General features: G+C 60.7%; 48 protein-coding genes, 1 pseudogene and 1 riboswitch (2 of these 50 only partly in view). Of the genes and pseudogenes, 24 read left to right on the top strand and 25 right to left on the bottom strand.

What is annotated here, in order from left to right; all coding sequences use genetic code 11:
- Together ACQKRQ_RS33960 and ACQKRQ_RS33955 are read right to left on the bottom strand one after the other, a co-directional pair.
- Positions 1-183, bottom strand: the 5' portion of a protein-coding gene (locus tag ACQKRQ_RS33960) for an SAM-dependent methyltransferase (RefSeq protein WP_408178557.1). It extends 570 nt beyond the left edge of the window; only the first 183 of its 753 coding nucleotides appear in the window; its start codon is at positions 181-183; its stop codon lies off the left edge, out of view.
- The gene (locus ACQKRQ_RS33955) at positions 180-1,301 is read right to left on the bottom strand and encodes a DegT/DnrJ/EryC1/StrS family aminotransferase (protein ID WP_427481807.1); all 1,122 of its coding nucleotides are present in this window, start codon (positions 1,299-1,301) and stop codon (positions 180-182) included. Before ACQKRQ_RS33955 ends, ACQKRQ_RS33960 begins: the two co-directional genes overlap by 4 nt.
- 148 nt (positions 1,302-1,449) lie before the next feature.
- On the opposite strand from ACQKRQ_RS33955, the gene ACQKRQ_RS33950 reads away from it, so the two are divergent.
- A complete protein-coding gene (locus tag ACQKRQ_RS33950) occupies positions 1,450-2,001 on the top strand; it encodes a hypothetical protein (protein ID WP_427481805.1) in 552 nt (183 codons plus the stop codon).
- A gap of 40 nt (positions 2,002-2,041) precedes the next feature.
- On the opposite strand, the gene ACQKRQ_RS33945 is transcribed toward ACQKRQ_RS33950, so the two are convergent.
- Positions 2,042-3,502, bottom strand: coding sequence for an amino acid permease (locus tag ACQKRQ_RS33945; protein ID WP_132383851.1), 1,461 nt, complete (start codon positions 3,500-3,502; stop codon positions 2,042-2,044).
- Between the two features lie 211 nt (positions 3,503-3,713).
- On the bottom strand, positions 3,714-5,639 hold the full coding sequence (locus ACQKRQ_RS33940; RefSeq protein WP_427481803.1) for a potassium transporter Kup: 1,926 nt from the start codon (positions 5,637-5,639) through the stop codon (positions 3,714-3,716).
- Between the two features lie 395 nt (positions 5,640-6,034).
- A riboswitch (yybP-ykoY riboswitch) is annotated at positions 6,035-6,201 on the top strand.
- 9 nt (positions 6,202-6,210) lie between these two features.
- Here ACQKRQ_RS33940 and mntP point away from each other — a divergent pair.
- Both mntP and ACQKRQ_RS33930 read left to right on the top strand, forming a co-directional pair.
- Positions 6,211-6,780: a manganese efflux pump MntP gene (gene mntP, locus ACQKRQ_RS33935; RefSeq protein WP_408178552.1), complete on the top strand. Its 570-nt coding sequence runs from the start codon at positions 6,211-6,213 to the stop codon at positions 6,778-6,780.
- Positions 6,781-6,925: 145 nt separating this feature from the next.
- The gene (locus ACQKRQ_RS33930) at positions 6,926-7,246 is read left to right on the top strand and encodes a pyrimidine/purine nucleoside phosphorylase (protein WP_116122394.1); all 321 of its coding nucleotides are present in this window, start codon (positions 6,926-6,928) and stop codon (positions 7,244-7,246) included.
- A gap of 127 nt (positions 7,247-7,373) precedes the next feature.
- On the opposite strand, the gene ACQKRQ_RS33925 is transcribed toward ACQKRQ_RS33930, so the two are convergent.
- The 3 genes from ACQKRQ_RS33925 to ACQKRQ_RS33915 all read right to left on the bottom strand — a co-directional run bounded on the left by ACQKRQ_RS33925 (position 7,374) and on the right by ACQKRQ_RS33915 (position 12,036).
- Entirely contained in the window at positions 7,374-7,745 is a 372-nt protein-coding gene (locus ACQKRQ_RS33925) for a hypothetical protein (protein ID WP_132383843.1), read from the bottom strand.
- A gap of 437 nt (positions 7,746-8,182) precedes the next feature.
- A complete protein-coding gene (locus ACQKRQ_RS33920; protein ID WP_132383841.1) occupies positions 8,183-11,290 on the bottom strand; it encodes a bifunctional diguanylate cyclase/phosphodiesterase in 3,108 nt (1,035 codons plus the stop codon).
- Positions 11,287-12,036, bottom strand: a complete 750-nt coding sequence (locus tag ACQKRQ_RS33915) for a substrate-binding periplasmic protein (protein WP_408178549.1) — start codon at positions 12,034-12,036, stop codon at positions 11,287-11,289. The genes ACQKRQ_RS33920 and ACQKRQ_RS33915 overlap by 4 nt, the downstream gene beginning before the upstream one ends.
- Before the next feature lie 320 nt (positions 12,037-12,356).
- On the opposite strand from ACQKRQ_RS33915, the gene ACQKRQ_RS33910 reads away from it, so the two are divergent.
- From ACQKRQ_RS33910 to ACQKRQ_RS33900, 3 genes are all read left to right on the top strand, one after another.
- A complete protein-coding gene (locus tag ACQKRQ_RS33910) occupies positions 12,357-12,833 on the top strand; it encodes a YybH family protein (RefSeq protein WP_408287092.1) in 477 nt (158 codons plus the stop codon).
- Positions 12,834-12,974: 141 nt separating this feature from the next.
- Complete coding sequence (locus ACQKRQ_RS33905) at positions 12,975-14,033, top strand: catalase family peroxidase (protein WP_427481799.1); 1,059 nt, start codon at positions 12,975-12,977, stop codon at positions 14,031-14,033.
- Positions 14,030-14,569, top strand: a complete 540-nt coding sequence (locus ACQKRQ_RS33900) for a cytochrome b (RefSeq protein ID WP_408178546.1) — start codon at positions 14,030-14,032, stop codon at positions 14,567-14,569. The genes ACQKRQ_RS33905 and ACQKRQ_RS33900 overlap by 4 nt, the downstream gene beginning before the upstream one ends.
- 87 nt (positions 14,570-14,656) lie before the next feature.
- Here ACQKRQ_RS33900 and ACQKRQ_RS33895 read toward each other — a convergent pair whose 3' ends face one another.
- The 6 genes from ACQKRQ_RS33895 to ACQKRQ_RS33870 form a co-directional block, all read right to left on the bottom strand.
- Entirely contained in the window at positions 14,657-16,399 is a 1,743-nt protein-coding gene (locus ACQKRQ_RS33895; protein WP_132383831.1) for an ABC transporter substrate-binding protein, read from the bottom strand.
- Between the two features lie 108 nt (positions 16,400-16,507).
- Positions 16,508-16,789, bottom strand: coding sequence for a DUF2160 domain-containing protein (locus tag ACQKRQ_RS33890; RefSeq protein WP_132383829.1), 282 nt, complete (start codon positions 16,787-16,789; stop codon positions 16,508-16,510).
- Positions 16,789-17,598, bottom strand: coding sequence for a carbohydrate ABC transporter permease (locus ACQKRQ_RS33885; RefSeq protein WP_132383827.1), 810 nt, complete (start codon positions 17,596-17,598; stop codon positions 16,789-16,791). Before ACQKRQ_RS33885 ends, ACQKRQ_RS33890 begins: the two co-directional genes overlap by 1 nt.
- A complete protein-coding gene (locus tag ACQKRQ_RS33880) occupies positions 17,588-18,484 on the bottom strand; it encodes a carbohydrate ABC transporter permease (RefSeq protein ID WP_132383825.1) in 897 nt (298 codons plus the stop codon). Before ACQKRQ_RS33880 ends, ACQKRQ_RS33885 begins: the two co-directional genes overlap by 11 nt.
- A complete protein-coding gene (locus tag ACQKRQ_RS33875) occupies positions 18,481-19,569 on the bottom strand; it encodes an ABC transporter ATP-binding protein (protein ID WP_427481795.1) in 1,089 nt (362 codons plus the stop codon). Before ACQKRQ_RS33875 ends, ACQKRQ_RS33880 begins: the two co-directional genes overlap by 4 nt.
- Positions 19,556-20,662 (bottom strand): ABC transporter ATP-binding protein, encoded by a 1,107-nt coding sequence (locus tag ACQKRQ_RS33870; RefSeq protein ID WP_408287088.1) that lies wholly within the window; start codon positions 20,660-20,662, stop codon positions 19,556-19,558. Before ACQKRQ_RS33870 ends, ACQKRQ_RS33875 begins: the two co-directional genes overlap by 14 nt.
- Before the next feature lie 360 nt (positions 20,663-21,022).
- Between ACQKRQ_RS33870 and ACQKRQ_RS33865 the strand changes: the two genes are divergently transcribed.
- Positions 21,023-22,921, top strand: a complete 1,899-nt coding sequence (locus ACQKRQ_RS33865) for a S9 family peptidase (RefSeq protein WP_427481793.1) — start codon at positions 21,023-21,025, stop codon at positions 22,919-22,921.
- Between the two features lie 45 nt (positions 22,922-22,966).
- Here ACQKRQ_RS33865 and ACQKRQ_RS33860 read toward each other — a convergent pair whose 3' ends face one another.
- On the bottom strand, positions 22,967-23,497 hold the full coding sequence (locus ACQKRQ_RS33860) for a MarR family winged helix-turn-helix transcriptional regulator (protein ID WP_132383817.1): 531 nt from the start codon (positions 23,495-23,497) through the stop codon (positions 22,967-22,969).
- Between the two features lie 106 nt (positions 23,498-23,603).
- Between ACQKRQ_RS33860 and ACQKRQ_RS33855 the strand changes: the two genes are divergently transcribed.
- Positions 23,604-24,398: an SDR family NAD(P)-dependent oxidoreductase gene (locus tag ACQKRQ_RS33855; protein WP_427481790.1), complete on the top strand. Its 795-nt coding sequence runs from the start codon at positions 23,604-23,606 to the stop codon at positions 24,396-24,398.
- Positions 24,399-24,496: 98 nt separating this feature from the next.
- On the opposite strand, the gene ACQKRQ_RS33850 is transcribed toward ACQKRQ_RS33855, so the two are convergent.
- From ACQKRQ_RS33850 to ACQKRQ_RS33835, 4 genes are all read right to left on the bottom strand, one after another.
- On the bottom strand, positions 24,497-25,411 hold the full coding sequence (locus ACQKRQ_RS33850) for an alpha/beta fold hydrolase (protein WP_427481973.1): 915 nt from the start codon (positions 25,409-25,411) through the stop codon (positions 24,497-24,499).
- A 61-nt stretch (positions 25,412-25,472) separates the two neighbouring features.
- Positions 25,473-26,885 (bottom strand): NAD(P)-binding protein, encoded by a 1,413-nt coding sequence (locus ACQKRQ_RS33845; RefSeq protein ID WP_427481788.1) that lies wholly within the window; start codon positions 26,883-26,885, stop codon positions 25,473-25,475.
- 131 nt (positions 26,886-27,016) lie between these two features.
- Positions 27,017-27,733: a glutathione S-transferase C-terminal domain-containing protein gene (locus tag ACQKRQ_RS33840; protein ID WP_427481786.1), complete on the bottom strand. Its 717-nt coding sequence runs from the start codon at positions 27,731-27,733 to the stop codon at positions 27,017-27,019.
- 199 nt (positions 27,734-27,932) lie between these two features.
- Positions 27,933-28,955, bottom strand: a complete 1,023-nt coding sequence (locus ACQKRQ_RS33835; protein ID WP_427481784.1) for an SGNH/GDSL hydrolase family protein — start codon at positions 28,953-28,955, stop codon at positions 27,933-27,935.
- 324 nt (positions 28,956-29,279) lie between these two features.
- Between ACQKRQ_RS33835 and ACQKRQ_RS33830 the strand changes: the two genes are divergently transcribed.
- The 4 genes and pseudogenes from ACQKRQ_RS33830 to ansB all read left to right on the top strand — a co-directional run.
- Positions 29,280-30,194 carry a LysR substrate-binding domain-containing protein gene (locus tag ACQKRQ_RS33830; protein WP_427481782.1) on the top strand — a complete coding sequence of 305 codons (915 nt, stop codon included), beginning with the start codon at positions 29,280-29,282 and terminating at the stop codon, positions 30,192-30,194.
- A 181-nt stretch (positions 30,195-30,375) separates the two neighbouring features.
- Positions 30,376-31,665, top strand: coding sequence for a dicarboxylate/amino acid:cation symporter (locus ACQKRQ_RS33825; RefSeq protein WP_427481780.1), 1,290 nt, complete (start codon positions 30,376-30,378; stop codon positions 31,663-31,665).
- Positions 31,662-33,161, top strand: a complete 1,500-nt coding sequence (locus tag ACQKRQ_RS33820) for an aspartate/glutamate racemase family protein (protein ID WP_427481778.1) — start codon at positions 31,662-31,664, stop codon at positions 33,159-33,161. Before ACQKRQ_RS33825 ends, ACQKRQ_RS33820 begins: the two co-directional genes overlap by 4 nt.
- Positions 33,162-33,391: 230 nt before the next feature.
- Positions 33,392-33,889: pseudogene (ansB, locus tag ACQKRQ_RS33815) on the top strand (L-asparaginase 2); the annotation flags it as partial.
- A 79-nt stretch (positions 33,890-33,968) separates the two neighbouring features.
- Here the strand turns inward: ansB and ACQKRQ_RS33810 are convergent.
- Entirely contained in the window at positions 33,969-34,556 is a 588-nt protein-coding gene (locus ACQKRQ_RS33810) for a hypothetical protein (protein ID WP_408178533.1), read from the bottom strand.
- Between the two features lie 568 nt (positions 34,557-35,124).
- Positions 35,125-35,514, bottom strand: coding sequence for a hypothetical protein (locus ACQKRQ_RS33805; protein WP_132383808.1), 390 nt, complete (start codon positions 35,512-35,514; stop codon positions 35,125-35,127).
- Positions 35,515-35,979: 465 nt separating this feature from the next.
- Between ACQKRQ_RS33805 and oxlT the strand changes: the two genes are divergently transcribed.
- The 8 genes from oxlT (at position 35,980) to ACQKRQ_RS33765 (ending at position 45,953) form a co-directional block, all read left to right on the top strand.
- Positions 35,980-37,311 carry an oxalate/formate MFS antiporter gene (gene oxlT / locus ACQKRQ_RS33800; RefSeq protein ID WP_408431357.1) on the top strand — a complete coding sequence of 444 codons (1,332 nt, stop codon included), beginning with the start codon at positions 35,980-35,982 and terminating at the stop codon, positions 37,309-37,311.
- 64 nt (positions 37,312-37,375) lie between these two features.
- Positions 37,376-39,118 (top strand): oxalyl-CoA decarboxylase, encoded by a 1,743-nt coding sequence (oxc, locus tag ACQKRQ_RS33795; protein ID WP_427481776.1) that lies wholly within the window; start codon positions 37,376-37,378, stop codon positions 39,116-39,118.
- 25 nt (positions 39,119-39,143) lie between these two features.
- Complete coding sequence (gene frc / locus ACQKRQ_RS33790; protein ID WP_132383802.1) at positions 39,144-40,394, top strand: formyl-CoA transferase; 1,251 nt, start codon at positions 39,144-39,146, stop codon at positions 40,392-40,394.
- 104 nt (positions 40,395-40,498) lie between these two features.
- Entirely contained in the window at positions 40,499-40,930 is a 432-nt protein-coding gene (locus ACQKRQ_RS33785; RefSeq protein ID WP_132383800.1) for a PAS domain-containing protein, read from the top strand.
- Positions 40,931-41,032: 102 nt separating this feature from the next.
- Positions 41,033-41,959, top strand: a complete 927-nt coding sequence (locus tag ACQKRQ_RS33780) for a LysR family transcriptional regulator (protein ID WP_132383799.1) — start codon at positions 41,033-41,035, stop codon at positions 41,957-41,959.
- 355 nt (positions 41,960-42,314) lie between these two features.
- Entirely contained in the window at positions 42,315-43,532 is a 1,218-nt protein-coding gene (locus ACQKRQ_RS33775; protein ID WP_427481773.1) for a YbfB/YjiJ family MFS transporter, read from the top strand.
- A 49-nt stretch (positions 43,533-43,581) separates the two neighbouring features.
- A complete protein-coding gene (locus tag ACQKRQ_RS33770) occupies positions 43,582-44,685 on the top strand; it encodes an NAD(P)H-dependent flavin oxidoreductase (protein ID WP_427481771.1) in 1,104 nt (367 codons plus the stop codon).
- Positions 44,682-45,953, top strand: coding sequence for an MFS transporter (locus ACQKRQ_RS33765; protein ID WP_427481769.1), 1,272 nt, complete (start codon positions 44,682-44,684; stop codon positions 45,951-45,953). The genes ACQKRQ_RS33770 and ACQKRQ_RS33765 overlap by 4 nt, the downstream gene beginning before the upstream one ends.
- An 18-nt stretch (positions 45,954-45,971) precedes the next feature.
- On the opposite strand, the gene pstS (ACQKRQ_RS33760) is transcribed toward ACQKRQ_RS33765, so the two are convergent.
- Positions 45,972-46,976, bottom strand: coding sequence for a phosphate ABC transporter substrate-binding protein PstS (pstS, locus tag ACQKRQ_RS33760; protein ID WP_427481971.1), 1,005 nt, complete (start codon positions 46,974-46,976; stop codon positions 45,972-45,974).
- Between the two features lie 599 nt (positions 46,977-47,575).
- On the opposite strand from pstS (ACQKRQ_RS33760), the gene ACQKRQ_RS33755 reads away from it, so the two are divergent.
- A complete protein-coding gene (locus tag ACQKRQ_RS33755) occupies positions 47,576-48,433 on the top strand; it encodes a CHAD domain-containing protein (RefSeq protein ID WP_427481767.1) in 858 nt (285 codons plus the stop codon).
- Between the two features lie 52 nt (positions 48,434-48,485).
- Here ACQKRQ_RS33755 and ACQKRQ_RS33750 read toward each other — a convergent pair whose 3' ends face one another.
- Positions 48,486-49,523: a transporter gene (locus tag ACQKRQ_RS33750; RefSeq protein WP_132383787.1), complete on the bottom strand. Its 1,038-nt coding sequence runs from the start codon at positions 49,521-49,523 to the stop codon at positions 48,486-48,488.
- A 298-nt stretch (positions 49,524-49,821) separates the two neighbouring features.
- Between ACQKRQ_RS33750 and pstS (ACQKRQ_RS33745) the strand changes: the two genes are divergently transcribed.
- Positions 49,822-50,862, top strand: coding sequence for a phosphate ABC transporter substrate-binding protein PstS (gene pstS / locus ACQKRQ_RS33745; RefSeq protein WP_279388652.1), 1,041 nt, complete (start codon positions 49,822-49,824; stop codon positions 50,860-50,862).
- A gap of 73 nt (positions 50,863-50,935) precedes the next feature.
- Here the strand turns inward: pstS (ACQKRQ_RS33745) and ACQKRQ_RS33740 are convergent, their stop codons facing one another.
- Positions 50,936-53,785 carry a DNA-binding protein gene (locus ACQKRQ_RS33740; RefSeq protein ID WP_427481764.1) on the bottom strand — a complete coding sequence of 950 codons (2,850 nt, stop codon included), beginning with the start codon at positions 53,783-53,785 and terminating at the stop codon, positions 50,936-50,938.
- Between the two features lie 111 nt (positions 53,786-53,896).
- Here ACQKRQ_RS33740 and ACQKRQ_RS33735 point away from each other — a divergent pair, with 111 nt between their 5' ends.
- Positions 53,897-54,796, top strand: a complete 900-nt coding sequence (locus ACQKRQ_RS33735) for an arylsulfatase (RefSeq protein ID WP_427481762.1) — start codon at positions 53,897-53,899, stop codon at positions 54,794-54,796.
- A 38-nt stretch (positions 54,797-54,834) separates the two neighbouring features.
- On the opposite strand, the gene ACQKRQ_RS33730 is transcribed toward ACQKRQ_RS33735, so the two are convergent.
- Positions 54,835-55,284, bottom strand: a complete 450-nt coding sequence (locus tag ACQKRQ_RS33730; RefSeq protein ID WP_427481760.1) for a hypothetical protein — start codon at positions 55,282-55,284, stop codon at positions 54,835-54,837.
- Positions 55,285-55,902: 618 nt separating this feature from the next.
- Between ACQKRQ_RS33730 and ACQKRQ_RS33725 the strand changes: the two genes are divergently transcribed.
- Positions 55,903-56,535 carry a helix-turn-helix domain-containing protein gene (locus ACQKRQ_RS33725; protein ID WP_427481758.1) on the top strand — a complete coding sequence of 211 codons (633 nt, stop codon included), beginning with the start codon at positions 55,903-55,905 and terminating at the stop codon, positions 56,533-56,535.
- Between the two features lie 30 nt (positions 56,536-56,565).
- On the opposite strand, the gene ACQKRQ_RS33720 is transcribed toward ACQKRQ_RS33725, so the two are convergent.
- Positions 56,566-56,631 carry the 3' portion of an FAD-binding and (Fe-S)-binding domain-containing protein gene (locus ACQKRQ_RS33720; RefSeq protein ID WP_427481756.1) on the bottom strand. 2,934 nt of this gene lie beyond the right edge of the window, so the window shows 66 of its 3,000 coding nt (coding positions 2,935-3,000); its start codon lies beyond the right edge, outside the window; the stop codon is at positions 56,566-56,568.

Below are 56,631 nucleotides of genomic sequence, written 5' to 3'. Positions count from 1 at the left end.
CTGTTTCGGAAGTTGCAGGTTGTCCAGTTTGCCGACGATGTCCGCGAAAATGTGACTCTCGAAACCTTGACGATAGTCGTCCGGAAATCCGATCCGCTCGTATTTCGACAACGAGTCGTCGCTCGCGAGCCGCCGGAAATCGTCGAAGCCGATCTGCGATGTGCGGTTCTTTGGTTGATTCATTGCGCGGACTCACGTGCGAAATAAGCACAAACGGATTCGATGACACGATCCACCTGCGCCTCGGTCATTCCCGGGAAGCACGGCAACGTGACGATCTCGGCCGCGCTCTGTTCCGTCACCGGCAAATGTTGACGGGGTGAAGCGGACCGGCTTGTGTAAGCGGTCTGCCAATGATCGGGAATCGGATAATGCACTTCCGTTGCGATCTGCTGTTCGCCAAGATACGCGCGAAACGAATCACGGTCGCGCACGCGAATGACGTAGAGATGGGCAACGTAATCCGCATCCACGGATGAAGCGATCCTGGCCGGTAGATCTTTGAAGGCGGCGTTGTATCGCCGCGCCACGGCTTTACGTTGCGAATTCCAGTCGTTCAGGTGCGGCAACTTCTCGCGCAGGATCGCCGCCTGCACTTCGTCCATACGGCTATTTCGGCCGCCCGCCAGCTCTACACTGTATTTGGCGTTCCAGCCGTACTGACGCAGCATCTTCAGCTTCTGTGCGATCACCGGGTCCGAACATACGGCTGCACCGCCGTCACCTAGTGCGCCCAGGTTCTTGGTCGGATAAAAACTGAAACAGCCAACGGCGCCAAAGCTTCCCGCAATACGCCCCGCGCGCATTGCGCCATGAGCTTGCGCACAATCTTCGATGACAGGAACGCCGGCTTGTGCGGCAATCGCTACGAGTTCTTCGATAGCTGCGAGTTGTCCGTACAGATGCGTAACGAGAATCGCCTTGGGCTTCTCGCGCGAAAGCAGGTCACGAAGGGCGGCCGGCGACATGTTCAGCGACGAAGCATCGACGTCGACGTAAAGGGCGCGCGCTCCAATCGCATTGACCGCCGTGCTGCCGTAATAGCCCGCGTTTGCCACGAGCGCCACGGAATCGTTGGACGTTACATCTAGAGCCCGCAACGCGAGTTCCAGCGAGTCGGTTCCATTAGCAAGTGCAACGCAGGTATCGACGCCGATATACGCGGCGAACTCCCGCTCGAAGTTGGTCACTTCATTGCCGAGGATGAACCAGTGACTGTTCGCCACGCGGTTGAACGCACCAGCCAGGTCGATGCCGCGATTCGAGGCTTCAATGGAAAACAGAGGGACCTTGCCGGCCATAGCGCGCCTACCTCCGCAATGTGATTTACGCCATCACACGCGAGCGGTGCGATGACTTCGATTAAGTTGTTACCGTGTGAAGTGTGCCCGAATCAGATTCGAGAAGGTGACGACGGCAAACGCCTATCATAACTCATGGCGAATGTCGATGTCACGTTTGAAAGGTATTGGGCAGACGCTGGGGAGACGGGTCGTGAGCTTAGATTTCGATGTCACGCGACAGCGAGATAAGATGCGCCGCGCGATCAGACGATCCAACCCCGAGTCGGACGGCGGATGGGAATTGCTGCGCGGCACTCAGCGCGACGGCAAGCGAGGCCGCAGCATATCAGATACTGACAGGGGGACGATCGCCCGAATCAACCGCGAGCAACTTTTATCAAGTGCCGGCAGAACGCGGCATGCTTTGATGCGGAAAAAACTCCTTCTAATTCCCCTCCCGCTCATCGGGCATATGCCGCCGCATAAAAACGTCGATGCCATCCACGCGCGACGAGGCAAACGCCCTAACCACCACGACACCAACGATACCCAAAACAACCACCACGGCCGGAATCTCGAACAAGGTCATATCCACGACAAACCTCCTCATAAACCAGGAGTAGCCACGTCGTACTGCATCGTCGCGGCTACCACTCACACTCCCAGTCTACGAAGGCAGACCTCAGCCACCAAACGAGCATTTTTCATCGATATGTGAGAAATATTTGCAGTAGCGCCGCCCCGGCGCCACCGCCCTCTCAGTGCCGCTCAGGAAAGCGCAACTTCGAATGATTGCGACCATAAGAAATATAAATGGTCATCCCGATCACAAGCCACACGACAAGCCGCACCCACGTGACGAGCGGCAGCCCGGCCATCAGCAACAGGCAAAACAGGATCCCCAGAACCGGCACGATCGGTACACCAGGAACCCGGAACGGGCGTGTGGCATCAGAGTCACTGCGCCGCAAATAGATCACGGCGCCGCACACAAGAATGAACGCGAACAAAGTGCCGATGCTAACCATCTCCCCCAACACGCTGATCGGAGTGAGCGCCGCCACGATTGCGACGACCGTGCCAATCAGAATCTGACTCAAATGAGGCGTCTGAAGACGCGGATGAACTCGTGCAAAAAGAGGCGGTAGCAAGCCGTCCGTCGACATCGTGAAGAAGATGCGGCTCTGCCCGTACAGCAGCACGAGGATCACGGTGGTCAGTCCTGTCAGCGCACCGATCTTGATCAGAATCGAGAACCAGTTCAGGCCAATCGCATCCACGCCCTTCGCGATCGGATCAGGAACATTCAGTTCAGCGTACGGTACGAGTCCAGTGAGAACACCCGCGACGAGGATGTACAAAATGGTGCAGATGATCAGCGACCCCAGAATGCCGATCGGCATGTCCCGTTGCGGTTTTTTCGCTTCCTGTGCGGCAGTGGAGACCGCATCGAATCCGATGAACGCGAAGAACACCACGGCCGAGCCACGCAGAATCCCGCTCATGCCGAAGTTGCCGAACTCGCCAGTATTCGCGGGAATAAACGGATGCCAGTTCGCCGGCTTGATGAAAAACATGCCGAGCGCGATAAAGGCCACCACCACGGTCAGCTTGACCGCCACCATGACGTTGTTGAGCCGTGCTGATTCCTTCGTACCGAGCACGAGCATGGTGGTGAGAATGGCGATGATCACGATCGCGGGCAAATTGATGATGCCTGTCGCGGTGGTGCCATCGGGTAGCTTGATGATGGTGCCGGGTGCGGTGGCTAGATCGGGCGGGATATTGATCCCCACGTTATGCAGCAAGCTCACGATATAACCGGACCACCCGACCGCGACAGTGGCGGCGCCCATCGCATATTCGAGGATCAAGTCCCAGCCGATGATCCACGCGAAAATTTCACCCAGCGTGGCATACGTGTAGGTGTAACTGCTGCCGCATACGGGCAACATCGCTGCCAGCTCCGAATAGCAGAGGCCGACGAACGCGCACGCAATGCCACCGAGTACGAATGACAGGATGATGCTCGGGCCGGCGAATTGCGCCGCGGCGGTGCCGGTCAGAACGAAGATGCCGGCGCCGATGATCGCGCCAATGCCCATCGCCGTGATGCTGGTTGCGCCGAGTGTTTTCGATAGTGCGTGGCCTTCTTCCGCGTCGGCGCTTCCTACAATATCGGCGACGGATTTTCGTGCCATGTAGCTCGTATCAGCCATGATGAGTCGTCCCGTTCAAATGGTGTTTGGGAACGAGCCGACTCGGTTTGCTTCGGCTCGCGGAGCACGACAAAAACATCTGTTACTGAAGACTAGCGGGTAAAGAAAAGAGGAATAGCAAATTCAGTGTATTCCGAATTAAAAGCAAAGTGAATGTTTGATTCTCTCGTGCCTGCGGACGATGCCTTTTGCTCGCGTTCTTATGCAATCTTCAAATCTCCACGCGTGCCCCCAACTCAATCACTCGATTTGCCGGCAGCTTCAGATAAGCCGCAACGTTACCCACGTTATGCAACATGACTGAGAACAAACGCTCCCGCCACATCGCCATGCCGCTATCACGAGTGGGCACCAAGGTCGCACGGCTAAGGAAGTAGGAAGTCTCCGCCGGCTCGAATGTCAAACCTTGCGACTTACAAATTTCAAGCGCGCGCGGCAAGTCGACCTCGTCCATGAAACCATACGTGATCGTGACCTGGTAGCAGTCCGAATCTAGCGGGTGCACACTCACGCGCTCACTCGTAGGCACCCACGGTATCTCCTCATTGTTCACGGTCACGAAAACGACACGTTTGTGCAGCACGCGGTTATGCATCAAATTGTTGATCAACGAATGCGGCACGCCATCAGGATCGGGCGATAGAAAGATTGCCGTGCCGCCGCATCGCATCGGCGAGTCCTTCAACAACGTGGCCAGATAGGGCTTGAGCGGCATCGTCCCGGCCCTCACGCGCGCTTCGGCACGCATCATCTCCCAGCCTCGTCCCCAGGTCGCCATGATCGTGTAGATGATCAGCCCGACGAGGAGCGGGAACCAGCCGCCCTGCATGAGCTTCAGCAGATTCGCGGAGAAGAACGCCGCGTCGATCACGAAGAAGAAACCGGTCGCAAACACGCATAGCAGCCAGTTGTAATGCCACGCGTAGCGAATGACGAAGAACGTCAGGATCGTCGTAATCAGCATCGTGCCGGTGACAGCGATACCGTACGCGGAGCCGAGCGCCGTGGATGAACCGAAGCCGAGCACAGCCGCCACGACGGCGGCCAATAACGTCCAGTTGATGCCTGGCACGTAGATTTGCCCCATTTCTCTTTCCGACGTGTAGACGACATTCATGCGCGGCAAAAAGCCGAGTTGCATCGCCTGCTTCGTCATCGAATACGTGCCGGAGATAACGGCTTGCGACGCGATCACGGTCGCGACCGTCGACAGCACGATCATCGGATACAGCGCCCATTGCGGAAACAGTTTGTAGAACGGATTTTGCAGCGCGCCCGGATCGGCAAGCAGCAACGCGCCCTGCCCCAGATAGTTCAACGCAAGCGCGGGAAACACGAGGCCGAACCACGTCAGCCGGATCGGCCTCGCGCCGAAATGTCCCATGTCCGCATAGAGCGCTTCCGCGCCGGTCAAGGACAGAACGACCGCACCCAAAGCAACGAACGCCAGCCACCGATGATGCAGGCAAAACGCCAGCCCCGTGAGCGGATTGAGCGCGACGAGAATTGCGGGCGCGCGCATCAAGTTGATGACGCCCACCACGGCAAGCACGATGAACCAGAGCACCATTACCGGTCCGAACACGATGCCGATACCGGCTGTGCCGCGCTTCTGCATCAGGAACAATGTGACCAGCGCAACCAGCGTCACGGGAATCACACAGGTCTTGAGAAACGGCGCGGCGACCTGAAGACCCTCGACCGCGCTCAACACCGAGATCGCCGGCGTGATCACACTGTCGCCGTAAAAGAGTGCTGCACCCATGATGCCGACACCCAGCAACATATGGCGCAAGCGCGGCCGCGTGGCAACCGACGACGCGGCCAGCGCCAGCAGCGCCATGATCCCACCTTCGCCGTGATTGTTCGCGCGCAGAATTAACGTGACGTATTTGAGCGAGACGACGACGATCAGCGACCAGACGATCAGCGAGACAATGCCGACCACGTTTAGCGCGTTGAGCGACAGTCCGTTGACTGGATCGAACACCGTCTGCAGCGTATAGAGTGGACTGGTGCCGATATCGCCATACACCACACCCAATGCTGCAAGCGCGAGTGCGGGCATCGCCGGCCGCTGATGCCCGCGCCCGCCGGAATGGCCCGCATCGGGCGCGGCGGATACTGACTGGCTCATGTCTCGCTCCAGTTTCGCGTTCTCGCGGTGCAACAATTGGCATTGGCCGATGCACGTGCGGAACCGATTCATGCTCTTGTCAGGCCTCGTTTTTTTCGAGGAGTCGCCTGCGTCCCCACGCAACAGTCAGCGCCGCCGAAGCAACTTCCGTACGAGGAACGGGCGTCCCGTTGCCCTGTCGCCGGACGCGCATTCGTATTGTTCTGATGTTTTGCGTACCTGCCTTCCGCGAACGTGACCTGTCTCTTTTCCTGAAGGACGGTGTGCCACTAATTCAACATATACCATCGGCCGATTGCCACGCTACTGATACATGAAGTGGCGACAGATTTATTTCGTCTCCACATACGCGAGGCGCGATCCGTATTACATAAGGCTTTCGGTGTGATATGCTCGCACCTGTCTTTGGGGAGTAGCCGGCTTCTACCCAGAAGCGCCTGCGTCAACATTCTCGGTCGCGCAGACCGTGGTGCAGGTAGCCCTTTGGTTGGCAAGACCATCGACACACCACGCGACCGGTCGGGCGCGGAGGTGTGTCGCGGTTTTCCGCCCGACCTCGAGCCCTCCTCTCATGAATCCTGTCGCAACGCTGTTCCTTGCTTTCGCCATGTCCACCGACGCCTTTGCGGCCGCAATCGGCAAAGGCGCCACGCTCAAACGTCCTCATTGGCGTGAGGCTGTCAGGACGGGACTCATCTTCGGCGTCATCGAAGCGCTGACACCCCTGGTCGGATGGTTCCTCGGCAAAGCTGCAGCGCAATACGTTTCCGCATGGGATCACTGGATCGCGTTTGCGCTGTTGCTGGTCCTCGGCGCCCGCATGGTTTTCAATAGCTTTGCCGCCAAGGAAATCGAGGCGGCGAAGCCGTCGACTCATTCGTTCTGGTTACTGGCGCTGACCGGCTTTGCCACGAGTATCGATGCCATGGCGGTCGGTGCGGGCCTCGCCTTCGTGGACGTCAACATCTATTCCACTGCCGCCGCGATCGGGCTCGCCACCATGACAATGGTCACGATCGGTGTGATGCTTGGCCGTGTCATCGGGCATGTGGCCGGTAGGCGTGCAGAGTTGGCGGGTGGCGTCGTGCTGATTGGTATTGGCAGCACTATCCTGGCTGAGCATCTGAAGATCATCGGCTAGACGGTGGTTGACGGCCGCCGGCTGCTCCACCTCTTGCGGCGCAATCGACGACTGGCGCGCGCGCCGCCTGTATCATGGCGGGCTTGCGTCCGACCTGAAGTCCGCGCAAACGCATCCACCCACGACAACCCAGAGGAAGATTGGCATGACGGCCGCAACGCAATTCGATCAGGTTTCCATTGTTAAACGAGCCAACGTCTACTTCGACGGCAAGTGTGTCTCGCACACCGTTCTCTTTGCCGACGGCACGCGCAAAACGCTTGGCGTGATCCTGCCCGGCGCGCTGAACTTCGGCACTGATGCGCCGGAACTCATGGAAGTGCAGGCCGGCCAATGCCGCATCCGCCTCGAAGGCAGTGACGAGTGGAAGACGTATGGTGCGGGCGAGTCGTTTTCGGTGCCCGGGAAAAGCCGCTTCGATATCGACGTGATCGAAACACTCGACTACGTCTGCAGCTATCTGTAAAACGTGTCGCGTCGTACGACATTGGTACGGCGCACGCATTCAAGCGTGTGATCGATGATCGCCGGTTGGGCACGAGCCGCAACCCAACCGACGAAAAGACGATTCCGAATCGAAGCTTCCGTTGAGATCAACGGCGCTTCATCTTGATCACGCGCGAAATCTGACCAAGCGTAAAGCCAGTGTTCTGCACGTACTTGGCGTAGTCGATCGGAGCAGTAAACGATTCCTCGGTGACGTACTCGCCCATGTAACGGAATCGATCAGTCGCTGTTCGGACAAAAACAGGCAGTGGGTCGGTCTGTCGCGCGAGCGTTCGGCCTGCCGCTCGTGCAGCGGCGCTGCCATCGCAGACGATCACATCCGGTGCATACGGGTTGAGATCCTGACGCAATCGCGCAGCGACGACCTTGCCGCCCTTCACGGGCAAGAATGCCTGTTTGCATCCTCCCGTCACCCGATGAATATCTTCCCGAGAATACTCTTTTCCAATATCAAACATGATTTTTCTCCCAAGAATGACGCCTGGCTTTAAAGCAGTGGCATCAAGCGGAGCGATGATATCGGCCTGTACCTAAATCCCTTGTATAAAGCACGAGCTTCTTGATAAAGAAGGCATGCTGGTTGAGCGAAACAGCGAGACATGCGCCACAGATTGACCTGGCTGCATCCGGGACTCGTCGCGCGTTTCGATACGCCGTATTAACAGCATTCACCCTGCGGTTATATACGTTCGTTATACGGTTGATGACAGAATCTCGAGGTGACACCGAGCGAGGTTTCGTAGACGGTTGCCGCAAGCGCTTGTAGGAAGACGCCGAGGTATGTAGAGGGCGAAAACCGCACGAAGTGTATGGATCGCCCAGACGCCGAGGCTATGTTTCTACGAGCGCTTGCGTCAACGTTGCGCTACTGATGACGCGTCATTTTATCTCTCACTCACTCCGCCACGCACTGACGCGTCTCGACGCTGCTCAACATCGCTTCAAAACCCTCGATGGGAATCGGGCGGCAGAAATAATAGCCCTGATACGCGTAGCATCCCGCTGCCGCGAGGAAATCCCGCTGAGCCTCCGTTTCGACTCCTTCGGCGATCACGCCCAAACCGAGGCTGCGCGCCAGTGCCACGATGGTCCTGGCAATCACAGCGTCGTTGGGATCGACGAGCACGTCTCGCACGAATGAGCGGTCTATTTTCAACTGGTCCAACGGCAGTCGCTTCAAATAGGACAGCGACGAATAGCCGATGCCAAAGTCGTCCAGTGCGAAGACAATGCCTTTCGCTTTCAGCGCGCCCATCTTCTCGATGATGTCCTGCACGTTGTCGACCAACACGCTCTCCGTCAGTTCCAGTTTCAACCTGTCGGGCCGCGCGCCGGTTCGAGCGATGATCGTCAATACGTTGTCCACGAAGTCAGCTTCGCGGAACTGCTGGGCGCTGACGTTGACCGCAATCGTGAGATGCGCCATATCCGGCCGCGCAGCCCATTGCGCCAGTTGCGCGCAGGCAGCCTCCAGCACCCAGCTTCCCAGCGCAAGGATCAATCCGGTTTCTTCGGCCAGCGGAATGAACTCGGCAGGCGGCACGACACCGCGCTGCGGATGCTGCCAGCGCACCAGCGCTTCCGCGCCGGTTACACGAGTACCGACGACCTGCGCCTGATAATGGAGCAGAAACTGATTGTCCTCGATGGCATTGCGCAACCCCGCTTCCAGCGCGGCGCGCTGCACCACGACGGTCTGCATGTCCGGATCGAAGAAACGCACGGCATTGCGTCCTCTTTCCTTGGACTTGTACATAGCGAGGTCGGCCTGCTTGAGAAGCTCGTCGATCGACGCCTGATGCCCTCTGAACACGGTGGCGCCGATGCTTGCGCTAGTGCGGTATTCGATTTTGCCAAGGTGATAGGGACTACCCAGAACGGCGAGAATTCTTTCGCCCACGGCCTCCGTCTGGTTGGCCGCCTCCTGCCGGTTCTTGTGCAGGTTGCCGAGCACCACCACGAACTCGTCGCCGCCCACTCTGGCCACGGTGTCGCTCTCGAGCACGCTGTCCGCCAGACGCTGCGCGACTTGCTGCAGCAGCAGATCGCCTTTGTCGTGACCCAAGGTATCGTTCAACGTCTTGAAGTGATCCAGGTCGATGAACAGCAAGGCGCCACACGCTTCGTTCCGCGCGCTGGCCGTGATTGCCTGCCTCAGGCGATCCAGCAACAGGGTGCGATTGGGCAACCGGGTCAGTGCGTCGAAGAAGGCCAATTCCTTGATTCGCTCTTCCGCGATCTTGCGTTCGGTAATGTCGTGATGCGTGCCGACGTAGTGACTGACGATTCCGTCGTCGCTCATCACGGCGGAGATCGTGAGCCATTTCGGATACACCTCGCCGTTCTTGCGGCGATCCCAGATTTCCCCTTGCCACCCACCGGCGCGATGAATCGCTTCCCACATCTCCTGGAAGAATGCGGCGTCATGGCGGCCGGAGCGCAGCACGCGCGGTGTCTGGCCCACGATTTCCTCGGCCGTATAGCCGGTGCATTCGGTGAAAGCCGAGTTCACGCGCAAAATGGTGGCACTCGCGTCGGTGATCATCATCGGCTCCATCGAGTCGAAGGCGACAGCGGCAATTCGCAGTTCAGCCTCGACCTGTTTGCGCTCGGTAATGTCGCGGCCGCTCGTGCGAAAGCCGATGAACTCGCCCTTGGAATCGGTAATCGGAACCCAGGACGCGGACAGCCACATGAGCGAGCCGTCCTTGCGAACGCAGCGAAACTCCAGGTCGTCGCCGCGCAAGCCTTGTAGTGCCTTCTGAAACTCGGGTGCAACGCGGGGAATGTCCTCGGGACAAATCACGGTGCCGGCAAAGTCCGGCATTGTCATGCACTCGTCGACGGTATATCCGATGTACGCCTCCACCGCCGAATTGATCCAGCGCGGCTTGCCGTCGGGTCCCCACCAGATTTCCCAGTTGACCGTACAGTCGGCAATCGCGCGGAATTTCTCTTCGTTCTCGCGCAATTCTTTTGTCATTGCCGAGGCAAGCCGCATCGCGCGGCCGCGGCCGGTCATCATCAGCCAGGTGAGCAGCGCCAGCAACAGGCTGAGGCCTGTGCCGGTGCTGGCAATCGGGAGGGCTGCGTTGCGGCCGAAGCGAGCCTTGAAGTCGTCCTGGGCGCTCATCGACAGTGTCCAGTCATGTCCGCCGACAACCAGATATTCGTTGGCCGACATATCCGCAGCCAGATGATGACCGGGCGCCTCAGGCGTTTTGTGCAACAGCGCGGCGGCCGACGTTTCGACGCCATCGTATATAGCGATCGTGAGGCCGGGCGGTTGCTCGCCGTACAGGCTGGCAATGACATCGTGCATGCGGAACGAGGCATAGACCCAGCCGACCAGGTGCGCGCGGCGCTGGGCGACGCTATCTTGCGGCTGGCCTCGTGCGTAGATCGGCAGGTACATGATGAATCCGGGGCGAGCATTGCCGGCGTCCACCGACAGACGGACTTTCCCGGAAAGGGTCGCCATGCCGGAATCGCGCGCCTGTTCCATGGCGCGCCGCCGCACGGGATCGGCCCAGGCATCGAAACCGGGCGCCGCCCGATTGATGCCGGCGGACGGCTCGCGCTGGATGATGGGCGCGTAGTTCTCGCGCGAGCCTTTGGGCTCGATCGCGTAGTCGGGCAACCCCTGCCGGCGGAGAGCCGCAATATGCTCGACCTTCTGCGTCGCCGGCACCCATGCGACGATGCCGATGGCCTGGATACCGGAGAAGTTGGCGTCGAGATTGAGCGTGCCGACATAGTCGCGGAACTGATCCCGGTCGATCTCTCCACTAGCGGCGAACAGGCTTTGCACGCCGCGTAGCAGGAGTTCATACGTGCCCATGCGCTGCTCGATCCGGCTGACCGCATCGCCCATGGAATAGTTGAACTGGGATAGCAGTTCATGACGGGCGGCTTCCCGCTCATGGTCCCAAAGCATCCACGTCACGCTAAGCGCCGCGGACAGGACCAATAGCGGAAGCAGGACGAGGCGCGCCCAGTTCACGGCTGCGTCTTGAAATCGACCATCGAATCGGCGAGGTCAGGTTTGAAATATTTCTCGAAGATGCGCCGAACCGTGCCGTCCGCGCGCATCTCATTCACCAGGGCGCGCCACTTTTCGCGCTCGGCCGGCGGCAGTGCCTTCTTCGACATGATGAGGCCGTGACGAACGGCGGGGTCGTCGAATTCCACGATGGTGGTCACGTCGCGGATTTTCTTTTCATCGATCGCAGGGTAATCGAAAGGCTCGATGATCATGCCTTGAATGCGTCGGAGAATCAGCGCCTGATACAGCGGATCCAGACCGCCGGCCTGGCTGACGCGGTTTTCGGCCGACAACTTGTCGACCAGACGGTTGGCCGACTCGCTGTAGCGGAAGCTGCGGATCACGCCGAGCTGAAACTGGTCGTTGTGCTCGAAATCGGACAAACGATGAATTCCAGCGTCCTTGCGCACCAACAGATAGTACTTGTTGCTGAAGTACCAGGCGAAATCCGCGTACTCATTGCGCTCGTCGTTGGCAATGCCCGACAGGCTGAAATCCAGTCCGCCGGATTCAATCAGCTTCCAGATCCGGGCCCGCGACATCAGGCTGACTCTGATCTGGCAACCGCTGCGGCGGATCAACTCGTCAGCGAAGTCCTTGTCGATCCCGGTGTCCGTGTCGACGGAATAGAGCAGACCGTGATCGTGTAAAGCTAGCGTAAACGAACGCGAACATTCGGGACCCGCGGCCATAGCGCTACCCATGCAGCTTAGCGCCAGTAGCAAACCCCCGAGGCAATGTCGAATCACAGTGTCTCCGTCGTACGAAGATGACTTGAGTACCACATTCAATTTTCCCAGCAATGACGCCGGCGACGCGATCCTGCTATTGGGTCACTTTGAATGCGGCTAATTAGATGCCATTTTTTTTTGCGGACTGGCCAGCATACACCTGTCCGGCCGGGACAGCGGAACATTCAAACCGTAGGCGCTCTTCTCGCAATATCGGCAATGCGCTGCTGTTCTTGAGGGGATGGTTGTTATTTTTTGAGTGGAAGCGGATTCTGTTGGTTTGGAGAATTCCGATGATCAGACGGCTGCTTACGATTACCGCGGTATTAGCGGGCGTTGTCATGGCGACTCCGGCTCGCGCTGACGCAGGTTCCGACAAGGCCGCCATCACGGAACGGCTGCGAGGCTGGGCAGAGGCATTCAACGCCCGCAATGCAGCGGGCGTCTGCGATGTGTTTGCGCCTGACCTGGTTTCAACCGTCCCTGAAGTGCTCGATGGTAACCGGGATACGCTCTGCACGAAGCTCGCCGCGCTGCTGGCGAAGCCTGAGTTGACTCTGCACTACGATAGCCCGGACATCCGCGAGATCATCGTTTCCGGGGATATCGCCGTAGTGCGGCTGTTCTGGACGCTGACAGCACGCAAGGGTGCTGAGCAAAGCGTGACGCACGAGGCAGGGATGGATATTTTTAAGCGCCAACCGGATGGCAGGTGGTCCATCGCGCGGTTCATGTCGTTCAGCACGACGCCGAATAGTGTTCTTCGGTGAGCGTTCGGTTGATGCACGCGCCAACCTGGTGCCGACCGAACCCCGCCCTCCGCCCACCAAGCACACTCCACCAACCAATGGCACTATTGCCCCCACCCTGCTAGATTTCTACTCAGCCGAATCATTGATCGGGAGAGTTCGATGGCCGACAGACCGACTTCCAACGCCTCCACATTCCGTTCGCTGGTCCTGATTGCAATCGTCGTGATCGCGCTGGTCGCGGCCTTCGCCTTTACGGCCGGCTGGCTCTCGCCGGGGCGCCTGACGCCGGCGAAGATCGTCAATGGGCTGGCGCCGCCGGGCGGCGCAGCGCTCGGCTTCCGGCGCAATCACGCCAAGGGCATCTGCTTTACTGGCAGCTTCGAATCGAATGGCGGAGCTGCGGCCCTGTCCAAGGCGCCGATGTTCACGCCTGGCTCGTACCCGGTCACGGGACGTTTCAACCTCGCTACGGCGGATCCCAAAGCGCCGGACGCCACGGTCCGGGTGCGGGGCCTCAGCCTGCGCATCGTCGCGCCGAATGGAAGCGAATGGCGCACGGCGATGATCGACGCTCCCTTCTTCCCGGTCGCCACGCCGCAGGCGTTCTACGGTCTGCTTCAGGCCTCGGCCAACGAGAGCGATCCGGACGCCATGAAGAATTTTATCGCCGCGCACCCGGAGTTCGGCACGTTTGTCGGGTGGGCCGGCAGCGCGCCGTGGACGGCCTCGTACGCGCAGGACCGGTACAACAGCCTCAATAGCTTCATCTTCACCAATGCCGCGGGAGAAGACCAGGCCGTGCGCTGGTCCTTCGTGCCCACCGCGCAGCCTGAAGCGGTATCGCCTGACCAGTTGAAGGCGAAAGGCGCCGACTTCCTCGCCGCGGATATCACGCAGCGGGTGCAAAGCGCGCCGCAACGCTGGACATTGGTCGTCACGGTCGCCAATCCCGGCGACCCGACCGCTGACCCCAGCAAAGCCTGGCCGGAAGATCGGCGCAAGGTAGACGCGGGGACGCTGGTGGTCAACGCCATCGAGCCCGAGGCCAACGGGCCGTGTCGCGATCTCAACTTCGATCCCACCGTCCTGCCATCGGGCATGCACGTCTCGGACGATCCGTTTCCGGCCGCGCGCTCCGCCGCCTATTCCGTATCGTTCAACCGGCGGACCGCCGAGGATAAGGACTATCCGCGCCATCCGGGAGGAGCCACGCCATGAGCCCGATCCACGATCGCTTCACACCGCTGCAACGCGCGCTTCACTGGCTCATGGCGATTTGCATTCTGGCGATGCTGTTCATCGGCGTCGGGATGGTGTCCACTGTTCGCCCGGATTATCTTTCTCTGGTGTCCATCCACAAGCCGCTGGGCATCGTGATTCTCGTGCTGGCGTTGATTCGGCTGGTGGTGAGGTTAACGCGGGGCGCCCCGCCGCTGCCGGCGTCGATGCCGGAACCGATGAAACTCGCCGCGCGCCTGTCGCATCTGGCGTTCTACTTACTGATGATCGGGCTTCCGCTGATCGGATGGGGCATGCTGTCGGCCGCGGATTATCCGGTCGTGGTGTTCGGAATGCATTTGCCGTCCATCCTGCCGCATAGCAACGGTTTGCACACGCTGCTGTGGAACGCGCATAGGACGCTCGCGCTGTGCTTCTTCGCGCTGATCGTGCTGCACCTGGCGGCGGCGCTTCTGCATGCGCTAGTGAGACGTGACGGTGTGTTCGAAGCGATGGCGCCCTGGTCGAAACGGTGAGATGTACGCCTCCCAAGATTGAAACGATGCGGGCGACCTGAACAGGCCGCCCGCATCAAACCCTCTCGTGTTACCGCATCGCCACCTTTACCGCACCTTCCCCTGTTTCCACGCAGTCAGCAGTTGGTCGTACTTGACCGTTTCGCCTTTCGGCTTCTCGTTTGCCAGCTTCTTCCACGGTGCGTGCTGATCCGACAGCCATTTCGCCGGATCGCTTTCCGGATTCAACTCCGGCGCGCAAACCTTCATCCCCGCGCGCTGCAAACGGGCCAGCACCTGGTCCATTTCCTTCGCCAGATTGTCCATTGCGGCTTGCGGCGTCTTTTCGCCGGCGACGGCCGTCGCGACGTTCTTCCACCACAGTTGCGCCATCTTCGGATAATCGGGCACATTGTTGCCGGTCGGCGTCCAGGCGACGCGCGCCGGACTTCTATAGAACTCGATCAGTCCGCCGTACTTGTCCGCGTTCTTCGTAAAGTAGTCGCTATGGATATCGGAATCGCGGATGAACGTGAGACCGGTAATCGACTTCTTCAGCGAGACGGTTTTGGACGTGACGAACTGCGCGTATAACCACGCGGCGGCACGCTGGTTCGGCGGCGTCGACTTGAAGAAGGTCCACGAACCGACGTCCTGGTAGCCGTTCTGCATGCCGTCCTTCCAGTACGGACCGTGCGGCGATGGCGCCATCCGCCACTTCGGCGTGCCATCCGCGTTGGTCACGTTGCCGGGTTTCAGCATCGAAGCGGTGAATGCGCTGTACCAGAAGATCTGCTGGGCGATCTTGCCTTGCGCCGGTACCGGTCCCGCTTCGTTGAACGTCATGCCCGAGGCTTCGGGCGGCGCGAACTTCTTCAGCCAGTCGATGTATTTGGTGGTCGCGAACACCGCGGCTGGACTATTCGTGCCGCCGCCGCGCGAGACCGACGCGCCCACCGCATGGCAGCCGTCCGGCGTGACGCGCACGCCCCATTCGTCGACCGGCATGCCGTTCGGAATGCCCTTGTCGGCTTCGCCCGCCATCGACAGCCACGCATCGGTAAAGCGCCATCCCAACGACGGGTCTTTCTTGCCGTAGTCCATGTGCCCATAGACTTTTTCGCCGTCAATGTTCTTGACGTCGTTCGTGAAGAATTCGGCAATGTCTTCATACGCGGACCAGTTCACCGGCACGCCGAGATCGTATCCGTACTTCGCCTTGAACTTGTCCTGCAGATCCTTGCGCGCGAACCAGTCGGCGCGGAACCAATACAGGTTCGCGAACTGCTGGTCGGGCAACTGATAGAGCTTCTTGTCCGGCGCGGTCGTGAAACTGGTGCCGATAAAGTCCTTGATGTCGAGACCAGGGTTCGTGTACTGCTTGCCTTCGCCGGCCATATAGTCGGACAGCGGCATGATCACGCCATAGCGGTAATGCGTGCCAATCAGATCGGAATCGGAAATCCAGCCGTCGTAAATGCTCTGACCGGATTGCATCGAGGTCTGCAGTTTTTCGACGACGTCGCCTTCCTGGATGATGTCGTGCTTGACGGAAATGCCGGTGATTTCGGTGAACGCTTTGGCGAGCGTTTTCGATTCATACATGTGCGTGTCGAGTGTTTCGGACACCACATGCACCTCTTTGACGCCGGCCGACTTCAGCGTCGCTGCGGTATCGATGAACCACTTCATCTCGTCCATCTGCTGCTGCTTCGACAGCGTGCTCGGCTGGAACTCGCTGTCGACCCACTTCTGCGCTTCGGGCGTGCCGGCGATCGCTGCGTGGCTCGTCAAGCCAGTCGCGACGACCCCTGCCACGGCGAGCGTGACGATTCGTCTCCTCTGTTGCATGGCTTTCTCCTGTGTCTCCGCACCCCTTGGATCAACTGCCGAGGTCCGCCCGGGGCATCAACGGAACCGGTCTGTCCAGATACGCAAACCTTCAGGACGCAATGCTGTTCATCCTTTCCACATGACAATCAGCAGCACGAGCATCGATGCCGCGAAACCGGGCCACGCGCTCGCGCGTTCCGCGCTGATGCCGATCCACGCGAGATTGATGTACGCCGCAATCAGCAGTCCGATAAAGAGCCGGTCGCCACGCGTGGTGCCGATCGGCAGAAAGCCTTTGCGTTCGACCGTGGGCGAGCGGATTTCCCACACAGTCATACCCGCCAGCATCACCACGACGCAGCCGAAAAAGACCGCCACTTCCGGTGTCCAATACATCCACGTCAGCATCAGACTCTCCCCATCGCAAAGCCCTTCGCGATGTAGTTCCGCACGAAATAGATGACGAGCGCGCCGGGCACGATGGTCAGCACGCCCGCCGCCGACAGCACGCCCCAATCCATCCCCGCCGCCGATACCGTGCGCGTCATCACGGCGGCAATCGGCTTGGCGTTGACGGTGGTGAGCGTACGCGCGAGCAGGAGTTCGACCCAGCTGAACATGAAGCAGAAGAACGCGGTCACGCCCACTCCCGACTTGATCAGCGGCAGGAAAATCTTGATGAAGAAGGCCGGGAACGTATAGCCGTCGATGTAGGCGGTTTCGTCGATTTCGCGCGGCACGCCCGACATGAAACCTTCGAGAATCCACACCGCGAGCGGCACGTTGAACAGCATGTGCGCGAGCGCGACCGCGATATACGTGTCCATCAAACCCACGCTCGAATACAGCTGGAAGAACGGCAACAGGAACACCGCGGGCGGCGTCATCCGGTTGGTGAGCAGCCAGAAGAACATGTGCTTGTCACCGAGAAACCGATAACGCGAGAACGCGTACGCGGCGGGCAGTGCGACCAGCACCGACATCACCGTGTTCATCAGCACGTAGATGATCGAGTTGATATAGCCCCAGTACCAGGACGAATCGGTGAAGATGACCTTGTAGTTGTCGAGCGTCACGTGATGCGGCCAGATCGCGAACGCCGACATCGTCTCTTCGTTCGTGCGCAGCGAGATCGACAGCATCCAGTAGAGCGGAATCAGCGCGAACAGGATGTACACCGTCAGCACGACGACGCGCATCCAGCGGTTATTGCGCATAGTCGTCTCCCGTGGTTGCCGGGCCGCCTTTACCCACGCGCTCCATCCAGTTGTAGAGAATGAAACACAGCAACAGGATGATCAGGAAGTAGATCAGCGAAAACGCCGCCGCCGGACCGAGGTCGAATTGGCCGACCGCTTTTTGCGTCAGGTATTGCGACAGGAACGTGGTCGAATCGCCTGGGCCGCCGCCCGTCAGCACGAACGGCTCGGTATAGATCATGAAGCTGTCCATGAAGCGCAGCAGCACGGCGATCATCAACACGCCGCGCATCTTCGGCAGCTCGATATAGCGGAATACGGCGAAGCGGCTTGCGCCGTCGATTTCGGCGGCCTGATAGAACGCGTCTGGAATCGCGCGCAAGCCTGCATAACAGAGCAGCGCGACGAGCGGTGTCCAATGCCAGATGTCCATTACGAGCACCGTGATCCACGCGGCGCCGGGACTGGCCGTGTAGTTATATTCGATGCCCGCGTGATTGAGGGCATAACCGAGTAGACCGATATCCGGCCGCCCGAAAATCTGCCAGATCGTGCCGACCACGTTCCACGGAATCAGCAGCGGCATGGCCAGCACGACCAGCGACGCCGACGCACGCCAGCCGGATGCGGGCATCGCCAGCGCAAGGCCGACGCCGAGCGGAATCTCGAACAGCAGCACGCAGGCGGAGAAGATAATCTGCCGCCCGAGCGCGCCGCGCAGGTCGTCGTCGTTGATGATTGCGCGAAACCATTCGGTGCCGACGAACACATGCTGCGTCGGGCTGATGATGTCCTGCACCGAATAGTTGACCACCGTCATAAGCGGCAAGATGGCGGAAAACGCGACGCAGATGAACACCGGTACGACCAGCAGCCAAGCCTTCTGGTTGACGGGCTTGTTCATCGCGTGATCCTTTCATCGTTGCTGAAGAACACGGTTTCCGCTGTGGCGAGCTTCAACCAGACCGCGCCTTCGTCGACGCGTAGATGCGGTTCGACCTTGGCCCTGAAGACGTGGCCATCGCATTGCGCGGTGACCAGTTGGTAATTGCCGAGTTGCTGCACACGCAGCAGGTGTGCTTTCACCGCACCGGGTTCACCATCGCTCACCACACGCACGAACTCCGGGCGAATGCCGAGCGTCAGCGTGCCGTTGGCGTGCTTCAGCGTTTCGAGCGTAGGCGAGTCGAGTTGCAAGTGCTGTGTGCCGATCTTGATGCCGTCGGCGTTCAGCTCGATCGGGCAGAGATTCATCCCCGGACTACCGATGAAGTAGCCGACGAACGCATGATCGGGTCGCAAAAACAACGCACCCGGATCACCCTTCTGCACGACGCGGCCGTTCGTCATCACCACGACTTCATCCGCGAAGGTCAGCGCCTCGACCTGATCGTGCGTCACGTAGATCAGCGTCAGCTTCAGTTGCTGATGAATCTTCTTCAACTGGCGACGGAGGATCCACTTCATATGCGGATCGATGACGGTCAGCGGTTCATCGAACAGGATCGCGGCGACGTCCTTGCGCACGAGGCCGCGTCCCAGCGAGATTTTCTGCTTCGCATCCGCCGACAGATTGTTCGCCTTGCGCGGCAATTCGCGCGTCATGTCGAGAATTTCCGCAACTTCGTGAACGCGCTGTTTCACGTCGCGTGCCGACATTTTCCGGTTGCGCAGCGGGAACGCGAGGTTGTCGAACACGCTCATCGTGTCGTAGATCACCGGGAACTGGAACACTTGCGCGATGTTGCGCTCGCGCGGGCTCTTCGCTGTGATGTCGCTTCCGTCGAACAACACCTTCCCTTCCGACGGCGTCACGAGCCCGGATACGATGTTCAACAGCGTGGACTTGCCGCAACCCGACGGCCCGAGCAACGCATACGCGCCGCCGTCTTCCCAGACCATGCTCATCGGTTGCAACGCGTAGTCGTCGAGCGTGGCGGGGTTGGGGGCGTAAGCGTGCGCGAGATTCTGGAACTCAATGCGCGCCATGAGCGGCCTCCGGGCCAGACACCAGCGTCGTGTCCGCGCCGAACACAAACAGTTCGTCGGGGTCGATGTACACGTCGAGTTCCGTACCGAGATCGATCTGATGCACGCCTTGCAGTTGCGCGACCAGATCGATGCCGCCTTGCCGCGTGTGCAGATGCAGGTAGGTTTCGGAGCCGCTCAATTCGGCCAGTTCGAGCCGGCATGGCACGGCAACGGAGCGCTGCGTCCGAGGCGCGAGTCGCAGATGGCCGGGCCGCACGCCGATGCGGAACGTTTCGTTCGCGCTGACAGCGCGCGCGCTGGCCCGACCGAGCGGCACGTCGATGCCGATCGGCAGGCGCGCGGTGCCCTCGGGGGTGAGATCGCTGGCGAGCATGTTCATCGGCGGGTCGTTGAAGACGGCCGCGACGTCGATATTGGCGGGCGCGTTGTACACATCGAGCGTCGGGCCGTGCTGCAGCACACGCCCCTTGTCGACGATCGCCGTGTAGCCGCCGAGCAGCAGCGCTTCGAGCGGTTCGGTCGTCGCGTAGACGACGGTGGTTTTGCCGTCCGCGAACAACGTCGCCAGTTCGACGCGCAATTCCTCGCGCAGCTTGTAGTCGAGATTGACAAGCGGTTCGTCCAGCAACACCAGCGACGAGCGCTTGACCAGCGCCCGCGCCAGCGCGCAACGCTGCTGCTGGCCGCCGGACAGTTCGCCCGGACGCCGTTGCAGCAGGTGATCGATATGGAGTTTGGCGGCGACTTCGTGGACGCGCCTTTTGACTTCGTCGGCGGCCGTCTTTTGCAGCTTCAGCGGCGACGCGATGTTGTCGAACACCGTCATGGCCGGATAGTTGATGAACTGCTGATAGACCATTGCGAGGTTGCGCTGCCTGACGCTGACGCCGGTCACGTCGTTGCCGTCGGCCAACACCCGGCCCGAAGCCGGGCGGTCGAGTCCGGCCATCACGCGCATCAGGGTGGTCTTGCCTGCTTGCGTCGGTCCAAGCAACACGTTGATCGCGCCGGGGACAAGCCGCAGATCGACGCCGTACAGGTGCGTCTGAGCGCCCGAAACGACTGTCACCCGCTCCAGTTCCAAGACCAAATCGCTCTCCTTTGTTCTAGTGCGTCTCCGGTGCTGCGGGTGCCTTTTTGTACGTCTTGGGGCGAACGGCAAAGCGCGCCCCTTTTTCTGAAAGGAAATCAAAACAACAGATTCGATGTTCCTTTTTGTTCGTTTACGTTTAAATCGGTGTTAACCATACAATCGGTCGACAATGAAGTTCTCTGGCGTTTACCGTATCGAGAACGATGGCTTTCGTTGAATATTTTATTTCACACCAATCGTAATCTGGGTGTCAGCGTAACAGAATGGCAATCAGTCTGACGGATTGCCTGCTTGCGCCGCGCGAATAAGACGCAGGTTTGATGCGCATGGTCAAATGGGGCTTTTGGGGAGAAATGCATGAGTGCCGTCAACGATCAGGAAGCCGGTGACCGGACCGTCAAGCTCTATTCAGTACGCGACTTTTTCCGCAGGCCCGAGAAACACCAGTTCACGATTTCGCCGGACGGCCGGCATCTCTCGTTTCTGACTCGGCACGCGGGCCGCCAGAACATCTTCGTTCAGGAAATCGGCCTCGATGGCTCGCCGCTTGGGGATGCGCAGGCGCTGACCAACGAATCCGAACGCGACGTGCCGGGGCACGCCTGGAAAGGCAACGACCGCATTCTGTTCGTCAAGGACTTTGGCGGCGACGAAAACTTTCACGTGTTGTCGGTGCCGATCCACGGCGGCGAGCCGGTCGACCTGACCCCGTTCGACGGCGTCAAAGCGAGCATCGTCGACGATCTCAGGGACGATGACCGTCATATCCTGATTCAGATGAACCGGCGCGATCCGCAGGTGTTCGACGTGTTCCGCGTCGACGTCGTCACCGGCGCGTTCACCCCGATCGCTGAAAACCCCGGCAACATCATGGGTTGGATGACCGATCACGCCGGGTGCCTGCGCGTCGCGACCGCCTCCGACGGCGTCAACACGACCCTGCTCTATCGCGATACCGAGACCGAACCGTTCCGCCCGATCCTGACGACGAACTTTCGCGAAACGGTGTCGCCGCTGTTCTTCACCTTCGACGATCAGCGTTTGTACGTGCTCTCCAATCGAGGCCGGGACAAGACGGCCATCTTCGAGTTCGACCCGCAAACCGCGCAGGAAGGCGAACTGCTGTTCGAAACCGAACACGTGGATGTGAGCGGACTGGCTTATTCAAAACACCGGCGCGTGTTGACGGCCGCGTGGTATGTCGATGACCGCATGCATCGGCACTTCTTCGACGAATGGGCTCGCTCGATCCACGAGGACCTGGGTCGTCAGTTGCCCGGTCAGGAAATCGCGGTCACGAGCATCACACGCGACGAGTCGCGCGCGATCGTGCACGCTTCGAGCGACCTTTCGCCGGGCTCGATCTGGACATACGACATCGCCAGCCGTCATCTTTCCAGGCTCACTGAGCTCATGCCCTGGCTCGACACCGCGGACATGGCGCGCATGGAACCGATCCGCTTCGTCGCGCGCGACGGTCTGCAGATCAACGGATATTTGACATTGCCCGCGGGCATCGAACGCGGGCAAAAGCCGAAAAGCCCGCTCCCATTGATCGTCAATCCGCACGGCGGACCTTGGGCGCGCGATTCGTGGGGCTTCAACTCCGAAGCGCAATTGCTCGCCAATCGCGGGTATGCGGTCTTGCAGCTGAACTTCCGTGGCTCGACGGGCTATGGACGCGCGTTCTGGGAGGCGAGCTTCGGGCAATGGGGCAAGTCGATGCAAAACGACATCGACGACGGTATCGACTGGCTCGTCGCGCAAGGTCTGGCCGACCCGGCGCGCGTGGGCATTTATGGCGCGAGCTACGGCGGCTATGCCGTGCTCGCCGGCGTCGCATTCACACCCGATCGCTACGCGGCTGCCGTCGATTATGTCGGCGTCTCGAATCTGTTCACGCTACTCGAATCGTTGCCACCGTATTGGAAGCCGATGCTCGACATGATGTACGAGATGATCGGCAACCCGCAAACCGAAATGGGCAAGCAGGCGCTGCACGATGCATCGCCGCTATTCTTTGTGGAGCGAATCGTGACGCCGCTATTTGTCGCGCAAGGTGCGAACGATCCGCGAGTCAAGCAAGCCGAGAGCGACCAGATCGTGCACGCGCTGCGCGAGCGTGGGATCGACGTCAAGTACATGCTCAAAGACAACGAAGGGCACGGCTTCCGAAACGAAGAGAATCAGTTCGAATTCTACGAAGCCATGGAAGCCTTCCTCGCGCAGCACTTGGGCGGCCGCTCGGCGGCGTAGCGCCGAAGGATCAGCACCGGCCGGTAGTCGACACCGGCCGGGAAGCTATTCCCCGTGATAGGCCGCGAGAAACTCGTCGGACGCCACCTCGTCCGCGAGCGCCCGCAGCGTTGCGGCCGAGTCGCGGCCCAACACGTCTTCCACGCGATTATTCGCTTCAGCCCACAGCACCAATGCCTCCGAGAGGCGCTTCTTGCCAAGACGGGTAAGCACGCCGTGCTTTGTCCGCCTGTCTTCGGCGTCCTGGCGCAATTCCACCAGTCCGTCCCGTACCAGCGGCCTTAGCGCATGCGTTAGAGCCGAAATCTGGATGGCCAGCCGAGCCGCCAGGTCCTGCAAGGTCGGTCCCTGTTCACTGCCGCTGGCGGAGAAGCGTTCAATTTCCGCTATCAGGCCGATCTGGGTGGCTTTGAGGTCGAGCGGCGCCAGCGCCTCGTCATATAACTGGCCCAGTCTGCGCGCGGCGCGCCGCAACGCCGTGTTCGTACACGCGAGTTCGCCGAGGATATCCCGCTCATCAGTAGCTGGCCGATCCAGATCGTCTGGGTTCGCCAGTGAATCAATTTTCTTTCCCATACGCATAGGATGGTTGAGTACTGCACTGTTGACAAGAGGGCGACGTCCGGTTATATACTTGAGCCCTCAATCATTATAGTTGAGTACCAAACTAACGGAGTCACACATGACCAGTTCACGGAAAGTTGCTGTTGTCACCGGAGCGTCGTCCGGTATTGGGGCTGTCTACGCCGACCGCCTTGCCGCTCGCGGCTATGATCTCGTCCTTGTCGCACGGCGCGCCGATCGCCTGGAAGCGCTCGCTGCGAAGGTATCCGCAGCGCACGGTGCCAAGGTCGAGTCGATTGTTGCGGACCTGACGAATGACGCTGATCTGGCGCGGGTCGAGAAAGTTCTCGCCACCGATCCGGCCGTGCGCGTTCTGATCAACAACGCAGGTCTCGCGCGACTGCGGCCGGTCGGGCAATCCTCCGCGGAGGACACGCGCTCGCAGATCGCGCTCAACATCACGGCCCTCACCCGGCTGACGCAGGCCGCCGTGCCGGCATTCGTGTCGAGAAACGAGGGCGTCATCGTCAATATCGCTTCCGTGCTGGCGATCCACTCAATGCCCGTCAGCGCCGTCTATAGCGGTACCAAAGCGTTCGTTCTGCAATACAGCCGTGGACTCCAGCAGGAACTCGCGGAGACCGGCGTGAAGGTGCAGCTCGTCCTTCCAGCATCGACCGCAACCGAAATCTGGGACGAATCCGGCATCCCACTTTCGGCGCTGCAGAAAGAGTCGGTGATGACGACAGAGAACCTGGTCGATGCGGCTTTGTCCGGATTCGATCAGGGCGAAACCGTCACGTGGCCGTCGGTGGCCGACGCGAGTCTGTGGGATACCTACGACACTGCGCGCTCGGCATTGTTTGCCGCAACGCAGGTCGGCAAGCCGGCCCCGCGCTACAAAATCGGTTGATTGTCTTCGAGAGCGCAAGGGGCTTCTGACCAGCGTCTTTCGCCGCGGCTGCGAGAGCGCTGGCCAACCCGGCAGCAATTCTCTGGGACCATGCCGATTTACAGTCCTCTCAAGAACGCAACTAGCAGGTCGTTCACTTCGGCCGACCGTTCGCGCTGAATCCAGTGGCCCGCTCCATCGAGAATATGGGAACCACGCAATCCGGGCAGCACGCGCGTCAGATTCTCGATGCGAGCCTGCGAGCCCGGAAACTTGAGAACATCGTCTCTCGCACCCGCCACGAACATCGAAGGCTGCCGGATCACGGCCCCTCGCCATGCGGCCATCAGTTCCGACGAGCGTCGAATGCCACGGTACCAGTTCAGTCCGCCTCTAAAGCCCGTGCGCGCGAACTCGCCTGCCACATAGGCGATCTCTTCGCTGCTCAGCCAGCCTGGCAGCGTCTCGGGGTCAACCGTGCTGTCGAGAAAACCTGCACCGGGCGCCAGTATCCCTGCCACGACGCGCTCGGGTCCATCGCCCGACATGCTGAACGTGATCCGTCGAATCGCGGCTTCGGGGTCGGCCTCGAACTCGCTCTCGGCCACACCGGGCGTCTGAAAATACTGCATATAGAATGTTCGTATTCCTTGACGATCCAGTGCACTGAGCAAATCCTCCCGCGCAGGCGGATAAAACGGCACGCTCATGCCGACAACGGCACGGAACAGATCCGGCCGCATCATCGCCGCGTTCCAGGCCACCGGCGCACCCCAATCATGGCCGACGATCACCGCCTCGCTCTCACCCAACACGTTGACGAGTTCGACCATGTCGCCGACGAGATGCAGCATGGTGTACGACTCCGCATCCGGCGGCGCATCGGTGCCGCCATAGCCGCGCATATCCGGCGCGACGGCACGGAACCCCGCGGCGGAGAGCGCCGCCAACTGGTGTCGCCAGGAGTACCAGGACTCCGGAAAGCCATGACATAGCAGCACAAGCGGACCGCTGCCCTCGCTGGCTACACGCATGCGCAGTGCTCCCACCTGCAGCGTCTCGAGGCGAAGTTCGTCCAAGGTCTGCTCCATGAGGTCAGTTTAGAGTAGCAAGCAACGCTGGCAGCCTGGCGGCGGCCGCTGCGGCCTTGGCCCCGCTCTCCTGCAACAAGGCGAGCTTGGCGGTGTCGTCGGGCCGCATGCCACGCATGATCGCGTTCTGGCTGTTCAGCCGGCATTGCGACAGCCAGGCGTTCAAACCCGCGTTCTGCCGCCAGCTCGTCATGTTGGCAAGGGTCACCGCCCACATGCGTAGCCAGTCGATCGGATGCTCGGGGCTGGGCACGAGGCGGCACAGCGCGTTCTGCTCGGCCGGATCCGCGACATGGCTCTCGACATACGCAATCAGCGCGGCGCTGAACACCGGTTGGCACCAGCGCACCATCAGCAGATTGATCTGGTCGCCGTCGAATATAGGCAGCGCGGGCGGCATCTGGATCGCGCGGGCGGAACAGTCGATGTAGAGCGTATCGGGATCGGCAGGTAGCGAGCCTCCATCGAGCGTGATCTGCGTCGACTGCACCGATTGCAGATGACCGAGGCGCACGATGTCTTCAATGCGCCGGAGTTGTTCCAATTCCGCTTGAGAAATGATGGCGCATCGGTACATGCTGGGTTCGACTGTCTTGTCGATGCGCACGAGCAGGCCGCGCTGCTCCAGCCTGGCAAATAGATCGGGGATCGAAGTCGCCTCGGCAATGGCTTCGAACTGACCGATGGTGCTGCCGATCGTCCGCTCCAGATTCTCCGCGCCGGGCTGCGTGTTGGCGCGGTCCAGCAGCCACGCATCGCGCGGCATGATCCAGCGGATACGTGACGGCGCCACTCCGTTTTGCAGCAGCCAGAGGCAGGCATCCATTCCGGTTTTACCGGAACCGACCACCGTATAGCAGGCATGCGGACCTTGTATGTCGGGTAGCCGGTTCAACGGAATGCAATTCACGTCTGCTGCAACCGTGTACTTGGGAGGATGCGTCGACGGCACTTCTGTCCGCGCATGAGTGGCGTTCACGAGTTTCCTGCGCGCAACGACTTGCCGCTCGTCGCCATTCATCAACGACTTGAAGTGATGCGTGCCGCCGACGCCCGCGCTGTATTCGCTCATTGGAAACCATTGAACGCGGCCCGAGGGCAAGAAGCGCTGCCGCATCACCTGGTCGAAATGGCTCAGCACTTCCGCGCCGCTCGCCAACTCGTACATGCCTATGTTCAGGCCAGTCTCGTCTTTGGTCCAGGTGCTCAGCTCGCGCGAGTTCACGCCGTAGAAGGCGGACGGCTGGTGCAGACCCACGAATGGATAAGCGTCGTTCCAGTGACCGCCGGGACGATGGTGTCTGTCGACCATCACCACGTGGGCATCGGTCTCGCTGAGCAGCGTATCGACGAAGGCCATGGCAGTCGCGCCCGCGCCGATGACGAGGTAGTCGGTTTCGACCGGTTGAGTGTCCATTGTCTCTCGCTCCCGATGCGTTCTACGGCGGCAACGCATTGCCGATGAAACATGTCGGTGCCGTATGTAAGCGCTCCAGCGAATCAATAAACCTTAATCGACCATTTTGCCGAGTTGCCCATTCGCCCACCTCAAGGGGATACCCGCACACGTAGCTCGATGTTGATCCGCTCATGAATGGCCTCGCAATGACGAACGAGCGCGGGACGCGAGAGCACGTACTGTTTCAGCGGCGTGTCGATCTCGTAGAAGTAGATATTGGCGACAAAGCCATAGATCGCCGCGTCGACGGTGGCAGGCTCGGGTCCAAAAACAAATCCGTCGTCGCCGAGCAGATCCGCCACGACACGCAGATCGTCGATACCTCTCGCATAGACCTGCTCCGGCTCATAGCGGCCAATGCCTTGATAGTGATACCGCAACCGGTTGTATTCGCGCGCGACTTCGAGATCGCTCGCGCTCACGTCTGCGTGCGTTGCGAGAATGGCGTCGCGGAAAGACGGCCAGAAGCGGTCGTCGCGCCAGCGTGAAAAGCTCATCGGCCAGTACAGGTCGTCGAGCGTTCGCCGGACCAGAAAGTCGAGATTCAATTGCCCCGGCGAGAGCGCGTGGTCGATGCCTGGATCGTATCGACGCTTCAAATGCGCGATGATCCGGTCGCTATCGCCAATCGTTTCTTCGCCATCGACCAGATACGGTAACTGTCCGCGCGGTGCAACGCTCGTGTCGAGGATGTGACGATGCTCGAAATCCATCCCGCACAGACGCATGAACGCGAATACCTTGAGACCGAAGGGATTGTTGTCGGCGACGCCAAACAGGTCGGGATACGAATACAGCGTCAGCATGCGGCGCTCCTCGCCAGGGGCCGTCACTCTACGCGGAAGCCGCTACTGCGGCGCGCGGAAGTAAGCGGGTACGATGCTCCCAAGCTTACTCGACTCGCGGCTGAACGTCATGTAATCGGCGTGTGCGTCTCGTGCGCGCGCGAAGACGATATCGACCTGATCGGCTTTTTTTCCAGGCGCCGTACACAAGCTCCCGAACTCAGTGACCCAGACCGCTCTTGGCGAGTTGCTGCTCCACGAACTGGGCGAACAGTGAATGCAAATGTGTCGTCGGATGAAGGTCGTCGGCGAACATGTACGTTTGGTCCGCGTTAGAGCTCACGTACGTAGGCGGCGAGCACAGCAAGGACGTATTATTGGGCGTTTTCTTGGGGTCGCAGGCCTGTGCCGTGTTCGACACGGTGAAGCCATTGGCCTGAAAGTTCGCGATGATCCCGTTCAACCACGTATAGGCATCGATCTGGATGACTTTCGCTTGCAGGCCACCGGTCTGCAACGCGGTGTTCAGGGTATCGTTGAACAGTTGCGATAACTGGGTCAAGTTGGCCCCGCCATCGGACGACGTGATGCCGTCCGGCGAGAGTCCGACATTCGGAAGATTGACAACCACGACGTGCACACCGCCGTTCTGGACGATCTGCCCGATTATCTGAGCGAGGGTGTTGGCCGCCGTCTGCACGGTCGGCGCCGCAGCCGGCAGCGGCCCGGCGCGAAGCACGTCGTTCGCGCCCGCCCAGACGAGCACCAGTTGATTGGCGTTAAAGCTGCTGTGCGCGGCCAGATAGCTCGAAACCTGCTGATTGACAGGCATTTCGACGTTGCCGATCACCGCAGTCAGAAAATCGGATTGGTTTGCCGGCGTCGCTACCGTGGCACCGCCTTCCGCATAACCGAGGCCGCCCTGCGCAGTGAGCTTATGCGTAATGTCGATCGTGTATGCGGCCTTTAGCGTGTCGCCGTAGTACTGCGCGACGTTCTGAGTCCACACTTGTCCGGGATTCGTCGTGAAACGCCCGCCGCCGACCGCGCTTGCGAGCGGCGCGTAGGTGCCGACGTCGGAAAGACTGTCGCCGAACGAGACGATTTGCAGATTGATGCCGCCTGCCGGTGTGGCTGCGCTGCCGCTATTGTTCGAGCCGCCTCCGTGCCCGCCACACGCCGCGAGCAGTGAGATCGCCACGGCAAAAATTGCAGCGCGTACCTTGTCATTTATTCCATGCATCGCAGCGTCTCCCTAACCAGCCGGAGAGCTGCGGCCGCTTTGCGGCTTAACCGCGCGTCGCTCTCCCGATAAGCACTCCATTCAAGCAAAAAGCGTGCGCTGTTGCAGTTGGCGTTGCCGGGTTGTCATGCACGCTCTCGAGAGAGGCGGACGACATGAAGCAGTTACGGGGAGTACGACCGTCGTCAATTAAAGGATTCCATATCAATTCAGCGCCAGGATTTTCCGCATGTGCCTCATGACTTATCGGACACATCTGCCAGCGTAGAATCACACACTCACTTCGAAACACGCGCTCCCTATTACACACAAAACGGTTCCGACATGGAAATCAAGTGGATCGAGGACTTCATCGCACTCTCCCAGTATCAAAGCTTCTCGCGCGCGGCGGAGTTCCGCAATGTCACGCAGTCAGGGTTCAGCAGGCGCATTCAGTCACTTGAGCAGTGGGTGGGCGCGGACCTGATCGACCGCAGCAGTTTCCCTCCGACGCTGACGCCAGCCGGGCAACTGTTTCGTGAGGCGGCGGTCGACATATTGGGCAAGCTGTTCGATACGCGAGCCATCATTCGCATCGATCAACGCATGGCCGGCAAAGGCTTGCAGATTGCAGCGGGCCATACGATCGCGCTGAGTTTCCTGCCCGCCTGGTTGAAGGCGCTGACGGCACGTTTCGGTGAGGTCCGTGCCCGCGTGATACCCACTAATGTCCACGACTCCATTCTGATGCTCGTGAACGGCAACTGCGAACTGATGTTCGCCTATCATCACCCGGAACTTCCCCTTCATCTCGACCCGATCAGGTATGAGCATGTCACCGTCGGCGTCGATGTACTGCTGCCAGTCTGCCGGCCAAATCCGCGTGGTGCGCCCATCTTCCGGTTGCCGGGAACAGCGGCCCGTCCATTGCCGTTGATTTCGTATACAGAAACCAGCTATTTCGGCCGCTGCCTTGCACTGCTTTTGAGCCGGGTCGACACGACGCCGGCTTTGCGGCCTCACTACGAGTCCGATATGGCGGAGGTCCTCAAGAAACTGGTCCTGGAAGGCGAAGGAGTCGCGTGGCTTCCCAAAAGCTCGATCGTCACCGAACTCGACTCGGGCGAGCTGGTGCTCGCGGGACGCGACGCATGGAATCTTGAAGTCGAACTTCGCGCCTACCGTGATGCGTCGAATCGCAATGAGTTTCTCGACACGCTCTGGCGCCACCTTCGCGCCGCGTCACCTGCGGTCGATTAGGGGTTATCCCGCGTTATGCGAGTTTCGCATATCCCCATGCAGGACCCGCATCGAGTCTTTTTCGATCATCTCTATCATCCGTCCATACACAGAAACGTCGCGTCGCTAACGACGTTTTTGCCTCCTGCAAGCGTACTGCGGTCACGTCTGACCCTTGTGCGCATCCCTCGGACTGATGGAAATGAAAAACCGCCTAACTTTCTATATTGTGGTCGGCATGGCGCTCGGCGTGATTGTCGGCTACGTGTGCCACCGGAGCGCCGCCGGTGCCGCGGAAGCGAAGACCATCGCCGGTTACTTCTCGATCATCACCGATATCTTCTTGCGGCTCGTGAAGATGATCATCGCGCCGCTCGTCTTCGCCACGCTGGTGTCCGGTCTCGCCGGCATGGAAGGGACGGGCGACGTGCGCAGAATCGGGCTCAGGTCGGTGGGATGGTTCGTGTGCGCCTCGCTGTTCTCGCTCGCGCTCGGACTCGTCCTTGCGAACGCGCTGCAACCCGGCGCGGGACTGCATATGACGCAGACCAGTTCCGATGTGGCCACTGGCCTCAACACCGCGGGTCTGAACTTCAAGGACTTCGTCACGCATGCGTTTCCCTCCAGCATCATCGATGCGATGGCTCGAAATGACATCCTGCAAATCCTCGTCTTTTCGGTCCTGTTCGGCGTCGTCCTGAGCGCCATCAAAAAGGACCCGCGTGTCACACCGCTGATCGCCGCCATCGATGCGCTCGTACCCACCATGCTGAAGCTGACCGACTATGTGATGCGGCTCGCTCCCATCGGTGTTTTCGGCGCCCTGGCATCCGCGATTACGGTGAACGGCCTGGATGTGCTGGCCACGTACGGCAAGCTCGTCGGCAGCTTCTATCTCGGTCTTGTCACGCTGTGGATCGTCCTCATCCTCGTCGGTCATGTCTTTCTGGGCAAGTCGATCTGGAAATTGCTAAAAGCCGTCCGGGAACCCGCCATGCTCGCCTTCTCGACTGCGAGCAGCGAGGCCGCTTATCCGCGTCTGACCGAGAAGCTCGAAGCGTTCGGTATCGACAAGAAAGTCGTCGGCTTTACGTTGCCGCTTGGCTACGCGTTCAATCTCGATGGCTCGATGATGTACCAGGCGTTTGCCGCGATTTTCATTGCGCAGGCGTTCGGCATCGACATGCCGCTCAGCGCGCAAATCATGATGTTGCTGGTCCTGATGTTGAGCAGCAAGGGAATGGCCGGCGTCGCAAGAGGTTCCGTGGTGGTGGTCGCCGCTGTTGCGCCGATGTTTCACCTGCCCCCGTCCGGCGTGGTGCTGATCCTCGCTATCGATCAGATTCTCGATATGGGGCGAACCGCCACGAACGTGATTGGCAACAGCATCGCGACGGCCGTTATTGCGAAGTGGGAAGCGAAGCGGGCCGTCAAGCAGTTCGCCGATGGTGACGGCGTTGCCTTGGGCCAACTGCAAGGCGAGACGAAATGATCAGCGCAAGCGTGCTGAGCGGGAAGAAGTTCGGCGTGGTGGGCGGACTGGGCCCACTGGCGAGTGCCGACGTCTTTTTCAAGCTCGTCAAATCGACGCCCGCGTCGAGCGATGCGGAACACGTCGACGTCATCTTCGAACAGCATCCCTTTGGCGGCGCGGTCACGGGTAGCGAAGCGACGACTCAGCGCAAGCTGTACATCTTCGACATGATGAGCAGTTTCGAGAAGCGAGGCGTGACGACCGTCGTACTCCCGTGCTTTCTCAGTCATACGTTCATCGATGAGTTGAAGGCTAACTCGCCCCTGCAGATTGTCGACATGGTCGAAGCCGTGCGCAGCCATGTTCGCAGAAAATTTCCCACTGCGCGGCGAATCGGCGTGCTGACCTCGGACTACACCCGTCGAAAAGGATTGTTTGAGAAGTATTTCGCGGCACCGGAATTTGAAATCATTCATCACCGTCCACGTGACGGCGTCGACCTCATCACCGAAGCGGTCTACGGCGCGAACGGCGTCAAGAGCGGAAACCTGTCCGGCCGGCCCGTTGCGCTTCTGCGCGAGGCGTGCGAGGACCTCATTGCGCAAGGCGCCAATATCATTGTGCCGGGCATGACCGAGGTCGCACTCGTGGCCGGGGAAATGGGTGCTTTCCGAGTGCCACTGATCGATTCGAATCTTGCCTATGCGCAGTACGTGATAGCGGGCGATTACGGTTCGCCCGAATCAATCTTCAAGGTGGGCGTGGTGGGTGGGGTTGGGCCCGCGGCTACCGTGGACTTCATGCAGAAGATCGTACGCAACACACCGGCGAATCGCGACCAGGACCATATCAGGCTTCTGATTGAACAGAATCCCGAGATTCCCGATCGCACGGAAAACCTGATCGGTGACGGGCCCGACCCGACTATTTCGCTTTACGCGACCTGCAAGAAGCTCGAGTCGGGCGACGCGGACCTCATCGCTATTCCGTGTAACACCGCGCATGCATTTGTTGAACGCATTCAGCCGTATCTCGGCATACCAATCGTCAATATGTTGACGGTGACGGTCCGCCATCTCCGCGAGACGTTTCCGCTGCTTCGTTCCGTCGGCGTGCTGGCAACTTCGGGCACGATCGCAAGCGGCGTCTACGAGAAGGCTCTTGAATCAGGAGGATTGCAGCAAATCGTGCCTCGCGCGGATTTGCAGGCGCGGGTGATGGAAGCGATCTACGGCAAGGAAGGCGTGAAGGCGGGATTTACCACCGGACAGTGCCTGAACGATGTCTGCGCCGCCATTGACGGGCTCATTGCGGAAGGCGTCGAAGTGATCATCCTGGGATGCACCGAGTTGCCGCTTTTATTGCCGCAGAAGAGTTTCGTCGGCGCGACCGGCATGCACGTCAGTCTGGTCGATCCGACCGATATCCTGGCACAGCAATGCGTGGCCCTGGCAACGGCGGCCGCGGAACGGCCCACTACCCGATCGGAACACTCACCCGGTCAAATTCGCTGACTAACGCGACATACCAACGAACACAGTAGACGCCTGTAGAAAGTAGTACTGCCTGATGACGTCGACATGAGACGTCTTTCTTTGCGCTGTTAAATCCTTATAGGACACTGGACATGAACATCAAGACTACCCTTCAACAGGCTGCCTGTCTGCGTAAGTCGAGCACAACGCTAGCCGCTGTGCTTCTGGTATGCGCTGGTTCCTTGTACGGCAACAGCGTTTGGGCTGCCAACACGACAGCCGTGCAGACTTTTGCCTCGCCGAACGCGGGTGTGATCGGCTATGTCGATCCGGCCAGCATTCGATTCGTCGCGCCCGCGCCTGCTCTTGCCTCAACACGCGATACCCTTGGCTTGCCGGCAAATGGCCGTCTACCGCGTGTGGAAATCGTCTATGCGCACAGCAACATGGACGGAGCGCAGATCGATCACGCTATTGCCGATGGAGCCAAAGGTATCGTGCTGGCGGGCGAAGGCGATGGCGATGCATCCAAGGAGGCGCTGGCAGCCCTCGACCGGGCGGCGAAAAAGGGCATCGTGGTTGTCCGCTCGACGCGCGTGATGTCGAGGTTCGTCAACAGAAACGTGGAAGTCGAGGACGACAAGCGCGGTTTCGTCGTCTCGCTCGATCTGAATCCACAAAAGGCGCGCTTGCTCACCCAGTTGCTGATCGCGAACGGTACGACCAATCCCGCCAAAGTCCAACAGGCGTTCTCCGGCACGTTTTGACGGGGTGCGCGGCACGAGTCAATCTTGGACGGCCAAGCGGCCGTCTTCGATTGGCGAGCCGTGACAGCCGATCCGCTCGTTAGTCTCGCGCCCTGTCGATTGCGCTGACAGCCAACTCCCGCGCAAGGTCCGCGTACAGTTCGGCCCACTTGCCTATCAAACTGGGATCGTCGGTCAGGAAAAGCGGGTGTTCGGCCCAGGCGCTGACGTCCGCACCTTTCCAGGCCATTTCGAATATCCGCAACTCCTCATCCTCGCTGACGCCGACGTCGACCAGTTCGCCGAACGAGGCGAGGTTGGACAGCGACACCTCATGGGCCGCAATGCCGTGGATAGCACCCAGCGCGCCGGTCGCCCGCTTTCGCGCATCGTCGCGGCCACCGGCAAACAGGAACACGATGCTTTCGTCGTGCGCGTTGTTGAATACCGCCCGATACAGCGAGGTTTTGCAGCGATGGCTCAGTTGCGTGCCCATGGTTGCCCCCGGTTCCGAAAACTGTTCGTCGTTTTGCTCCGCCGCCTGGGTCCCGCTGATTGGCGTCTCCAAACGCTGCTGCCGGTCGCGGTATCTGTCGCTGCTCCAGTACAGGTAAATACCGCACACGACCAGGCAGGCCACCGCGAGAATCCCGACGCCCCCAAGTATCGCCAGATCCGCATGCGCCATTTCAGGCCTCCTCTAGTCTCGCGCGTGCCTCGCCCGCCATTTGCTGGACCATGCCGGCACGCCATCTATCAGAATACGGCGGCCCCGCTCGACTTTTTAAACCGTCCCACGTGGGCGGCGAAGAATCGGTCCGCTCGCACCGCCGGCGTGGCCATGATCCGCGAGCGTAGGGACGATGCTTCGAGTATCTGATGGGAGTTGTTATTGATCAACAGAGCACACCTCTCTATTGACCAATCGGCCCCGCTATAGGACGCTATTAGGCTGATGGCAGTGCACCGGACGGCTGTCACGCCCGCTCCGATCTTCCGAAACTGCGCCTCCGCATACGCCGGGCCCAGGTCGCGGCAACAAAGTCCGGCGGCTCCTTTTGCAGTCAGCCGCGATGAAGTCGACAAATGCGCGACCCGCCAGACGGGTGGCTCGGTCACCGGCCTCGTCTACGATGTAAAGACAGGCCATATCGAAACGGTCGTTCCTTCTGCACCGCTACGGCCCGACTCGGCTCAATAAACGTCAACAAAGCTCGGCCGCATGCGCAAGCTCTCGCGCATACCGTCCACCGCATCTACACACCTGCCAGCGCCGGCAGATCCACCTCATACGAAACGCGTTCGCGCCAGCTACTCATCTCTGGCTGATGAACCACGCGACTCTGACGTGGCGCGCTTTCGACACGTCTCGGCAATGGCGCCGGATAACGCGCACGTTTCTTCTCCAGAATGGCCTGGCTCAAAAACTCAGCGCTATAGGCTTTTAACAAGTGCGCATGATGCGCTTCGATATAAGCGGCAATCTGCGCCTGTTCGCCTTCGATCATGGCCAGTAATGCCAGCGTCTGCGCATCCCAACGAAAGCGCAGGCCGAGTTCGTCGAAAGCGGCGTTATAGGCGCACAGCTGCGCCCGGATTTCGGCATGGTGCGCGCTGTCGCCAGCGTCGAATTGCAAGGGGTTCATGGTCGTCTCCATCAGGCAGGTGGCATGACCAAAGAGTAGAAGAGCCCATGAATAAACAATAGTTAAAGTTTTTTCGAAAAACGATAGTGCTTTGTTTATATATTGGTTTACCCCAAGTAGCCTCAGCAGCCAGATCCGCGCACTTAAACAGTGGGGCGTCGCCCTCAATCAAGCCATGGCTAAGGGCGACAGTCCATCCATTAGGAATACCTAATGCAAACCATAAAATGTTTTAACTTTTACTTATTACTGTTCTCGCGCAGCATCCCCTCAGACGCGCTGCACGACCTATTGCCTCTCACCCGGCGGTTTTTGCGTTTGACGGGTAAGGGTTTTCGTTAGTGCAGCTCCCTCTGGCCGACCATTGGCGCCTCGTTGCCCGCAAACTTAGCGGCGATGAAGCGGTTCGATCACGTAGGTCCAACGCGCCGCTTGAGCGCGACGGAATATACAGGAGACGGAGACATGGGCTATTCCAGTGCATCGGAAAGAGGCCGTACTGCATTCACGCATCACCGCTGGGTGCAACTCGCGATCGGCATTGTGTGCATGGGACTCGTGGCGAACCTGCAATATGCGTGGACGCTGTTCGTCGTACCGATGGACAACGCCCACCATTGGGGACAAGCGGCGATCCAGACCGCGTTCACGATCTTCATCGTCACCGAAACCTGGCTCGTGCCCGTCGAAGGCTGGCTCGTCGATAAGTTCGGGCCGCGCCCGGTCGTAATCGGCGGCTCGCTGTGCGCGGCGCTCGGCTGGATCATCGACGCGCATGCAAGTAGTCTCGCCGCGCTGTACGTCGCGGCAGTCATCGCCGGGATCGGCGCGGGCTGCGTGTACGGCACCTGCGTCGGCACGGCGCTCAAATGGTTTCCGGACAAGCGCGGTCTCGCGGCTGGTTTGACCGCGGCAGGTTTTGGCGCCGGCGCGGCCGTCACCGTGATTCCGATCGCCGACATGATCCAGCGTTCCGGCTACCAGCACACGTTCATGTTCTTCGGCATTTTCCAGGGCGTCTGCATTCTCCTGCTCGCCACCATGCTGATCCGGCCGAAGCCGCCCGCAACCGCTGTGGCCGCTAAACGCATCGTCGCTAGCAAGATCGACTACACGCCAGGCGAGATGATCCGTTCGCCGCTCTTCTGGGTGCTGTATCTGATGTTCGTATTCGTCGCGGCCGGCGGCATCATCGCGACCGCGCAGCTCGGGCCGATTGCGAAGGAATACGGCTTTGCCAAGCTGCCTGTGAATCTGATGGGCGTCACGCTGCCGCTCCTCACGATGACACTGTCTATCGACAACCTGTGCAACGGCTTCACCCGTCCCTTGTGCGGCTTTCTGTCGGACCGCATCGGCCGGGAAAACACGATGTTCATGATCTTTCTCGGCGAAGGCGTCGCACTGCTAGGACTCATGCAGTTCGGCCATAACCCGTACGCCTTCATGTTCTTCGCGGCCGCCGTGTTCCTGTGCTGGGGCGAAATCTTCTCGATCTTCCCGGCGACCTGCGCGGACACGTTCGGCAGCAAGTACGCCGCAGCCAACGCGGGAACGCTTTACACCGCGAAGGGCACGGCATCGATGCTGGTACCGCTTGCATCGGTGCTGTCGGTGAACGGCGGATGGAGCACGGTGTTCATCTCGGCCGCCGTGGTGTCGATCGCGGCAGCCGTGTCCGCAAAGTTCATCCTCGCCCCCATGAGAAAGCGCTGGATCGAAAACTCAGGCGCGCCGACCAGCGTGGTCATCGCTGAGGCAAGGCTGCAGCCGTCGTCCGGCGGCACGCCCGATTGACTGACCACGTGAGCGCACCGCTCGCAACAAACCACACAACGCCCCGCCACCAAGGAGAGATGTCATGGCAGAAGCCGACCAGCCCACAACAGAAGAAACGTCGACACAACAGGCGACCGAGACGACCGACGGATTCCATCTCGTCATCGACGCGCTGAAACTGAACGACATCAACACCATCTTTGGCCTGGTCGGCATCCCGATCACCGACCTGGCGCGGCTTGCCCAAGCCGAAGGCATGCGTTTCATCGGCTTTCGCCATGAACAGCACGCAGGCAATGCGGCGGCCATTTCCGGTTACATGACGAAGAAGCCGGGCATCTGCCTGACGGTGTCGGCACCCGGCTTTCTGAATGGACTGACCGCACTCGCCAACGCGACCACCAACTGCTTCCCGATGATCCTGATCAGCGGTTCGAGCGAGCGCGAAATCGTCGACCTGCAGCAGGGCGACTACGAAGAGATGGATCAGTTGAATGCGGCCAAGCCGTACGCGAAGGCCGCGTATCGCGTGCTGCATGCGGAAGATATCGGTATCGGCGTGGCGCGGGCAATCCGGGCTGCGGTGTCGGGCCGCCCGGGCGGCGTGTATCTGGACTTGCCTGCCAAGCTGCTCGCGCAAACGCTGGACGCCGTGAAAGCGCAGCAATCGCTGGTCCGCGTGATCGACGCCGCGCCGCGTCAGTTGCCCGCACCGGAGTCGGTCAAGCGCGCAATCGATGTGCTGAAGAGCGCCAAGCGTCCGCTGATCCTGCTCGGCAAAGGCGCGGCGTACGCGCAGGCCGACGCGGAGATTCGCGGGTTCGTCGAACAAAGCGGCATTCCGTATCTGCCGATGTCGATGGCCAAGGGCCTGCTGCCCGATACGCACGAGCAATCGGCGTCGGCGGCTCGTTCGTTCGTGCTGCAGGAAGCCGATGTCGTCGTGTTGATCGGCGCGCGTCTGAACTGGCTGCTCTCGCACGGCAAGGGCAAGACGTGGGGCGCCGAGCCGAAGAAGTTCGTCCAGATCGACATCTCGCCGACGGAAATCGACAGCAACGTCGCGATTGCCGCGCCGGTGATCGGCGATATCGGCTCGTGCGTGGCGGCACTGCGCGAAGGCATCGATGCGAGCTACACGAAGCCGAGCGCCGAGTGGACCGGCGCGATCGCCGAGCGCAAGAACAAGAACCTCGCCAAGATGGCCGCGACGCTCGACAAGAATCCGTCGCCGATGAATTTCCACAGCGCGTTGCGCGCGATCCGTGACGTGCTGAAGACGCGCCCGGACATCAACGTCGTCAATGAAGGCGCGAACACGCTCGACTACGCGCGCAGCATCATCGACATGTACGAGCCGCGCAAGCGCTTCGATTCGGGCACGTGGGGAATCATGGGCATCGGCATGGGCTTCGCGATCGGCGCGGCGGTGACGAGCGGCAAACCGGTTGTAGCGATCGAAGGCGACAGCGCGTTTGGCTTCAGCGGCATGGAACTCGAAACCATCTGCCGATACGACCTGCCGGTCTGCACGATCGTCTTCAACAACAACGGCGTGTATCGCGGCACCGACGTGAACCCGACTGGCGGCAAGGACGTCGCGCCGACCGTGTTCGTGAAGAACGCGCGCTACGACAAGATGATCGAGGCATTCGGCGGCATCGGCTATCACGCGACCACGCCCGAAGAGTTGACGAAGGCGCTGCTCGAATCGATCGCTTCGGGCAAGCCGAGCCTGATCAATGCCGTCATCGACGAAGCGGCCGGCACCGAAAGCGGCCGACTGACCAATTTGAATCCGCAAAGCGCGGCAATGAAAAAGTAGTCTGGGCAACCACGGAGATTTCAACATGAGCAAACCTCTCGAAGGCATCAGGATCATCGACTTCACGCACGTTCAGGCGGGCCCCGCATGCACGCAGTTGCTCGCCTGGTTCGGCGCGGACGTCATCAAGGTTGAACGGCCGGGTTCCGGCGACGTGACGCGCAATCAGTTACGCGATATCCCCGATGCGGACGCGCTGTACTTCACGATGCTCAACAGCAACAAGAAGTCGCTCACGCTGGACACGAAAAAACCCGAAGGCAAAGAGGTGCTCGAAAAGCTGATCCGCGAATCGGATGTGCTGGTCGAGAATTTCGGCCCGGGCGCGTTGGACCGGATGGGCTTTTCGTGGGAACGGCTGAACGAACTCAACCCGAAGATGATCGTCGCCTCGGTGAAGGGCTTCAGCGACGGCCACCACTACGACGACCTGAAGGTCTACGAAAACGTTGCGCAATGCGCAGGCGGCGCGGCCTCCACCACCGGCTTCTGGGACGGCCCGCCGACCATCAGCGCGGCGGCGCTCGGCGATAGCAACACCGGCATGCATCTGGCCATCGGCATTCTGACTGCATTGCTGGGACGCGACAAAACCGGCAAGGGCCAAAAGGTCGCCGTGTCGATGCAGGACAGCGTGCTCAACCTGTGCCGCGTGAAACTGCGCGACCAGCAGCGGCTGGAGCGTGTCGGCTACCTCGAGGAATATCCGCAGTATCCGCACGGCGAATTCAGCGATGTGGTGCCGCGCGGCGGCAATGCGGGCGGCGGCGGCCAGCCGGGTTGGGTGCTCAAGTGCAAGGGCTGGGAAACGGATCCGAACGCTTACATCTACTTCACGATCCAGGGTCACGCGTGGGAACCGATCTGCAAAGCGCTCGGCAAGCCCGAGTGGATCGATGACCCGGCCTATAAGACGGCGGAAGCACGTCAACCGCATATCTTCGACATTTTCAAAACGATCGAAGGCTGGCTTGCCGACAAGACCAAGTTCGAAGCGGTCGACATCCTGCGCAAGTTCGACATTCCGTGCGCACCGGTGCTGACCATGAAGGAACTGGCCAACGATCCGTCGCTGCGCGCGAGCGGCACGATTGTCGAAGTGCCGCACAAGAAACGCGGCTCGTATCTGACCGTCGGCAGCCCGATCAAGTTTTCGGATATGAAGCCGGAAATCACCGCCTCGCCGCTGCTGGGCGAACACACGGAAGAAGTGCTCGCGAGCCTCGGCTACAGCAAGCAGGACATTTTCAACCTGCGCGAAGTGAAAGCGGTTTAAATGGTGCTATGCAAGGCCGGGTATAAGCCCGGCCTTGCCGATGCGGCGTCCCTGGCGGCGCCGTATTCTATTGAGCATTCGTGTTTTCACATTGGGGGAGCGCCATGCAGCACGCCATCGACTTCCAGCAACTTGCCAACGCAATCGGCGACGCGATCATCATTTCAGACGCCCGCGGCAGCATCACATTCTGGAACCCCGCGGCTGAACGCATGTTCGGCTTCACGCAAAGCGAGGCGCTCGGCAACTCGCTGGACCTGATCATCCCGGAACGTCTGCGCGGCCGCCATTGGGACGGCTATCAGAAGACCATGGCAACAGGCGAAACCCGCTATGGCAACGACGTGCTGCGCGTCCCCGCCGTGCACAAGGACGGGCGCTCGCTGTCGATTGCCTTCACGGTCGCCTTGCTGCACTCGCCGACAAACGAACTCACCGGCATCGTCGCAGTGATCCGCGACGAAACCAGCCGCTTCCAGGAGGATCGCCTGCTGCGCAAGCGGCTTGCCGAACTGGAGGCATCCGCCGGCGCGTGAGCGCGTCGTCGCCCCAGTCCTTCGCCGTTCCCGCCGTCGTCTTGCCGTCCGTCGCTGTAGACTCTGCCAGATCGCGTTTTCAATCACACCGGATCAGGCAACATGGACCGCATCGACGCAATGAAGGTGTTCGTCGCCACGCTCGACGAAGGGAGCCTGGCCGGCGCGAGTCGTCGGCTCGGCCGCTCGCCCGCCGCGGTTAGCCGCGCCATTGCGTTCCTGGAAGAACATGTCGGCACGGCCCTGCTGCATCGCACGACACGCACGATCAAACTGAGCGAAGCCGGCGAGCGATATGCCGCCGCCTGCCGGCGCATTCTCACCGATCTCGAAGAGGCCGATCTGCTGATCGCCGGCGAGCGCTCCGCGCCGCGCGGGCTGCTCACGATCACCGCACCGGTGGCCGCCGGCCAGGACATGCTGCAGCCGATCATCGACGAATTCGTCGACCGCTATCCGGCGGTCTCGGTGCGCCTGAATATGCTCGACCGCCCGGTGAGCCTGATTGACGAAGGGATGGATCTGGCGTTGCGCATCGCCCATCTGCCCGATTCGACGCTGGTGGCGATCCCCGTCGGCGAAGTGCGGCGGGTCGTTGCCGCGTCGCCTCGCTACCTGGCGAAGCACCCGCCAATCACCGAACCTGCCGATCTGGCCCAGCATCAGATCATCTCCATGACCCACTTCGGCCTGGATTCGTGGAGCTTTCCGCCGCCGAACGGCTCGACGATTCCGCGCGTCGTGCAATTCACGCCCCGCTTTATCGTCAACAGTATTCAGGCAGCCGTGGCCTCGGCGGTCGCGGGACATGGCGTCACTCGCATGTTTTCCTACCACGTCGCCGAACAGGTCAAGGACGGCTCGCTCAAGATCGTCCTGAGCGACAACGAGCCCGCTCCGCTGCCGGTCCACCTGCTGACGCCGCACGGACGCCTCGCCGTGCCCAAGGTGCGCGCGTTCGTCGATTTCGCTGCGCCGCGCCTGCGCCAGCATTTCACCCAATCCCAGCGGATTACCACGCGAAATTGAATCGTTTCGCGGAAGAATGTCTACCGTGCCGCGTGGATTCTCTCTTCAATCGGTTCAATCTAGACTTAGTCCCATCGAGATCACCTAGCGCAAGCGGTCGGCCGTCCCGGCAAGTTCACTGACGCGACCGACGCCGGGCTCGACTCGAATCGGCAATCTTCGCAACGGGCAAACATCCTGCACGTGGACGGCGGCCACAGCGCCGGCGCTCCAGGCATCGCTCGTCCCATTGCGAGGCATTCCGCATTCAGTTTGCAATCCTCATGAGAGGCATTGCGAGCCGTGACCTTCGTACCTATCGTGTCGAGCCCGCCAGCAAGACGAGTCGGCACGCAACAGAACAGTGGAGGCAGTGATGCAACGTGCAGTCGTCAACGAACCGATCCCGCCGGCGTTCAATGTCTGGCGCGGCACGCTGGCAGGAGCCAGCGCGAGCCTTGTCGGTATCGGCCTCGCGCGCTTTGCTTATACCCCGTTATTGCCGGCGATCGTCAGCGCGCACTGGTTTCCGGCGTCGACCGCTGCCTATCTCGGTGCAGCCAATCTCGGCGGCTATCTGGCGGGCGCGCTCGCAGGCGGTTGGCTGGCACGGCGTTTCGACGCCACGTTCGTTCTGCGCGCGATGATGCTGCTCGTGACCGTCGCGTTCGTCGCCTGCGCGTTTCCGGTTTCGTTTCTCTGGTTCTTCGGCTGGCGCTTCGCATCCGGCCTGGCGGGCGGCGCGCTGATGGTGCTGGCCGCGCCGACCGTCCTCGCGCACGTCACCCCATCGCGCAAGGGCTTTGCGAGCGGTGCGATCTTCAGCGGCATTGGTCTTGGCATTGCGGCCTCCGGGACGATCGTGCCGATACTGCTGCGTCAGGGTCTGATGCAAACATGGCTGGGACTTGCCGCGATCTCCCTCGCGCTGACGGCCGTCGCGTGGAACGGGTGGCCCGGCCGAGGCGAATCCGCCGTGCAGCACACGACGCATCACCGAGGGCATGGCCGGTCTTATCCGGCTGCATCGATGCGCGCGCTCTACACCGAGTATGCGTTGAACGCCGTGGGGCTCGTTCCGCACATGATCTTTCTGGTCGATTTCGTGGCACGCGGCCTCGGCAAGGGCCTCGATGCCGGCGCGCAATATTGGGTGCTGTTTGGACTCGGCGCGATTGTGGGCCCGTTGCTGAGTGGTCATCTGGCTGACCGTACCGGGTTCGGTCCGGCGCTGCGCGTGGCCTATCTCCTGCAGATCGTCGCGGTCGCGTTGCCGGCTGTCGTGCGGGGACCTGCGGCACTGATCGTGTCGAGCGTCGTAGTCGGCGCGTTCGTGCCGGGCATCGTCGCGCTCGTGCTCGGCAGGGTCAATGAATTGCTCGCCCATCATCCGGCTGCCCAGAAAGGCGCCTGGAGCGCGGCGACCACCAGTTTCGCCGTCTTGCAGGCCGTCGCGGCGTATGGCTTGTCGTTCCTGTTCGCGCACGACGGCGGCAACTACGCGACGCTGTTCGTGATCGGCGCGGCGTCTTTGGCGCTTGCTCTGGCGGTGGATCTGTTCGCGGCGCTTCGCTTCGGTTCGAAGCAAGCCTAGCCACTCCGCTCCAGGCGTTTCTATCCACTACTCGAACTGTGAGAACCCCATGACCTCCGATATCCGCTTTCTGCAAGCACTTGGCGTGCAACATCCCATCATTCAGGCGCCGATGGCAGGCATCTCGACGCCCGCACTGGCCGCCGCGGTTTCCAATGCCGGCGCGCTCGGCTCGATCGCCGTGGGTGCGAGCACCGCGCAGCAAGCGCGTGAACTGATCGTCGCGACACGCGCGCGCACGAGCAAGCCGTTCAATGTCAATGTGTTCTGCCATCGGCCGGCGTACAGCGATCCGCTTCGCGAAGCGACCTGGCTTGCGCATCTGCAGCCGCTGTTCGCCGAGTTCGGCGCCAGAACACCCGCTGCGCTCAAGGAGATTTACACGAGCTTTGTAGTCGACGAGGCACTGCTGCAAGTGCTGATCGAAGAGCGTCCCGCTATCGTCAGTTTCCATTTCGGGCTGCCATCGCGCGAATGGATCAATGAACTGCATCGCGCCGGCATTCTGCTGTTCGGTTGCGCGACCACGCCGCACGAGGCCATGCAGATCGAGCAGGCCGGACTCGATGCGATCGTCGCGCAAGGTGCGGAAGCAGGCGGTCACCGTGGCGTTTTCAATCCGGACGATGACGCGATGATCGGCACCCTGGCACTGGTCAGGCTGATCGCAAAACAGTCGACGCTGCCGGTCATCGCCGCGGGCGGCATCATGGACGGTCAAAGCATTGCCGGCGCACTGCTCCTCGGCGCTCGCGCCGTGCAGATGGGCACCGCGTTCGTGCTGTGTCCCGAATCGGGCGCGGATGCCGCCTACCGGAGCGCACTGACCACCCAACGCGCGTACCGGACGGCCGTGACGGCCGCGATCTCCGGCCGCCCGGCACGTGGACTGAGCAACCGGTTCTTTACCGACGTCGACTCGCCGGACGCGCCGCCGCTGCCGGACTATCCGATTGCATATGACGCCGCCAAGGCGCTGAACGCCGCGGCCCGCGCAAAGGGCAGCACCGAATTTGCCGTCCAATGGGCCGGCCAGGGCGCGCCGCTCGCGAGAGCATTGCCTGCGGCGGAGCTGGTTGCCACGTTGGTGAGCGAACTTGCCGAAGCAGAGGGCCGGTCACGCTCGCAGTCATTTGCCGGGACGACGATATGAACACCCCTCCACAAGTTTCACTGCCGTCCGCTCAGGCAACGCGCAGTCTCGATTATTCCGCGCGACATGAGCGTTACTGGCGCCGCAATCTGGCCGTGTGCGTATTCGGCTCGTTCACCACGCTCGTCAGCCTGAGCATGCTGCTGCCGTTCTTGCCCATCTACGTCCAGCAACTCGGTGTGCAGTCGCAGTCCGCCGTCATCCAGTGGTCGGGAATCGCGTTCGGCGCCACGTTTTTTGGAACTGCGATCACCGCGCCCGTGTGGGGACGGCTTGCCGATCGTTATGGCCGCAAGCCGATGCTGGTGCGCGCGGCCGTCGGCATGGCGGTGGTGATGTCCTTGATCGGCATTGCGCACAACGTGCATCAGCTCGTCGCCCTGCGCTTGCTCGCGGGCCTGGTGGGCGGCTACTCGTCGGCGTCGACGGTGATGGTCGGCACACAGGCGCCGAAGGACCGCGCGGGCTGGGCGCTGGGCGTGCTGTCGACGGGCGCGCTGGCCGGCAATCTGATCGGGCCGCTCGTCGGCGGATTCTTGCCGGGCTGGCTCGGCATTCGCGGCACGTTCTTCGCCGGCGGCGCCATGATCGCGGTGGCCGCGTTGCTCACGATTTTCGTCGTCAAGGAAGATTTCGACCCGGCCACGCATTCCAGCCGACGTCCCGCCGAGCACGCACCGGCGAGCACGCATCGCAGCAACTATCCGGTGATCGCCGCGTTGCTCGTCACTGCGATGATGGTACTGCTCGCCAACATGTCGATCGAGCCCGTCATCACGGTTTATGTCGGCAGTCTCGGCGTGCCGTCGCTTCATCTGGCGCGCGTGGCGGGTATCGTGATGGCCTGTTCGGCGTTCGGCAGCATGCTCACGGCGGCGCGCCTCGGCGCCTTGGCCGATCGGATCGGCAGCTGGAACGTGATCGTCGCTTGCCTGGTGTTGACCGGTCTGGTGATGATTCCGCAAGCGTTCGTTCACGCGTGGTGGCAACTGGCGGGGTTACGCGCGCTGATGGGCATGACGCTGGCCGGTCTCCTGCCTGCGATTGCCAAACTGGCCCGGCATGCGGTGGAAGAGCACAAGACCGGTCAGATGCTCGGTTACCTGCAGTCGGCGCAATTCAGCGGACAGGTCGTCGGTCCGATTATCGGCGGCGTGATCGCTGTTCATCTCGGGCTGCATTCCGTGTTCTTCGTCACGGGCTCGTTGCTGGTGGCGTGCGCCGCGCTTGCGCAGTGGGCGCGGACTCGTCAGCAAGCGGTCGCTTGAGCGAAGAGTCAGTTCTCGTCATTGGCCCGCGACGGTTTTACCCGACGGATTCTTTACCCTCGCGTGCAATTGAGTGCGAATCTCGCTCGCGACCGCCGGCGGCAGCGGAATATAGTCCAGGTCCTCCGCCGCCTGGTTGCCGTTCGTCAGCGCCCAGTCGAGGAACCTCAGTGTTTCCTCGCCGCGCTCCGGTTTGGCCTGCGTACTGTGAACCAATATATAGGTCGCGCCGACGACAGGCCACGCGTTCGCGCCCGACTCGTTGGTCAAGATCGGAAAGAGCGATTTGGACCAGTCGGCACTCGCGGCGGCGGCCTTGAATGTTTCCGGTCCAGGCTGAACCACGGCACCCGAGGCATTATCCATGGCCGCGTACGACATATGATTCTGCTTCGTAAAATCCCACGCAACATAACCGATCGCGCCGGGCAGATGCTGCACGAAGGTGGCCACGCCTTCGTTGCCTCTTCCGCCTATTCCGCGCGGCCAGCGCACTGAAGTCCCCTCGCCGACTTTGCTCTTCCATTCAGGGCTGACCTGCGCGAGAAAGTGCGTCCAGATCAGCGTCGTACCTGAACCGTCGAGCCGACGGACCACAGCGATAGGCGTGTCGGGCAGCTTGATCGTGGGATTGATGGCGGCAATGGCCGGAGCATTCCAACTGATGATTTTGCCCAAATAGATATCTCCCAGCACACGCCCGGAGAGAATCAGTTCGCCGGGCTTGATACCAGGCAGATTGATGACCGGCACGATACCGCCGATCACCGTTGGAAACTGGAGCAGGCCATTTTTCGCCAGCTCGCCGTCGCTCAACGGTGCGTCCGACCCGGCGAAATCGACCTGGCTGACCATGATTTGCTTTAACCCTTCCGTCGACCCGACACCGCGATAGCTTACCGTCCCGCCGCCCGCACGCTGGTAGGCGCTGGCCCATTTCGTATAAATCGGCGCGGCGAAGGTGCTGCCGGCGCCGGTGATGTCGGCGCTGTGCGCGGCGACCGTCAATAAAGCGCCGGCCATACCGGCCAACAATGTTTGTCTATAGCTCACGAAAGACCTCACTCGGAATTGTTGTCAAAGCTCATGAAGTGAAGCTCGCCGGGTAACGACGCGTGGCCTGAAGAAACTATTGTCTGGCGGGCTCTTTTAAACTTTCTATTTCCACCGGTTTGTCGTCGCGCTGCGGTGTGCCAACTGAAAATAGGACAACCGCGGCGCTGAAAAACTAACTCTCCTCATTACAGGACGGTGAAGGTCAGGAGGCAAATTGAATCGCTCTATCACCACGGCATGGAAATGACTCGTCATTCCGATTCGCCATGTTGGACAGCCCAACCTCTCCGTTCAAGCGAAAGTTCGTTGGATAGTCGCGTGGAATTCGCTTCGAGCATAGTGCCGGCATGGCCCTCGAAATTTTTACGTTGTAGGATGGGTGTCGCAGTTTGCTAAGTGACGTGGCACGCGGTACCTTACGTTCACCTCACTTCCGTCCGCTTTGGGAACTCACGCAACTCGAGCCGATGAACTCCACACCTCATACGCGTGATACCGCATCTGCATCTGCACAAGAGCGGACCTCGGATAATCCCGGCAAACGCGCCGGCACGGCTTCGCCGGACATGTCGCCGGCCGTGGCGTTTTCGACGCTGGCCGCGCCAATGGTCGCGCAGGTGGCGCAACGCATCGGCACCCTGTGCGTCAGTGCCGACCCGGAAAGTCTGCACAAACTACGTGTTGCGCTGCGTCGACTGCGTTCGCTGTGGTGGGCCTACGATCCGCTTATCGACAGATCGCAGGCAAGATGGCAGCGGCGCGAATTCAAGGCGCTCGCCGATTCCGCCGGGCAGACGCGTGACTGGGATATCCTGAAACACTTACTGGCGGAAGACGCGCCGACGCCGCACTCTTTTGCGGTGCTCATCGAAAGAGTCGACCTCTTGCGCGGTGAAGCGCTTTTGCGCAGTCGCGCAACGATCGCCGCCGCAAACGTCGAAGCCATGCTCGCGCAACGAATAGCGGGCGTGATGCTGCAACTCGACGCCTGCTCGTTTGACGAACCGCTTGCGGTATTCGCCGCGAACCGTGTTGCGAAGGCCAAGCGCGCGCTGCGAAAACGGATGGAGCGTGTGCTTAGGAATCCCGACGCCGTATACGCAGAGGTCCACGCAGTCCGAATCGCAGGGAAAAAGATGCGCTATCTGCTGGAGTTTTTCGCGCCTCTACTCGAAAGCGGGAACGAGATCGGCGTCGTAGAGCTCACGCAATTGCAGGACGAGCTAGGAAAACTCAACGACATCGTTTCCAGTGAAGCGCTGCTCCTCGAGCATACAACTCAGCTTGGTGAGCGCGGCGTTGTAGAAGATGCGATAGCACATTTGAGGCATCGCAAAGGCGACCACATGCAACGTGCCGACGCACTGTTACGCGCGTTCAGCGACACGTTTGCCGGCGAGTGTCCCGACGCCGGCATGCGCTGACGGTATCGCGTGCGCAGCCGTTATTGCTGAAGTCGGACGCAACACTTCGCCACTACCGTTCCCTGCGCCGACGAAATGCCCACCATCCCGCGAGGCCCGTAAAACCGGCGACGAGTAACACCATTACCCAGAAGCCGTGCCGGTTTTCAGCGAGCGGAATACCGCCCACATTCATGCCGAAAAAACCCGCGACGATATTGATCGGCATCGCCAGAACCGTCACCAGTGTGAGCGTGAACAGCGTACGGTTGTTCTGCTCTTCGAGGCGGGAAATGATCTCCTCCTGCAACAGCCTGACCCGTTCGATCAACCCGGCCACATCCGAGAGCACCACGGAGAACTCTTCCGTCGACTCGCGCAGGTCCTGCACGTCCTCCGAATGCAGCCAGCGCGGCGGCCTTGCGAGCAGACGGAAGATCGCGCCGGGCTCAGGCGCGAGCATGCGCTGCAAGCGCGTCAGCATACGACGCATCGCGCCCAGATCGATCCGGTTCTGCGTTGGCCGCTGCGACAAGAACCGGTCCTCGATCCGATCGACGTCGGCGCTGGTTCGCCGGACGATCTGCACCAACAGGTCCGCCTGATCATGCATCAGGTGAACCAGCAATTCCGCCGGAGACCGGAATACCTCGCCTTCCCGAACGGATGCGCGCAATCGGTCGACCGAACGCAGCGGTTTGAGACGCGCGGTCACGATGATCCGCTGATTCGCGTAAATCCACAGCGTCGCAATCTCAGAAGGGATGAACTCCAGATTGAACATGACGTCGTTCACGACCGCGCGTAGCGCGCCGTCCGCATGTTCGATACGTGTGGAGTGCGAGCCTTCGCGCAACGCGTCGAAGAAAGTCTCGGGCAAGTCGAGCTGGGCTCTCATCCAGCGCTCGCTGGCGCTGTGCGCCAGATTGAAGTGGAGCCAGAGAAACTCGCTGCCTTCCTTCGCTGGGCCGTTCGCGTCGTGGGCCTGGAGCCATTCGGCGACTTCGTCGGCGTCGACGGAGCGTCCGGCGCGAGTCGAAGAAAACAGAAAGCCGCAGACCATGCCGGACGAGTCCGCGCCGTAGGTTTGCAGTAGCAGATCAGATCTCATAGGTCATTCATTCAGCGTTTGCTTCCCGTGCGGGATTGGCCTATCCAGCAATTTGCCGGCCGAAATCAGAACCGTGGCGATCGCCAGGCAATTCCAACTTCAGGCGCCGCACAGATTGAACCGGAATCAAAGGCCTGAGCATATCGCGGCCGATCAAAAGAAGGTTAACCCGCTAGTTTTCACGACGTCGACTTAGCGAATGCTTAAGCTTAGGCAAGCGGATCATTTAACTTGAGTAGTCACAAGAACGTCATATTTCACCCTTAAGTTGCAGCCCATCGACGGCGACCGCGTCGCCATGAGGAGTCTCACCATGAATCTCAAGCAACTTACGCTGGTTGTGTGTGCGCTGTGTGCCAGCGCCGCGCACGCCGCCGACATCACCGGCGCGGGCAGCACCTTCGCCGCGCCGATCTATACGAAATGGGCTGACGCCTATCAAAAGACCGGGGGCGGCAAGGTCAACTATCAGGGCATCGGCTCGTCGGGCGGCATCAAGCAGATCATTGCGAAGACCGTGGATTTTGCCGGCTCGGACGCCCCGCTCAAAGACGACGAACTGGCCAAGGACGGCCTGTTCCAGTTCCCGACGGTGGTCGGCGGCGTGGTCCCGGCAATCAACGTGCCGGGTGTGAAGCCTGGCGAACTGGTGCTGTCGGGCGAAGTGCTCGGCAGCATCTATCTGGGCAAGATCAAGAAGTGGAACGATCCGGCGATCGTCGCGCTGAATCCGAAAATCAAGCTGCCGGATACCGACATCGCCGTGGTCCGCCGTGCCGATGGGTCGGGCACGAGTTTCATCTGGACCAACTATCTGTCCAAAGTGAGCCCGGAGTGGAAATCGAAAGTGGGCGAAGGCGCGACGGTGAACTGGCCGACGGGCACGGGCGGCAAGGGTAACGACGGCGTCGCCGCTTTCGTGCAGCGCCTGCCGGGCGCGATCGGCTATGTCGAATGGGCGTATGCGAAGCAGAACCACATGACCTATACCGCGCTGAAAAATGCAGCGGGCACGGTGGTCGTGCCGGCGACTGATACCTTCAAGGCCGCAGCAGCCGGCGCCGACTGGTCGAAGTCGTTCTACCAGATCCTGACGAACGAGCCGGGCAAGAACGCGTGGCCCGTGGTCGGCGCGACGTTCGTGCTGTTGCACACGACTCAGGACAAAGCACCGCAAGGCGCCGAGACGCTGAAGTTCTTCGATTGGGCATTCAAGAACGGCGGCAAGGCGGCCGACGATCTCGACTACATCTCGCTGCCGGAATCCGTGACGGCTGAAATCCGCACGCAGTGGAAACAGAAGGTGAAGGACGCGTCGGGCAAGCCGGTCGCGCCGTAAGCGTCGGACTCATGGGGCGCGCGTTGCGGGCGCGCGCCTTTTCTTCATCATGCGTTTGAGCGGCCGGCACGCGTCAGGTCGTGACCTTCGACATGACCGCCGTCGCCGGATCGTAACGGTAGCCCTTCTGCGCAAGTTGGTGCGTCATCGTCGCGGCGATCAGTTTTTGCTGCATCTCTCTCGAGATCAATTCGTGGTCCGGCTTGAGCCGCTCCAGTTCGGATGAAAGCCGCCGGACGAGTGCCACTTCGCCGGTGCTGCGTGCGTCGATGAACAAGATCTTCTCGCTTGCCAGACCGAGCCGCTGTTTCAGGTCCTTTGCGTGCACGACCCACTGTTCGGCCGTGGTGCGAAGCTCGTTCATGGCCTTTGCATGAGCCTTGGCTTGCGCCGACACTTGACGTTGCAACGTCGCGACTTCCTCCGAGCTGTCGTTCTCCTCGGCGCGGGCTGCTAACTGCTGGGCGCGCTGAGTGTGTTGCGCGATAGCGGCGGCTTGCGACGCGACGCGCTGCTCCAGCTGCGCGACATGCTGTTCGGCCGCCTCCGCGCGTTCCTTCACGGCGGACGCGTCCTGTGATAGCCGAGCGAGGTTGGCGCTGACCAGTGTCTTCGCCTCGGTCACGGCACTGATCTGCTCCCGCGCCTCGTCCAGTTCATGCTTGACGCGCTGGAACTCGCTGAGTTGAGCCGACGTTTCCTCGGCCCGCGCCTCGGCTGCCTCGCGCTCCGCTGTCAGCACAGCGCGGGCTTGCTCCAGTTCAGCTTCCAGTGCGGTGAGCCGCGCATGGTTCTCGTTTGCCTGCGCCTCGAAAGTTTTTGCTTGCGACGAAGCCGCTTCCAACTCCGCCGACAACCGGGCCGCTTCTTCCTGGCTGGCCTGAATGGCGCTGCTCAACTTTGCGATCTGCTGCTGGATCCGGTCGCGCTCTTCAGTGGCTCGCGCTATTTCATCGTTCTTGCTTGATATCTCTGCGGCCAACGCAGCTCTTGCCTCGCGTTCTTCGTCGAGCAAAGCCGTCGTGGCTTTCTGATCGTCAGCATGCAACGCTGCGTGCCGCGCGAGCTCTACTACACGTGCCTCGGCTGCTTGCGCACGCGACGTAGCCGCGCTTAATTCCTCGGACAGTCGCGTCGCTTCTCCAGTCTTCGCCTGATGGGCGTCGCGCAAAGTGGCGAACTGCTGCCGCGTCTGATCGTGCTCCTCAGTCACTCGCGTTAAATCGTCGTTCCTGGCCGAGATAACCGCGGCCAACTCTTCACGTGCCTTGCGTTCCTCTGAAAGCGATGCGTTCGTCGCTGTCAGCTTGTCGTGAGCCAACGCCGCACGCTGCTCGAGTTCTTCTACACGTGCCTCTGCCGCCTGCGCGCGCGATGTCGCCGCGCTCGCTTCCTGCGACCATCGTGCCACTTCTTGCGAGTTCGCCTGATAAGCGGCGTCCAACGTTGTGACTCGCTGCAGCGCCTGATCGTGCTCCTGAGTGACTCGCGTTAACTCATTGTCCTTGCTGGAGACAAGCGAGGCCAATTCCTCGCGTGCCTTGAGTTCCAATGCAAGCAGCGCCGTCGTCTTGTTCAGGCTGTCATCTTGCAAAGACAAGCGCTGCGTGAGTTCGTCCACTCGCGCCTGTGCTTCCTGCGCTTGCGACGAGACCGCGCTTGCCTCCTGCGACTTGGCCTCATAGGCTTCGCGCAAGGTTGAGATTTCCTGCTGCGCAAAATCACGCTCTTGAGCGACTCGCGTCATTTCATCGTTCGTGACGGAGACAATCGAAGCCAATTCCTCACGTGCCTGGCGTGCTTCTTCAATCGATGCCTTTGCATCTTCCAGGCTAGCATCTTGCAACGACACACGTTGCGCGAGTTCTACCACGCGCGCCTCTGCGGCTTGCGCACGTGACGAAGCCGCGCTCGCCTCTTGCGACAGCTGAGCCGCTTCTTGCGACTTCACCTGAAAGGCGTCGCGCAAAGTGGCGATTTCCTGCTGCGTCTGATCACGTTCCTGCGTGACTCGCATGACTTCATCATTCTTGCTCGAGACAAGCGCGGCCGACTCCTCACGCGCCTTGCGTTCCTGTTGAAGCAACGCGTTTGTCTCCTCCATCTTGGCCTGGTCCACCGACGCACGCCGCGCGAATTCCTCAATGCGCGCCTCCGCCGCTTCAGCACGCGACGTGGCCGCGCTCGCCTCATGCGACCATCGCGTCACTTCTTCTGTTTTCGCCTGACAGACGTCGCTCAACGTCGCGATCTCGTGCCGCGCCTGATCACGTTCCCGCGTGATCTGAGCGACTTCAGCGCTTTTGTCCGCGAGAGAGGCGGCCAACCCTTCGCTCGTGAGCCGTTCCTCGTCGAGGGATGCATTCACCGTCTTCAGCTTGGCGTCTTGCGCGGACACTTGCTGAACCAGTTCGCCGACATGGGTCTCAGCCGCTTCAGCGCGGCCGTTGGCGATCGCGAGTTCCGCTTCGAGGCGCTGAGCGGCACTTTCCGACGCGCTCAGCGCGTCCGTCAGCGCGCTGAGTCGATTGCGCCCCGCTTCGATCTCATCAATCGTCTTTTGACATTCGGCGAGCGCCTCGTCCCGTTCCGCGAGGGCCGCTTCGAGATCCTGGTTCACCGTGGCGAGACGTTGGTTGAACGCCTTCTCCGCATCGTGTTGAGACGCCGCCCAGATCCGATCCGCGGCGCTGATCACCGTTTCGGCGAGGCCCTCCGGCAATCCGGGCTGGGCCTGCACTTGCGGCGTTTCCGCCTGCCGCGCTTCGCGCCAGCGTTGCAAGGCCGCGACTATCGCCACTAGTGAACCGCCGCGTACCTCTTTCCAGATTGTCACTGGCGACACTCTTCTGCCTTCTTCGACCATGCGGTCGGCGATTGCAGCGATCTGCTCATCGGTGATGGTGTCTGTGTCCGTGGACATATGCGCCTCAAGAATCAATGTAGCGGGGCGAAAGGTTAAATTTTCAATACGTTACTACGTCTGCGGACGTCCGGCGACGTTCGGGATACAAGCTAAATGACAGCTAGCAGGATGCGAACCGATGATATTAGGGCTCAACGGACTTCCCGAATGCACGGAACAACGGCCCATAAGGCGGCTATATCGTCGCGGATCGCTCGCGTAAGAGAGGTAGCGGCGATACCGGTAGAAGAGCTTGCCTTGTTAGCCCGCAACGACGTTGCAACAATGCAGGCGAACCGATTGGGCCGCCCGTCGGCGCGAAAGCCACGAAGCGGCGTCGACGTGACACACCTGACACCGAGGCATACGGCCATGCGCATTTCGTTTCTGCATACGATGGATGGAAACCTGCAAGTGTTTGAGCAGGCAGCCAAAACGCTTGGGCTGCGGGCGGAAGAACTTCAGCATGAAGTGAGGGCGGATCTTCGCGAGGCTGTCGATCAAGCGGGGACGTTCTCCGACGAGTTGCGAGCCCAGACAAACCGGCGCCTTCTCGCGCTGGCAGCCGATTCCGATGCAGTCATTCTGACTTGCGCCACGCTCGGGCCGGCCGTGGGCGATATCAGGAGTCCCCGTGTGCCTATCGTCCGAGCGGACGTCGCTTTGGCTGCGGCGGCAGCAGAAGCGGGCGGAAGAATCGTCGTGTTGTGTGCCGCTGAATCGGCAATCGAGTCGACCAGGAAACTCTTCGCGGAGCACGCAAGCAAAAGCGCGGCATCAGTGGAGGTCGTTCACGTTGGCCACGTTTGGGCGCTGTTCAGAGCGGGCGACATTCAAGCATGCCTGGCAGCGACCGCATTGTCTGCGGATGAGGCGTATGAGGCGGGTGCGACCGTTGTCGCGTTCGCTCATCCGTGGATGGCGCCCGCCGCCGATCTCGTCCAGAAGGGAAGACGGCCGCTCGATAGTCCGAGCGCGGCGCTGCACGTTGCAACGCGGCGATTCAGCGAACGCCCGGGTCACGCCTGACCGGGATCGAAGCTAAATCAGCCGCACTTCAAATCCGCTCACCACGGTGATCGCTTGTCGCTTCGTCCAAAATGCACGACGCGTGACTCAGCTTCGTCCACGGCGAACACGGGCGCAGTTTGCAGTTGCTGTTCGTGCAAATCGAGAAGCCTGGTGATCGGCGCGCAGTCTGCTGCCGCGATCAGCCAGATTTCTTCACTCGCGCTACGGGCGGCTGCATCCAGAATACGTTCGGCATCGATATATAAATCACGCTCCAGCGCACCGAATCCGGCCTGCTGAAGATACCAGGCCAGGTAAAGCGCCTTCACCAGTTTCGCCAGCAGTTCGCCGTTGCCCTTGCCCGCCTGAAATGCGGCCAAGGCGAGATGCCAGCGCAACGACTGTTCTCGCACGTATGTCGCGGTATGCGGCAAGAGCTTGGCTTTGCCAAGCGGCTTTCTGCGCGCCTGATTCCCCGTTGGTCGTTTTTTACGATTCTGAGACATGGATCGTTTATCTTGTCGATGCTGCTTTTAATTCCAGCATCGTAATGCATGCGACAAAGAAAAATCCACCATCAAGGCGATTTAACATAATTTATTGATATGCCATTCGCATACCAGGCTTTGCGATTAAATGAATGCGGTCTTTGATATTTGGCAAGCATCTGTTTTTCTTAACCTTTCCTTAATCGGTTGACCGGGATTGCTTCGCCGGCCGGGGAATGACGTTATCAAGGCTAGCGGATGCCACGACAGCATAGCGTGTAGCGCAATATCTTAACTAATGCCTTCCGTCCAAAGCCGGTGCGATTATCAAGCCCGCTATATAAAACGAGACTTGCAACCTAAGTTAATAGTTGGTCCAACCACAGCACCGCCGCTGCCGCTGCCGGCCATACGCAAAGACTAAAGTTTCCAATGAGAAAAACACGCGCAGATCCCATACGGTTCGATCGCGCTGATCCTTTCCGCCGCTTAAGCCAAGCGCGGCCGCTCAAAGCGCCACCGATGGCCCCACCGCCAACACCCCAACCCTCCCCGCGAAACTTGCGGCTCGCCCCAAATGTTATTATCGGAAACAACACCGTCCCCCTAAAGCGCGCATTCGAAGCATCAAGCCCCATGGACACCCATCTCTCCAAACCCACTGATCCGTCCACCACCGACCTCGGCCGCCGCGTCCGCGCCGCCCGCCAGGCGCAGGATCTGACACTGGAAACCGCCAGCCGCCTGTGCGGCGTGTCCCGTTCGACGCTCTCCAAGGTCGAAAACGGCCTGATGTCCCCCACATTCGACGTCCTGCAGAAAATCGTCCTAGGACTGAAGATCGAAATCGGCGAGCTGTTCGGCTCGACACCGAAAGTCAGCGCCAGCGGGCGTCGCGCGCTGACCCGCAAAAACGAAGGCCAGCGCCATGCGTATCGCGGCTACCAGATGGAGCTGCTCGCCACCGACCTCGCGCACAAAGCGATGCTGCCGTTTCGCATCCGCATCTCCGCGCACACACTCGACGCATTCGACGACTGGGGTCGTCACGAAGGCGAGGAATTTCTGTATGTGATCAGCGGCAGCGTGTGCCTCTATTCGGAGTTGTATGCGCCGACGCATCTGAACGCCGGCGACAGCCTCTACTTCGACAGCCGCACCGGTCACGCGGCGGTCTCCACGAGCGAAGAAGACGCCGAAGTGTTGTGGATGGCGACCAGCGCCGACATTCCGCAAGCGCCGGTCGCCATTGAATCGACGAAGAAGTAACGCAAGCACCTCAGTGCGCATGAATGCGCTTTAGCGCGCCGCCAACGCCCGCTGCACGAGTTGCGCAATATGCATTGCGTGACGCCCCGTGCCCTG

This window comes from Paraburkholderia sp. NPDC080076 (genome assembly GCF_050281145.1).
GTDB lineage: Bacteria > Pseudomonadota > Gammaproteobacteria > Burkholderiales > Burkholderiaceae > Paraburkholderia.
Note: the sequence above shows the minus strand (reverse complement) of the source record. Positions and strands in the feature narration are given on the sequence as shown.

What these genes read in the sequence shown, in the direction of transcription:
- ACQKRQ_RS33930 (WP_116122394.1), top strand. Translation starts at nt 6,926, where the DNA reads ATGACGGCCGCAACGCAATTCGATCAGGTTTCCATTGTTAAACGAGCC.
- ACQKRQ_RS33850 (WP_427481973.1), bottom strand. Translation starts at nt 25,411, where the DNA reads ATGCGTGTAGCCAGCGAGGGCAGCGGTCCGCTTGTGCTGCTATGTCAT.
- pstS (WP_427481971.1), bottom strand. Translation starts at nt 46,976, where the DNA reads ATGGCCGGCGCTTTATTGACGGTCGCCGCGCACAGCGCCGACATCACC.
- ACQKRQ_RS33915 (WP_408178549.1), bottom strand. Translation starts at nt 12,036, where the DNA reads ATGGGTAGCGCTATGGCCGCGGGTCCCGAATGTTCGCGTTCGTTTACG.
- ACQKRQ_RS33810 (WP_408178533.1), bottom strand. Translation starts at nt 34,556, where the DNA reads ATGGCGCATGCGGATCTGGCGATACTTGGGGGCGTCGGGATTCTCGCG.
- ACQKRQ_RS33735 (WP_427481762.1), top strand. Translation starts at nt 53,897, where the DNA reads ATGCGAACCGATGATATTAGGGCTCAACGGACTTCCCGAATGCACGGA.
- ACQKRQ_RS33855 (WP_427481790.1), top strand. Translation starts at nt 23,604, where the DNA reads ATGACCAGTTCACGGAAAGTTGCTGTTGTCACCGGAGCGTCGTCCGGT.
- ACQKRQ_RS33950 (WP_427481805.1), top strand. Translation starts at nt 1,450, where the DNA reads ATGTCACGTTTGAAAGGTATTGGGCAGACGCTGGGGAGACGGGTCGTG.
- ACQKRQ_RS33835 (WP_427481784.1), bottom strand. Translation starts at nt 28,955, where the DNA reads ATGCATGGAATAAATGACAAGGTACGCGCTGCAATTTTTGCCGTGGCG.
- ACQKRQ_RS33730 (WP_427481760.1), bottom strand. Translation starts at nt 55,284, where the DNA reads ATGTCTCAGAATCGTAAAAAACGACCAACGGGGAATCAGGCGCGCAGA.
- ACQKRQ_RS33740 (WP_427481764.1), bottom strand. Translation starts at nt 53,785, where the DNA reads ATGTCCACGGACACAGACACCATCACCGATGAGCAGATCGCTGCAATC.
- ACQKRQ_RS33900 (WP_408178546.1), top strand. Translation starts at nt 14,030, where the DNA reads ATGAGCCCGATCCACGATCGCTTCACACCGCTGCAACGCGCGCTTCAC.
- frc (WP_132383802.1), top strand. Translation starts at nt 39,144, where the DNA reads ATGAGCAAACCTCTCGAAGGCATCAGGATCATCGACTTCACGCACGTT.
- ACQKRQ_RS33940 (WP_427481803.1), bottom strand. Translation starts at nt 5,639, where the DNA reads ATGAGCCAGTCAGTATCCGCCGCGCCCGATGCGGGCCATTCCGGCGGG.
- ACQKRQ_RS33805 (WP_132383808.1), bottom strand. Translation starts at nt 35,514, where the DNA reads ATGAACCCCTTGCAATTCGACGCTGGCGACAGCGCGCACCATGCCGAA.
- ACQKRQ_RS33780 (WP_132383799.1), top strand. Translation starts at nt 41,033, where the DNA reads ATGGACCGCATCGACGCAATGAAGGTGTTCGTCGCCACGCTCGACGAA.
- mntP (WP_408178552.1), top strand. Translation starts at nt 6,211, where the DNA reads ATGAATCCTGTCGCAACGCTGTTCCTTGCTTTCGCCATGTCCACCGAC.
- ACQKRQ_RS33755 (WP_427481767.1), top strand. Translation starts at nt 47,576, where the DNA reads ATGTCGCCGGCCGTGGCGTTTTCGACGCTGGCCGCGCCAATGGTCGCG.
- ACQKRQ_RS33880 (WP_132383825.1), bottom strand. Translation starts at nt 18,484, where the DNA reads ATGAACAAGCCCGTCAACCAGAAGGCTTGGCTGCTGGTCGTACCGGTG.
- ACQKRQ_RS33910 (WP_408287092.1), top strand. Translation starts at nt 12,357, where the DNA reads ATGATCAGACGGCTGCTTACGATTACCGCGGTATTAGCGGGCGTTGTC.
- ACQKRQ_RS33955 (WP_427481807.1), bottom strand. Translation starts at nt 1,301, where the DNA reads ATGGCCGGCAAGGTCCCTCTGTTTTCCATTGAAGCCTCGAATCGCGGC.
- ACQKRQ_RS33770 (WP_427481771.1), top strand. Translation starts at nt 43,582, where the DNA reads ATGACCTCCGATATCCGCTTTCTGCAAGCACTTGGCGTGCAACATCCC.
- ACQKRQ_RS33875 (WP_427481795.1), bottom strand. Translation starts at nt 19,569, where the DNA reads ATGGCGCGCATTGAGTTCCAGAATCTCGCGCACGCTTACGCCCCCAAC.
- ACQKRQ_RS33785 (WP_132383800.1), top strand. Translation starts at nt 40,499, where the DNA reads ATGCAGCACGCCATCGACTTCCAGCAACTTGCCAACGCAATCGGCGAC.
- ACQKRQ_RS33895 (WP_132383831.1), bottom strand. Translation starts at nt 16,399, where the DNA reads ATGCAACAGAGGAGACGAATCGTCACGCTCGCCGTGGCAGGGGTCGTC.
- ACQKRQ_RS33830 (WP_427481782.1), top strand. Translation starts at nt 29,280, where the DNA reads ATGGAAATCAAGTGGATCGAGGACTTCATCGCACTCTCCCAGTATCAA.
- ACQKRQ_RS33840 (WP_427481786.1), bottom strand. Translation starts at nt 27,733, where the DNA reads ATGCTGACGCTGTATTCGTATCCCGACCTGTTTGGCGTCGCCGACAAC.
- ACQKRQ_RS33925 (WP_132383843.1), bottom strand. Translation starts at nt 7,745, where the DNA reads ATGTTTGATATTGGAAAAGAGTATTCTCGGGAAGATATTCATCGGGTG.
- ACQKRQ_RS33890 (WP_132383829.1), bottom strand. Translation starts at nt 16,789, where the DNA reads ATGCTGACGTGGATGTATTGGACACCGGAAGTGGCGGTCTTTTTCGGC.
- ACQKRQ_RS33825 (WP_427481780.1), top strand. Translation starts at nt 30,376, where the DNA reads ATGAAAAACCGCCTAACTTTCTATATTGTGGTCGGCATGGCGCTCGGC.
- ACQKRQ_RS33865 (WP_427481793.1), top strand. Translation starts at nt 21,023, where the DNA reads ATGAGTGCCGTCAACGATCAGGAAGCCGGTGACCGGACCGTCAAGCTC.
- ACQKRQ_RS33750 (WP_132383787.1), bottom strand. Translation starts at nt 49,523, where the DNA reads ATGAGATCTGATCTGCTACTGCAAACCTACGGCGCGGACTCGTCCGGC.
- ACQKRQ_RS33945 (WP_132383851.1), bottom strand. Translation starts at nt 3,502, where the DNA reads ATGGCTGATACGAGCTACATGGCACGAAAATCCGTCGCCGATATTGTA.
- ACQKRQ_RS33885 (WP_132383827.1), bottom strand. Translation starts at nt 17,598, where the DNA reads ATGCGCAATAACCGCTGGATGCGCGTCGTCGTGCTGACGGTGTACATC.
- pstS (WP_279388652.1), top strand. Translation starts at nt 49,822, where the DNA reads ATGAGGAGTCTCACCATGAATCTCAAGCAACTTACGCTGGTTGTGTGT.
- ACQKRQ_RS33765 (WP_427481769.1), top strand. Translation starts at nt 44,682, where the DNA reads ATGAACACCCCTCCACAAGTTTCACTGCCGTCCGCTCAGGCAACGCGC.
- oxc (WP_427481776.1), top strand. Translation starts at nt 37,376, where the DNA reads ATGGCAGAAGCCGACCAGCCCACAACAGAAGAAACGTCGACACAACAG.
- ACQKRQ_RS33905 (WP_427481799.1), top strand. Translation starts at nt 12,975, where the DNA reads ATGGCCGACAGACCGACTTCCAACGCCTCCACATTCCGTTCGCTGGTC.
- ACQKRQ_RS33775 (WP_427481773.1), top strand. Translation starts at nt 42,315, where the DNA reads ATGCAACGTGCAGTCGTCAACGAACCGATCCCGCCGGCGTTCAATGTC.
- ACQKRQ_RS33845 (WP_427481788.1), bottom strand. Translation starts at nt 26,885, where the DNA reads ATGGACACTCAACCGGTCGAAACCGACTACCTCGTCATCGGCGCGGGC.
- ACQKRQ_RS33725 (WP_427481758.1), top strand. Translation starts at nt 55,903, where the DNA reads ATGGACACCCATCTCTCCAAACCCACTGATCCGTCCACCACCGACCTC.
- ACQKRQ_RS33820 (WP_427481778.1), top strand. Translation starts at nt 31,662, where the DNA reads ATGATCAGCGCAAGCGTGCTGAGCGGGAAGAAGTTCGGCGTGGTGGGC.
- ACQKRQ_RS33860 (WP_132383817.1), bottom strand. Translation starts at nt 23,497, where the DNA reads ATGGGAAAGAAAATTGATTCACTGGCGAACCCAGACGATCTGGATCGG.
- oxlT (WP_408431357.1), top strand. Translation starts at nt 35,980, where the DNA reads ATGGGCTATTCCAGTGCATCGGAAAGAGGCCGTACTGCATTCACGCAT.